Below are 57,671 nucleotides of genomic sequence, written 5' to 3' on the forward strand. Positions count from 1 at the left end.
ATTTTATCATATTAAAGTTTTAAATCTAAGAAAATACTCTTTAGAAATATCGAATATTTGGGTATTAAAGAAATAAGATAATATAATCTTTTTTATTTAATATATTTTGAAATATTTATAAAAAGGAAAAAACAATGAACGATATAAATCCAACAATAGGCTTATCGATGTCAGGTGGAGGGGTAGAGGTAGGAGGTACATCCTATAGAGTAGTATATTAGATGATTTTGACGATGAAACTAGCGAATCAGGCTATTATGGTTTCAATAATATTGCTAATTACTGGAGTTGGAAAGTTGATGTAGTGTTAATACTGATTGTAATTGGTGTAAATGTTTATTTTTGGATAGATTAAACATATTGACATTTTTAAATATTTTCAGTAAAATTAATTAAATTTATTGAAAATAGAAGGAGCAAAATATGACCAAGCCAATCACTCAAAGAGTAAAATCAAAAATATCTTCATTGCCTGATGGTGTTGCTTTTGCTTCAAATAGTTTTCATTTTCTCAATGCCAATAAAAACAGTATAGAAAAAGAGCTTTCAAATTTAACTGCTCAAGGGGTTATTAGAAGATTTAGAAGAGGCATTTACTATAAACCTCAAAAAAGCACTCTCTTTGGTGAAGTGTTACCAAGTCCTAGTTCTATTGCAAAAGCTATTGCAAAATTAAGTGATGCTCACATGGTGCCAGATGGTTCTATGGCTTTGCATATGTTAGGATTATCAGATCAAGTTCCTATGAGATATATCTATCTTAACGATAAACTTCATAAAAGTGAATTTGTAGGAAAAACAGAGATTGTATTTAAAAGAATAAATCCAAAAAAATTAATAGCTAGTGATAAAAAAGCGGGTCTTATCTTAAGTGCTATTGAATATCTTGGCAATGATGCTTTTAATGACCAAAAACTTATTTTGGATTTTGCAAAAAGATTAGATAGCAATGATATAAAAGATTTACAAAATGCTTCAAAAGGGTATCCACTATGGGTGCAACAAAAAGTACAAGAGGTGATACATGAAATACATTAAAGAGTTGCTAGATTTACCACTTGAGGAACAAAGAGCAGCACTATCATATGTAGCTACAGAGAAAGGATTACCTCAAGTTGTGGTAGAAAAAGATTTGTGGGTAACTGTACTGCTTCATATTTTATTTGGAGAAAATGGCTCAACTGGCATTTTGTTTAAAGGTGGCACATCATTATCTAAAGGATTTAATCTTATCGATAGATTTTCTGAAGATATTGATGTGACATACTCTATTGATACACTTAAAAAGCATTATGGAGAGTTTGAAAATCCTTGGGATTACTTCAATGAAGATGCTAATTGGTCAAATAAAAAACTTGAAAAAGAGCTAGCAAATTTAAAAAATATTGGTCAAAAATATACTGATGAAGTTTTACTGCCAATGGTACAAAATGAACTTCAAAAAATTACTGATTTAAAATTTGAAGTGATTTCAAAAGATGAGATGACTTTGTATATTCACTATCCACAGTTACTAGAACAGAGTGAATATGGGGGAGGTTATGTCAAACCTGTAGTAAAAATAGAAGCGGGCGTAAGATCTGCTAGAGTTCCAACTATCAAAAAACAAATCGATAGCTTTTTTGAACAAGTTTTAGAAAAAAGTGAGCCTATAGAAGTTGAAATACTAAGACCTGATAGAACATTTTGGGAAAAAGCTACGATACTTCATGCTGAAAACTCAAGAAATGAGCCTACAAGAATAGAAAAACGAAATCATATGAGTAGACACATTTATGACTTAGTAAAGCTATATCATAGTGAATATGGACAAATGGCTATAAATGATTTAGAACTTTTAGCTGATGTGGTAAGACTCAAATCAATATTTTATAAAGACAATAAAGCTAACTATGAAAATGCAACACCATCAAGTATCAGAATAGTTCCAACTTTAGAATTAAATGATAGTTTTAAAACTGATTATGAAGATATGGCAAAAAGTATGATAGTGGGCGATGCTCCTAGTTATGAGGAGTTGATTGGGGTTTTAAAGAGTATTCAAGAAAAGTTGAAAGTTTAGATTTTTACCCCACCGACATTTTAGCTATATTTTTCCATAAAAATGGTGGAATTTCATATTCAAGTTCCCAAGTTATGCTCATCGGTTGACTGCCATAATGAGATTTATAAAACACTTTACCTAAACAAATATAAGTCATAACATTTTTATTTTCGTCATGATTAGTCTCCTTAACAAAAAGAACGATATTTTTTTCATTTTCTTTGTGTTTGATGTAACTTTGACCTTTACTAGATTCAAATTTTGTTGAGTTTTGAGATTGCCAGTGAAACAATTTTTCATTAATTGCATAATCATCATACATAGTTGTTGGAGAATATTTTTCTTCAGTTTTTTCCAAAGTTACAAAAAGAAGCTCAGTGTTTTTTTCTTTTATATCTAAAACACCTTCCCTGCTACTTGATTTTTTATCAAAACTATGTACCCCAAAACCAGCTAAAATTTGTTCTCTTGTATATCTTGAATGAACTTTTATAGGAGTTTTAAAAGGGAGGTTTAAATCATATTCAATATAGTTGATTTTTTCACTCAAAATCTCAATCACTTCTTTTAGTTCGTTAGCTAGTAATTTATATTAAATAAAAATAGTAAAAATTAACAAAAAGTATCAAAAAGTATCTCAGCCCTCAAGAACTTTGTATTTGCTAGCGTCTTAGGGCTTAATATTCAAAATGAATTCTATCATCGTTTAAGGTTATCATTAATAATATTTGTTACGAAAAGCTGTATCTGAGAATTATATTTAGGGAAAATATAAAACAAAGCGTTGTAAAAGAGAGACCATTGTATAATTCAAAGTATACTTTTGCTTCAGAGATGATAAACCGATTGGCAAATATTGTTTGGGTGTCTAATATGCTCAGGATTAAAATGTTTGAGTTACACTCTCAATATACACAAAACTAGCGAATATCGGTTGCGAAGCAAAGTTTTCTTGAAAATTTATCAAAGAAGATGACTAAGCAAGAATAAGAAATATTGAAAAAATGGGCACGATTATGGGCACTTTCTCTTATTAAGAAATGCTAAAGCCCTAAATTTGGAGCCAAAAAAGTGCAAATACGAGTTTATTATGAAGATACAGATTGTGGAAATATGGTTTATCATGCAAACTATTTAAACTATTGTGAAAGAGCTAGAAGTGAGCTATTTTTTAAAAAAGGATTACTTCCTCACTCTCAAGATGAGTTTTTTGTAGTAAAATCGTGTGAAGCAAACTGGATAAAATCAGCAGTTTTTGCAGATATTTTAGAAGTTAAAACAGAACTAATTGAGAAAAAATCAGCTTCAATTATTATGAAACAAGAGATTTATAGAGGCAGTGAGCTTATTTTTGAAGCAAAATTTAGATTAGCTTTTTTAAAATATGGAAAACCTTCAAAAATTCCAAATCATATATTTGATATTTTGGAGAGTTAAATGAAAAAAATTATATTTTTACTTTTATTTGTAGGCTCTTTAGTAGCAAATGATATTTTTGTGCTTCCAAAAGATTCAAAAAAGTTAGAAGATAGATTGTCTTATGAGATTTTAAATGCAAAAAAAGATATTTTTATTGCAATGTATAACTTCTCTTATAAAAAAATAGCAAATGATTTAATATATGTTTCAAAAAATGGTGTAAAAATCACTGTTTTACTCGACAAGAGTAAAGTAGAAGATGATAGTGAAGTTTATAATCTATTAAAATCAAATGATATTAATATTGTTTTTAAAGATAGTGTAAAAAAGATGCATCTAAAAACGATTCTTATTGATAACAGATTGGCTATGATAGGTAGTATGAATTTTACGAAAAAGTCATTTAAAGAGAGTCTTGATATTGTATATTTTTCAAATGATGATGTTTTAATCTCAAAATTAAAAGAGATTAGAGAAAATTTTAAATAGAATATAGTTTATAAAATTTATTAAAGGATTAATTAGTGTTAGAAATTTTTATTGGTTTGTATTGTTTATATTTTGCTTTTACAATTTATACATCATTTATGCAAATTGGATTTGTAAAAGATAGTATGAAAAACAAAGCTTTGATTTTAGAGCAAAACTCTTATATTGAAGCTGGAAACTATGTAGTTGATAAAGAGAAATTAGCAATTTCTAGTTCATTTGCTGATTTTGTTATATTTATTTTTTGGATTGGTTTTGGTCTTAAATATTTAGACTCATTAATTCAAACAGACTCTTATATATTAAAAGCTGTTTTATTTATAAATGCTTTTATTATTGTAAATTGGATTTTAACTCTGCCTTTTGATATTTATAAAACTTTTAAGTTAGATAAAAAGTATGGATTTTCAACTATAACTCCTGCTTTATATATAAAAGATACCATAAAGTCAGCTATTTTAACTTTTGTTTTTGGTTCAATTGTTGTTGCTGGAATTTCATATATTATTTTAAATTTTCCATCTTGGTGGATATTTGGATTTATATTTGTTTTCGCTGTTATTATTTTAATAAATATGCTTTATCCTTTAATTAGAGATAAGATGTTTGATAAATTTGAGAAATTAAAAGATAGCGTTCTTGAAGCAAAAATTGAGAATCTTCTAAAAGAGGTTGGTTTTAAAAGTAGTGGAGTTTTTAGTGTTGATGCTAGCAAAAGAGATAATAGATTAAATGCTTATTTTGGTGGACTTGGAAGTACAAAAAGAGTTGTTTTATTTGATACTTTAGTGCAAAAACTATCTCATAATGAACTACTTGCAGTTTTAGGACATGAGTTGGGGCATTTTAAAAACAAAGACATCTTAAAAAATATTGGAATTATGGGATTTATTATGTTTGTTTTTTTTGCTATATTTGGAAATTTAAATGATGAGTTATTTTTAAAACTTGGATTAAATAATGAGCCATATTCAATTATTGCAATATTTTTAATATTTTCAACAGCTTTAAGCTTTTTTTTAATGCCTTTAATCTCACTAATTTCAAGACACAATGAGTACGCTGCAGATGAATTTGGATCAAACTTATCTAGCAAAGAGGATTTGGTAAATGCTTTATTAAAATTAGCAAATGAGAATAAAAGTTTTCCTCACTCTCACAAGCTTTATATATTTTTCTACTACTCTCATCCACCTTTAATTGAAAGATTCAAAGAGCTTGGATATGATGTAAAAAAGAATGAGTTTATAAATTAATTAAACTCTTTTTTCTAAACAGTCTAAAAAAGTTTAGATTGTTTAGAATATATATTGCAATCATTGCAAAAACTACTCCAATAATTGTTGTAAATTCAATCTTCTCATTTAAAAATATATTTCCAATTATAATAGCACTTGCAGGAACTAAAAATACAAAACTAGATACCTCTTTCGCTCCATATTTTGCTGCTCCAAAAAAGTAAATTGAAGTTGCAAATGTTGTACTTAAAATTGTAATTACAAACATATTAAACCAAAAGATATAATCAAACTCTAAAACTTTTGTAAATATTGAGCTATCTATGTATAAAAAGTATAGACTAGCGCTTGAAATTAAGTATGTGTAAGTTGTAAATACAAAAGCATTTATTTTTAGTGATTTTGAAGTAATTATTGTAATAATTGCCCATAGTGTTGAAGCAATTATAAAATATATATTATCTTTACTAAAAATCTCTTCAAGATTAAATTGATAGATATTTATCATATTTAAAACACCATAAACACCTAAAATTAGAGCAAAAGAGTGTTTTAGACTAATTGTTTTTCTACTTAATATTGCTACAAAAATATATGTTATGATTGGAATCATTGAAGGAACCATAGCTCCTCCTAAACTTCCAGTTCCATGCTCAACTCCCCAAAACATAAAAATAGAGTATAAAACTAAAAAAAGTGAGGCAAATATGATTAAAATAGAAGTTTTTAAATCTAATTTGTAATTCATTTTTGAGAAAAAAATTATTGGAGCCATTGATAAAAAGCATATTCCCATTCTTAAAAATACCATTTCATAAGCATTAATATAGTTTGTTAAAACTTTTGTACTAATCCAAGAAGCTCCCCATAGAATCATAGAGACAACTATGAGAAAGAAAAAGATATTTTTTGACACTATTTAAAGCTATTTAGTAAAATAATATCTACCAAATCCCCACTTTTTAATGAACTATTCTCTTCTTGAATCAAAAGTGCAGGACTTCCTAACATATTTGTTAAAATAGCACTTGTTCCAGATTTTTTACCAACAAAATCAATAATATACTCACCATTTTTATACTCAACATTACAAGCTGTAAATATCTTTTTATTTGTTGGATTATTTAAATCTTGATTTATTTTTGCTTTTACAATTGGAAGTTTTTCATTACTATTTTTTAATCTATAAATCAAAGGAAGTACATATAAAATTGCACAAACAGTTGAAGAGTATGCAAAACCTGGAAGGGCAATAATTATTTTTTCATCTTTAATCGCAACTAAAATATGCATTCCTGGTTTTACAAAAACACCATGAAAAAGAACTTTTGCTTTTAATTTATCTTTTATAACATCTTGAACAAAATCATAATCTCCAACACTAACTCCCCCAGTAGTAACTACAATATCAGCTTTTTTTAAAGAAGTTTCAAAAAAGTTTGTAATATTCTCTACATCATCATCAACAGGACCATTTTGAATAACTTCAGCACCACATTGAGTAAAAAGTGCTTCAAGAGTTAGGTGATTTGAGCTTCTTATTTGAGAATCATTTGTTTTTTCAACTCCAAGATCTAAAATCTCACTTCCTGTACTAGCAACTGCAATTATAGGTTTTGAATAAACTTTTATTTGAGGAATATTTAATGATGCTAAAACTCCAACTTCGCTAAATCCAATAATCGTTCCTTTTTTAATTAAAACTTCATCTTTTTTGTAGTTCTCACCAACATCTCTTACGGCAAAACCTTTAGGAACACTTTTGACTATTTTAATTCTATCTTCTAAAACTTCAACATTTTCAATAGGAACTAAAGTATCACTACCTTTTGGCATTAATGCACCTGTAAAAGTCTTAATACATGTTTTACTTACCACTTCTTTTTCAACTACATAACCAGCTGGATTTTTTTCTATTATTTTAAGTTCACTATTTATATCTTCAAACTTAAAAGCATAACCATCCATTCCAGATGTAGGAAACTCTGGACTATTTTCCAAAGCTATAATATCTTCAGCCAAAACTCTTCCAAGAGCATTTGTTAAAAATAGTTTTTGAGTCGATTTTTCAACTATATTAATACTATTTAAAACCTCTATTGATTCATCAAAAGTTATAAAATCTCTCATTCTTTATCCTAATCTGTTATATTTCATAATTATTATTTGTTCATAAAGCATATTTGCAAAACCTTTTGGAAGATTTTCATTTGTATCTTCTACATTTTTAATAATTTTTTTTATAGAATCATCATCTAAGTATATTGCTATTGGTAAAATTGTCTCTTTTATTTTATCTATAAATATTTGTTGTTCTTCAATTGTCATTTTTCTATCTTCTGTTTTAAATTTTAAAAGTAAGATTATATTATCTTTTCCTAAAATAATATATTAAAACTTTTTTGATATAATCCCAAAAAATATTTAGGATAAGATAAATTGATAGAAATAAGTAAAAAAATAACTTCAAATGTAGCAAAAGTAAATGCAGAGTATGAGTTAATAAAAGAGGGCGATAGAGTAATGGTTGGATTTAGTGGTGGAAAAGATTCACTAACTTTACTTCACACTCTAAATAGAATGAAAAAAAAAGCCCCTTTTAAATTTGATTTTAAAGCAGTAACAATTACTTATGGAATGGGTGAACAAATAGAATTTTTAAGTAATCACTGCAAAGAGCATGGAATAGAACATGAAATAATAGATACTCAAATTTTTGATTTAGCAGGTGAAAAAATAAGAAAAAACTCATCATTTTGTTCATTTTTTTCAAGAATGAGAAGAGGGTATTTATATACAACAGCTTTAGAGCAAGGTTATAATAAAGTGGCTCTTGGTCATCATTTAGATGATGCTATGGAATCATACTTTATGAATCTATTTTACAATGGAACAATGAGAACAATGCCTCCAAAATATACTGCAAATAACGGTTTAGAAGTAATAAGACCACTAATATTTTGTAGAGAGAGACAATTAAGAGCATTTGCAGCTTCAAATGAGATTAGAGTAATTGGAGATGAGGCTTGTCCAGGGCTTAGATTTGATGTAAAAATGCCTCATGCAAGAGCAGCTACAAAAGAGCTATTAGCAAAACTAGAAGAGCAAAATCCAAAGATTTTTGTATCTATGAAAAGTGCATTTAGTAATATACAATTACCTACATTTTTTTATAAAGATTTAAAAGATATAAAATTAAATATTGAAGATGAAACTATATGAAAATATTAGTCTCATCTTGCCTTTTAGGTGAAGATACTAGATATGATGGTCTTAATTCAAGTATTGCTATGAGTCCTAAATTTAGATTTAGCCAAAAAGAGATTTTTATGGATATTTTGTGTGAAAATGAGATATTTTCAATTTGTCCAGAAGTTGCTGGTGGTTTATCAATTCCTAGAAATAAATCTGAAATTATAAGTCATAATAAACCTTTTAAAGTTTTAGATATTGAACAAAATGATGTAACAATAAATTTTTTAATTGGTGCAAAAAACGCTTTGGATATTTGTATAGAAAATGGTATTAAAGTCGCTTTATTTAAATCAAAATCACCATCATGTGGTAATATTGAAGTTTATGATGGAACTTTTTCTCAAAAATTGATTAAAGCAAAAGGTTTAACAGCAAGACTTCTTGAAGACAATGGAGTTAAAGTTTTTAATGAATTTGAGTTGGATGATTTAAGAAAATATATAAAAAAAGAGAGTAGAAAATAGTCTAAGTTAATAATAAATTAGACTATTTTCTTACTGCTAAGCTTTTAAATCAAGTAGTCTTTCCATTGCAACTGCTTGTATCTCAATACTCTTTGCATTTGCACTATATGCAATAATCTCAGGAATTTGTTCAAGCATAGCAGAAGTAAAATCTCTTGTTGATTCTTGAAATTCAGGAACAGATGCAACATTTGCAACTTCAGCAATTTTATTTGCACTATCTTGTATTTGAATAGCAGAGCTCATCATAGCTCCTAAATTATTATCAATTCTCATAATATTGCTCCTTCTTGCATAGATTGTATTAACATTTTATTTAAATTTGCAGCTTGAGCTATTGAACTATCGGCTCTACTTAAACCATCTGGTGCACTTGAAGCATCTTTAAGCTCATCTAGTTTTTGAATTGCTGCTTCTTTATCTTGAGGAATAGAGGTGTCAAACCTAACACTTCCTCCTGTAGCATAAAGTTTTCCATCTGGTCCCACTTGATAGTTGTAGCTTATTGGAGTAGTTGTAGTTCCTAAGCTAGCGTGTAGTTGTTCATGACTCCTTACTTCACTATCACTATTTTTAAATCTATTTAAAACTCTTTCATAATCTTTTTCATCATATTTTGATATCTCATTTGCACTATCGTATTTTTCAAATGTTGATTTTTCAAACTCATTTTTATCGATATTTGCTAATTGACTCTTTTTTAGCGCAAGCTGGGAATATATAATAGATGCACTTGCATAACTATCTGAAATTTCCATAAATACTCCTTTTAAAAGGTTCTTAAATAATATCAGAAAAAAGTATAAAAATAGATAAATTATAAATTGAGAAAATTTATAGTAATATTTCGAAGTTTCAAAATAAAAAAAGGATAGAGATGAATTTCTTGTTTAATAAATATAGTCACTTTAATTTGGCAAATATAGTAACATTTTTTAATATATCTTGTGGAATTATAGCTATATATTTTCTAACTCATAATGAGTTTATTGGTGCTGCACTTTTTGCTTGGTTGGCAGGTGCTTTTGATATATTTGATGGAAAAATTGCCAGAAAATATAATCTTTCGACTGAATTTGGAATACAACTAGACTCTTATGCTGATTTTTTATCTTTTGTTATTGTTCCTGCAATGTTTATATATTTTGCTATCTTTGATGGCAAAGAGGAACAGTTTAATATGGCTTTATTAGCAGGTGTATTTATATATTATATTATTTGTGGATTAAGAAGATTGATTCAATTCAATATAAACTCTGAAGAGGGTGAAGTTGAGAGATATTTTATAGGTGTTCCAACACCTCTTGGTGCAATTTTACTTTGGATTGTATATTTAATTTTTTTGACAGGTTTTATAAATGAGTATATAGTTCTTTTTTTAATGGTAGTTATTGGATATCTTTTAAACTCTAAAATTAAGATAAAACATTTATGAAAAAAGAGATTATTACTATTGATTTAGGATCAAACTCTTTTAGAGTTTTAAAGTTTGATTGTGAAAATTTTAAAATATTAGATGAGTATCATCAAGTTGTTGGTTTAGCAGATGGATTAATAAATACACAAGTTATTAGTCAAGAGGCTCAAGAAAGAGTTATAGAAGCACTAAAAATTGCTAAAGAGAAATTAAAGTTTGAACCAAAAGATGCTATTTGTGTTACAACAGCAGCAATGAGAAAAGCAAAAAACTCTCAAGAAGTTTTAGAGTTTTTTAGAAGAAATGGTGGTGTTAACTTTACAATAATAGATGAATATGAAGAGGCTAGACTCACTTTTTTAGCTATAAAGTACGCTTTAAAAAGAGAGAATATTCCAAATGAAAAGTTTATACTTTTGGATATTGGTGGTGGCTCAACAGAGCTTGTAATATCAAATAAAGATGATTTTCTTACAAAAAGTTTTGATTTTGGAATAGTTACAATGACTCAAAAAACAAAAAAGAATAAACAACTATTGGATTTGGAGTTAAAAAACAAAAAAGAAGAGATAAAAGAGTTTATAGCTAATTTAGGAATAGATTTAGAATCTTATTTCTTTGTTGCAACAGCAGGAACTCCTACAACAATAGCAGCTATAAAACTTGGATTTAGTTATTTTAATTATGATAAAAATATTGTAAATGGAACAGTTTTGCAAATAGAAGATTTGGAAGATAGCTTAACTTTACTAAAAGAGACATCTTTTGAAGATTTGATAAAAATAGCTGGAAAAGGTAGAGTTGAATATCTTGAAGTTGGAACTTATATCTATAAAATATTTTTTGAAGCTTTAGAAAAAAAGAGCTCTATAGTTTTGGATGATGGGCTAAGAGAGGGTGTTGCAATAAATTTTGCACTTAATCAAAGTAAGGCTTAAGATAGTAGCCTTACACTTTGCTCTTGAACTATATTTGCTTGAGAAGCAGCTAAATAACCAGCATTTATATTTATATTAGCTTTTGTAAAATCACTTGACTCTCTTCCAAAATCAATAACATTGTTATTGTATCTTTGCTCATCAATTCTATTTCTTACATCTTCTATTAGTTGTTTTGAAAAATTTTCAAACTCATTTGCAATATTTCCAATTTGAGCTGCTGTTTCTTCAACTGATTTAATAGCTTTTTGTAAGTTTTCTGGATTATTTAAATCACTATTATTTATTGCATCAAAAATATTATTTGTAAAGTTTGCTATGTTTGGTTTAGTAATTGAGTATAAGCTTCCATTTGCACTAAGAGTTATAGAGTCTTGATCATCGCTATATCTACTTGCAATTAGATTTTCATCTTTATATTTTGTACTAAAAGCCAATTGATTAAAATCTCTTAACTCTTGATTTATCTCTTGCTTTAAATCATTTTTATTTTGAAGATTTTCGCTATTTTGTAATTTTTGGTCTATGTTTTTTAAAAAATCTTGAAGATTGTTCATAGATGATTCTGCTATCTTTGTTTTTGCTATAGTCTCATTTGTAGATTGTATATCTTGAGAAAATTCACTTCTTATTATTGAGCTTTTACTTACAGCTAAACTAGTTGATTCACTACTTTGAAAATCTTCTACGCTATACTTTAGTTGAGACTTCTCTAAAGCTATATTTTGATTACTATTTAAGTTGTTTAAGTTTTGAATACTGTTTGTATTATTTATAGCATTTATATCCATATTTGTGTCTCCTAGAAACATTTTGTGCATCTATTATATCATATTTTAATTAATATATATTTTTTGACTTAAAAAACATAATTAGTTCTTTAAAATTAGATACTTTAATGCTACTTTGGGTAAAATATTCACTTAATTTTTAAGATTATGGAGTATGAGATGAAAATAAATGGCGCAAGAATGGTTATAGAATCATTACATCAAGAAGGGGTAGAAGTTGTTTTTGGATACCCAGGTGGTGCCATTATGAACGTCTACGATGAAATTTATAAACAAAATTATTTTGAACATATTTTAAATAGACATGAACAAGCTTGTGTGATTGCTGCTGAGGGTTATGCAAGAAGTACAGGAAAAGTTGGAGTTGCAATAGTTACTTCAGGACCTGGATTTACAAATGCAATAACTGGAATTGCAGATGCTTATATGGATTCAATTCCATTGGTTATAATCTCAGGTCAGGTTCCAACAACAATTATTGGAACTGATGGTTTTCAAGAAATAGATGCTGTTGGTATCTCAAGACCTTGCACAAAGCATAACTATTTGGTAAATAAAATAGAGGATTTACCAAGAATACTTAAAGAGGCGTTTCATTTAGCAAAAACAGGAAGACCAGGTCCTGTTCATGTTGATATACCAAAAGATATAACTGCACAAATTGGTGAGTTTGAATATCCTACTGAAGTTAATATGCCAACTTATAAGCCAACAATTAACTACAATAAAAGACAGTTAAAAAAAGCTATGGAGGCTATTTCAAATGCAAAAAAACCTCTTTTATACATAGGTGGTGGAGCAGTTTTATCAAATTGTGGATATGAGATTAGAGATTTAGCAAAAAAACTAAATATTCCTGCTGTTGAAACTTTAATGGCAAGAGGAGTTATGGGTGATGAAAATCCACTTTTCTTTGGAATGCTTGGAATGCATGGAGAGTATGCTGCAAATATGGCAGCTTATGAGACAGATTTATTAATATCTTTGGGAGCTAGATTTGATGATAGAGTAACTGGAAGATTAGATGAGTTTGCAAGTAAAGCAAAAGTAATTCATATAGATATTGATCCAACAAGTATTGCAAAACTTGTGGTTGCTGATTATCCAATAGTTGGTGATTTGAGATTAACTGTAAAGGCAATGCTTGAAGAGTGTGAAAATTATGAATTTAATGATTTTTCAAATTGGGTTGAATTATTAAAAGATTATAGAGAAAAAGAGCCCTTAAGATATTTTGATACAGATGAGTTAATTAAACCTCAATGGGTTATTGAAAAAGTTGGAAAAGTTTTAGGAGATAATGCAATTATTTCAACAGATGTTGGACAACATCAAATGTGGACTGCGCAATTCTTTCCATTTTCACATCCAAGACAGTGGATAACAAGTGGTGGATTAGGAACAATGGGGTTTGGTCTTCCAGCTGCACTTGGAGTTGCAAGAGCATTTAAAGATACAAATAGAGTAGTTGTAAACTTTACAGGAGATGGCTCTATTTTAATGAACATTCAAGAGTTAATGACTTGTAGTGAGTATAAACTTCCTGTTATTAATATTATTTTAAATAATAACTACCTTGGAATGGTAAGACAGTGGCAAACAATGTTTTATGATAATAGATTAGCGCAAACTGATTTAACAAATCAACCAATATTTAAAACTCTTGCTGAATCATTTCACTGTTTAGGATATACAGTTTCAACAAAAGATGAGTTTGAAAAAGCATTAAAAGATGCAGTTGAGCAAAGAAAACCAGCAGTTATAGAGGTAATTGTTGCTAGAAATGAAGAGGTTTTACCAATGGTTCCAAATGGACACTCTTTAAATGAGATGACTTTATTAAAAGGAGATAGATAATGAGTAATTTTAACAACTATTATAATAGTGAAACAATAAGACAAGTTATCTCTGTTGTTGTATTAAATGAACATAACGTTCTATCAAGAATTGTAGGACTCTTCTCAGCTCGTGGTTATAATATTGATTCTTTAACGGTTGCTCCAATGGCTGAGAGCCAATACTCAAGAATGACAATAGTTACAACTGGAGATAAAAGGGTAATTGATCAAATTGTTAAGCAATTAAACAAATTGATTCCAGTATTAAAGGTAAATGAGCATAGAAATGTTATTGAAAAAGATACAGTTTTAATGAAGTTCTCAATTGATAATAACTTATCAGATATAGATGTAATAGCAAGAGCTTATCATGGATCTATTCAAAATGTTACAGATGAAGCAATTATAGTTTCTGCAACAGATTCAAGTGATAGAATTATTAATTTTATTAAAGTAATGGAAAAGTTTAATCCACTTGAAGTTGTAAGAAGTGGAATAGTTGCTATGGAGAGATAATATGACTTTAAAACAAATAGCAAATTATTTACAATTAGATTGTGATACTGATATTGAAATTACAGCTTTAAATAGTTTAGAAGATGCAAATATTAATGATTTATCATTTTTAGAAAATCCCAAATATGTTGAGAAATTAAAATCTACTAAAGCAGGAGCTGTTTTTGTAAATAAAGAGCTATTAAATGAAGTTCCAAAAGGTGTAGTTGCATTAGTTTGTGATGAACCATATTTGAATTTGGCAAAAGCTAGTAAGCTTTTTGCACCAAAACTTTTTGAAACTGAAGGTAAAGAGCCAATTATTGGTAAAGATACAATTATTATGCCAAATGTTTTTATTGGTAGAAATAGTATTATTGGAAGTAACTGTACAATTATGGCAGGAAGTTTTATTGGTGATAATGTTCAAATTGGTAATAACACAATAATTTATCCAAATGTAACAGTTTATAGAGATTGTAAAATTGGAAGTGATTGTATAATTCACTCTGGAACTGTTATTGGAAGTGATGGATTTGGATTTGCAAATACAAAAGATGGAAAATATATAAAAATCTATCAAAATGGTAATGTAATAATTGGATCTGATGTTGAAATAGGTGCAAATTGTACTATTGATAGAGCTGTATTTAAATCTACTATTATTGAAGATGGTGTAAGAATTGATAATTTAGTTCATATCGCACATAATTGTAAAATAGGAAAAGGTTCTGTTTTGGTAACTCAAGTTGGAATTGCTGGTTCTACAACTTTGCAACCTTATGTTGTGATGGGTGCTCAAAGTGGAGCTGCTGGACATCTTGAAATTGCAGCTTTCTCAACAATTGCAGCTCGTGGTGGAGTTACAAAAACTATTAAAGAACCTAAAAAAACTTGGGCAGGTTTTCCTTTGATTGAGCATAGAAATTGGCTTAAACTTCAAGGAAAAATATCTAATTTACTTAAATAAAAGGATCTGTTATAGCTAAAAAAGTCATCTCTCTCATTTTTTTAACTATTATTTTATATTTTGAGTTTACTACTATTGTAAGCTCAAAGGATAGCGTTGGAAATATTGGAAGTATGTTTGCAAACTTCTCTTTTAAATATTTCTCATATTTATCATATGTTTATTTACTATTTTTACTTTATCCTTTATATTTAATAAACTTTAAAAAAGAGTTGGATAAAAAAGATTTATATTTAAATCTATTATCACTTTTTATATTTTTATTTATAGCATTGATTTTTCAAGCACTTATTGTGGAAAATCCTTACAATAGGGGAGAACTTGGAAATATTTTTGTAGATACATTAACTCCATTTATTGGAAAAGCTGGTCTATATCTATTTGTTATTGTTGGATTTGTAATATCTTTGTTAATTATTTTTGAAACAATGGATTTAAATTTTGATGATATTAAAAAATTTAGAGCTAGAATAAAATTAAAAAATCAAAATGAGAAAAAATTTACAATAACAAAAAATAGAACTAAAACTATTGATAATCAAAAGAATCTACCAATTGTTCAAGAAGTAAATAAAGATTTAAAAAACGATAATAAATCAATAAAAGATGAAGATGTTTTAGATGCAGATCTTATCGAACTTGATAATGAAATTGAGGTTAAAAACAAAGGTGCTAATTTTAGCAGTTTGATTATTGATGAGCTTGAAGAGAATGCAAAACTTCTTTCAGAGCTTGAGTTTGGAAAAACTGAAAAACCAAAAGATTTTATACTTCCACCAACAAACTTTTTTCAAGATGCTCCAAAAGAGAATAAAACAAAAGTAAATGAGGCATTTATTGATAAAAAAATTGCTGATTTACTTGATAAACTTGCTATGTTTAAAATAGATGGGGATGTTGTAAGAACTTATACAGGACCTGTTGTTACAACTTTTGAGTTTAAGCCAGCTCCAAATGTAAAAGTATCAAAAATACTAAGTCTTCAAGATGATTTAGCAATGGCTTTAAAAGCTCAAACAATAAGAATTCAAGCTCCAATTCCAGGAAAAGATGTTGTTGGAATTGAGGTTCCAAATGAAGATACTCAAACAATTTATTTAAAAGAGATGCTTGATAGTGAGATTTTTCAAAACTCTAAATCTCCTTTAACTATGATTTTAGGAAAAGATATTGTAGGAAAACCTTTTGTAACAGATCTTAAAAAACTTCCTCACTTACTAATTGCTGGAACAACTGGAAGTGGAAAATCTGTTGGAATAAACTCTATGATATTGTCACTTTTATATAAAAACTCACCAGATAATCTAAGGCTTGTAATGATTGATCCAAAAATGCTTGAGTTTTCAATGTACAATGATATTCCTCATCTTTTAACTCCAGTTATTACAAAAGCTGTTGATGCAATAAATGCATTAGCAAATATGGTAGCAGAGATGGAAAGAAGATATTCATTGATGGCTAAAACAAAAACAAAAAATATTGAAAACTTCAATGAAAAAGCACAAAAAGAAGGTCTTCCTACAATGCCATATATTGTTGTTGTTATTGATGAGTTAGCTGATTTAATGATGACAAGTGGAAAAGATGTTGAATACTCAATAGCAAGACTTGCTCAAATGGCAAGAGCTAGTGGAATTCACTTAATTGTAGCAACTCAAAGACCTAGTGTTGATGTTGTAACTGGACTTATAAAAGCAAATTTACCAAGTAGATTATCATATAAAGTAGGACAAAAAGTAGATTCTAAAATTATTCTTGATTCAATGGGAGCTGAATCACTTTTAGGAAGAGGAGATATGTTGTTTACACCACCTGGAATGCCAGGGCTTGTAAGAATTCACGCTCCTTGGAGTACTGAAACTGAAATTGAAAAAGTTGTAGAGTTCTTAAAAAATCAAAGAGAAGTTGAATATGATATGAACTTTATAAAAGATAAAAATATTAGCTCTCTTACTGGTTCAAATAAATCAGGAATAAATAGTGATGATATAGAGTTAGATGAGCTTTATGAAGATGCAAAAGAGGTTATATTTACTGATAAAAAAACATCTATCTCATATCTTCAAAGAAGATTAAAAATTGGATACAACAGAGCTGCAACAATTATTGAACAACTTGAAAAAACAGGTGTTTTAAGTGAAGTTGATGCAAGGGGAAATAGAGAGATTTTATTGTAAAATTACATTTTAAAATAATTAATAAGGATTATAAAATGTTTTTTGAAAATAAAGTAGTATTTATAACAGGTGCAAATGGTGGTTTGGCTAAATCATTTATTGAATCGCTTTTAAAAAATCGTGTTAAAAAGATTTATTGTACAGCAAGAGATTTAATTAAGCTAGAAGAGTTGAAAAAATTATCACCAAAAATAGAGATTTTTGCTTTAGATATTACAAAAAAAGATGAGCTTGAAAAAGTTGCTTCAAAGATTGAAAATATTGATTTTTTAATTAACAATGCTGGAGTAAATAGCCAAAAAAGAGTTATTGATGATAGTAAAATAGATTTTGAAGTAAATCTGTTTGGAACACTAAATAGTTGTCAAATATTATCTAAAAAATTAAATAAAAATGGCTCTATTGTTAATATTACATCAATTTTAGCTTTAATAAATCTTCCTATAATGGGTCTTTATTGTGCTTCAAAAAGTGCTTTACACTCAATAACTCAAGCTTTTAGAGCAGAGTTACAAAAAGAAAATATAAAAGTTTTTGAAGTTTTACCAGGACCAATTGATACAAATATGACAAAAGGGCAAGATATGCCAAAAAGTTCAACTTCTGCAATAGTTGAGGCTGTTTTGGAAGGAATAAAAAATAGCGAACTTGAGATTTATCCTGATGAGTTTTCTAAAATGGTTAAACAAAGATTGCAAAATGATAAAGATAGTTTAGAAAAAGAGTTTTTGAACTTGCTATAAGTTTTAAATAAGATTATATCTATAATCTTATTTAATCAAACATTTTAAAGTTATCATCTTCGCTTCCATCTTTTTTTCTATTTTTAAATTTCCACATTGTAATAAAATACTTAATACTTGCGAAACTCAAAATAATAGCTATTAAAAACATTAAAAAATAAGATATAAACATTAATATTTCCATAAATAAGCCTTTTATTTCTATTAAGTAAAAATTCTATCAAAATTTCTCAAAGAATAAAAGAAAATTATGCTAGAATAAAGAGATTTTATTTTAAGGAGTAATTATGAATACAAGTATAGTAGGAAGACATATAAAACTTACGGACGCAATAAAAGATTATATCAATAGTTCAATTGATACATTTAAAAAATATAACTTGGATATTATTTCGGTTACTTCTACAATTGTTGGAGATGAAAAAGCAAAAGGTTTTACTTTTGAATTCTCTTTAAATATTGCAAATATAGATACAGTTGTTATTAAACAAAAAGATAAAGATTTATACACTGCAATTGATATAGCAACAGATAGAGTATCAAAGGTTTTAAGAAGACACAATGATAAAATAACTGCTCATAAAGCTACAAAATTTAGTGAAGCTGTTGAAGTTGAAGATGATGTTGCAAAAGAGCTTGAGAGGTTTGAAGATGAGATTATTCCTCAAAGATTAACTTCTTATAAACCAATTGATATAGAAGAGGCTTTAGAAGATTTGAAAAACTCTACTGCTTTATTTAAAGTTTTTTATGACAAAGACGATAATATGAGAGTTTTATACAAAGCAAATGCTGCTGGAAAATTTGGTTTATACTAAGATTTAGTAGTAAAAAAACTAAAAGGGTATTAGAAAAAGCTAATACCCTTTTTTAATTTAATTGAATTTAGGATTTAAAAAAATATGCAAAATGACTTAAAAAAAGTTGCACTAATTGGGCAACCAAATGTTGGAAAATCATCACTTTTCAATAGACTTTCAAATAGAAGAATAGCAATTGTTTCAGATGTTGCAGGTACTACAAGAGATATTAGAAAAAATGAGATAGAGATAATTGATAGAAGTGCAATTCTTCTTGATACAGGTGGAATTGATGATACAAATGATGAGATTTTTTTAAATGTAAAAAAACAAGCAATAAAAACTGCCAAAGAGGCTGATATTATACTTTTTATGGTTGATGGTAAAAATATTCCAGATGATAAAGATAAAGAGCTTTTTTATGAGTTATTAAGATTAGGAAAAGAGTTAGCATTAGTTGTAAATAAAATAGATAATGATAAAGAGTTAGAGAGACTTTGGGAGTTTTTTGAATTTGGAATAGGAGATGAAAATCTATTTGGAATATCAGTTTCACATAATCGTGGAACAAAGAAATTATATGAATGGATTTATGATAAACTTCCTGAAAATCCAGAAACAGTTGCTAGACAAGAGCAAGAAAGAAGACTAGAAGCTCTAAAAGAAGAGCATGGTGAGTTTTATGAAGATGATGATGAAGATTTTTCTATAGGAGAAATTGAGGATATAGAAGATGAAAAAATAGAAGATGACACTTCTATAAATGTTGCAATTATTGGAAAAGTTAATGTTGGAAAATCATCTATTTTAAATGCACTTGTTGGAGAACAAAGATCTGTTGTATCACCAATTGCAGGAACTACAATAGATCCAGTTGATGAGACATATTTTTATAAGGACAAAAAAATTACTTTTGTAGATACAGCTGGACTTAGAAGAAGAGGAAGTATTGAAGGAATTGAGAAATTTGCTTTAATGAGAACAAAAGAGATGTTAGAGAAAGCAAATGTTGCTTTAGTTGTTATTGATGCCTCAAATGAACTTGCTGATTTAGATGAAAAAATTGCTGGTTTAGTTGATGAGTACGGATTGGGTACAATTATTGTTTTAAATAAATGGGATGAAAATATGGATACATTCCAAAAAATGGAAGAGGAGATTAGAAGAAGATTTAGATTCTTAGCTTATGCTCCAATTTTAGCTGTTTCTGCAAAAACTGGAAGAAGTATAGATAGATTAAAGGATAAAATTGTTGAAATTTTTGATAACTATACACAAAGAATTCCTACTTCAAAACTAAATAAAGTTATAGAAGAGGCTATTAGAAGACATGCGCTTCCAAGTCCAAATGGAGCAAGATTAAGAATTTATTATGCTACACAATTTAACTCAAGACCACCAAGAATTGCACTTGTTATGAATAAGCCAAATCTTTTACACTACTCTTATAAAAGATATTTAATAAACTTTTTACGAGAGCAGTTCAATTTTGAAGGAACACCAATTCATGTTGTAGCTCGTGGAAAAAATGATAAAGTTGGTGATGAAGAGTATTTGGAAGATAAATAGTTATGTCAAAAATCTATCTTTTAAATAATCAAAATTTTGAAGGTGTAGTTAATTTAGAAGTTTTTAAAGTAAAAAGTCTAAATTATAATCTTGACACTACAAAATATGATGCTTTGGTTTTTACTTCAAAAAATGCGATATTTTCATTGGAAAAAAATTGTATTGATTGGAAAAAAATCCCATCATATTTAATAGCATCAAAAACAGCAAAAGAGGCTTTAAAACTTGGTGCAAACATAGCATTTGTTGGAGAAAGTGGTCATGGAAATGATTTTGCAAATGAGTTAATTCCTCATTTAAAAAACAAAAAAGTATTATATTTAAAAGCTTTGAAAACAGTATCAAATCTTCCAGAAATTTTAAGAGAAAATAGTATAGATTTAGATGAAGTTGTAGTTTATGAAACAACTTGTAATGATGATTTAAAAATAATTGATTTAGAAAAAAATTCAACTATAATTTTTACATCTCCTTCAAGTGTTGAGTGTTTTTTTAAGAAATTTTCATGGCATAGTAGTTTTAAAGCAATTGTTATTGGTAAAACAACAGCTTTGTATCTACCAGAATATATAAAAGATTATCAAATTAGTTCAACGACTGATGTTAAAGAGTGTGTAAAACTTGCTTTGAGTAATATTGCTTAAATTTAATTACTATTTTAATCTTTTTTAGATAAAATCTCCAATTCTAAGTAGTTCGGGATTTCCATTACTTGCGGGTCCGATAATATTTTATTTTATACAAATTTGTAGTTATACAGTGTGTAGCGTTTCTTTTGTTTACGCTCCTAAAGTATTCTCTTGTATATATACTTGGCTTTTAGGGCCACCTTATGGTTATCGGCTACTTGGGTTTTAAAAATAATAAAGGGAAAAATATGAATATATTAATACTTGGAAGTGGTGGTAGAGAGTACTCTATAGCACTAGCACTTAAAAAAGAGAATTCACACAAACTATATTTTATGCCAGGAAATGGTGCAACTTCTGATTTAGGAACTAATATTAATATAAAAAATTATAATGATTTAGCAAAATTTGCAAAAGAAAATTGTATTGATTTAACGATTGTTGGACCAGAAGCTCCACTTGTAGATGGTGTTGTTGATATATTTAAAAAAGAGGGTTTAACTATTTTTGGTCCTTCTAAAAAAGCTGCTCAACTTGAGGGTTCAAAAGCTTATATGAAAAATATATTAAAAAAGTATAATATACCAACAGCAGCATTTATTGAAACATCTAATAAAAAAGATGCTTATGATTTTATAGATAAAATGAAAAATCTTCCAATTGTTGTAAAAGCAGATGGTCTTTGTGGAGGTAAGGGTGTAATTATTGCACAAAGCAAAGAAGAGGCTAAAAATACAGTTGATGATATGTTAAATGGTAGTAGTTTTGGCGAAGCAGGAGAGACTGTTATTGTTGAAGAGTTTTTAGATGGTTATGAACTTTCAGTTTTTGCAATTTGTGATGGTGAAAATTATAAAGTTTTACCAGCTGCTCAAGATCATAAAAGAGTAGGTGATGGAGATACTGGACCAAATACAGGCGGAATGGGTGCATATGCTCCAACTCCTTTGATAAATGATGATATATATAAAAAAATAGAAGAGAGAGTTATAAAACCAACATTAAAAGGAATGCAAGAAGAGAATGCACCATTTGAAGGTGTTTTATTTATTGGTATCATGGTTGTAAAAGGTGAACCAATAGTTTTAGAATACAATGTTAGATTTGGTGATCCTGAGTGTGAGATTTTAATGCCTCTAATTGAGTCAAAAGTTTCTGAACTATTCTATTATGGAGCAACAAAACAGCTTGATAAACTCGATATTAAGTTTAAAAATAAGTTTGCAGTTGGTGTTGTTATGGCAAGTGCCAACTATCCATATAGCTCTTCTGCCCCTTCAATTATATCTTTATCAAATATCGTTGATAAAGAGCTTTTAGAAAATAGTCATATCTCTTTTGCTGGTGTTGAAAAAAAAGATGGAAATCTTATAGCAACAGGAGGAAGAGTTGCTGTTTGTGTTGCAATTGGAGATAGCATTAAAGAGGCTAGAGATAGAGCTTATTTACTTAGTTCAGAAATATCTTTTGATGGTAAAAAGTTTAGATCAGATATTGCATATCAAGCTTTAAAATAGAGATTTAAAATGCAAAATAGTGAGAATTTACAGTTAGCTTCTATGCGTTCTAGAGCTTTTGCTTTTGTAATTGATGATTTAATAGTTACGCTACTTATAAGTTTAGTTTATTGGGATAGTATTGTTGCTGCTGGTAATAATACAGAAGCATTAATATCACTTTTATCAACTCTTGTATTACCTTTATTGGTATTAAAGATTATATATCATACTTTTTTTATTTGGTATTATGGTCAAACTTTAGGTAAAAGATTAGCAAAAGTTAGAGTGATTGATGCTAATCATTGGGGAAGAGTTACATTTTTTCAATCTTTTTTAAGATCAGTTGGAAGAGTAATATCTGAACTATTCTACTATATAGGTTTTGCAATAGCTTTTTTTAATGATGGAAGAAAAACTTTTCACGATTTTACAGGTAAAACGCTGGTTGTAGATGCTTAAAAATTTATTTTTGATTATATTTTTACTCTTTAATTTTTCCTATGGAAATGAAAAAAAAGAGAAACTTCAATTGGTTGCAAAAAATATAGAGGCAAAAGATAATACTATAATAGCATCTAATAGTGTTATAGCATATTCACCATCTTATTATATTAGTACTGATAAATTAATATACGATAGAGATAAAGAGAGTTTAGAACTATTTGGAAATGTTTTAATAATAAAAGATAACAAAATTCAAACACAAAGTAATTATGCTTATTTGGATATGAAAAATGATACAGCTTTACAAGAACCTATATTTTTATTAGATGAGAGTACAAATATTTGGGTAAATGCGAAAGAGTTAACAAAAGAGAAAGAGAAATTAGAGCTTATTGATTCAATAATTTCATCTTGCGACTGTTTTGATCCAGCTTGGAGTATTAAAGCAACTAGTAGTAATTATGACACAAAAGAGATGTGGATAAATACCTTTAATACAAGATTATACATAAAAGATGTTCCTGTGTTTTATCTACCATATTTTGGTTTTCCAACAGATACAACAAGAAGAACAGGACTTTTGTTTCCAACTATTGGTTATGCTAAGAAAGAAGGACTTTTATACTCTCAACCAATATTTATAGCTCCAGCTGATAATTATGATTTTGAATTATCTCCTCAAATTAGAAATCAAAGAGGATATGGAATTTATGGTACTTATAGATATGCAAATACTTTAAATAGCATGCTTAAAATTAAAATGGGTTACTTTAAAGAAAAAGACTCTTATGTTAAAGATAGAGAACTTCAAAGCAATCAACACTATGGTGCGAATTTAGATTATGAACAAAAATATATTCTAACAGATGAAAATAGTGTTTATCAAGATGGAACATATGTATCTTTGAACTATTTAAATGATATTGAACATATTGAACTTGAAAAAATTAGTGGAAGTGTTTCAACAGATCGAAATGTAGAATCTAAATTAAATTACTATTTTAATACTCCAAACTATTATACTGGTACTTATTTGAAATATTATATAGATACTCAAGCAGATAGCAATGATGCGACTATGCAAGAACTTCCACAAGTTCAGCTACACTCATATAATAAAGCTTTATTTACAAATAATTTAATATATTCAGCAGATTTAAAATATCAAAACTTTACTAGACAAAAAGGTCTTGAATCACAAGTTTATAATTTAAATATACCTATTGGATATACTAGAAATATTTTAAATGATTATATGTATATAGGAGTTGATAATAATACACTATTTACTAGTTACAGATACAACAATTCAAATATTAACTATGAAGATGGTACTTTAATACAAAATTTAACTACTTTTAAAGTTGGTACAGATTTGATAAAGCCTTATAAAAACTATATTCATAGTATGAATTTAAGCTTTAATTATGAAATACCAGATAATCTTCATAAAGATGGAGATTTATACAATGTAACAGTAAAAAAGGAGAATGATTTAGCAAAGTTTAAAGAGCTAAAAACTTTTCCAACTATTCAAAATAAAAAAAGAGCTATTTTAAGATTAAATCAATCTATTTATGCCAAAAATAGTCATAAGCAGATTATTAATCACCAGTTGAGTCAAACTATTTATTATGATAAAAATGATAATGCAAAACTACAAGATTTAGAGAACTATTTAAGATTAAACTCTAAATATACAACTATTTCTGGTAAAGTTGTATATAATGCTGAAGATAAAAAGATAGTTGAAACTAGTCTTGATGGTACTTTTGATTTTGAAAACTTTAGTGTAACAAGTGGTTATTATAGCTCTGTAAAAACTAATAATGAGTTTTTTAGTAGAGATGACTTAGAATCTTTTAGGCTTGATGCAAAATATAATTTTAATAAATATTATTCAATGAGATATTATGAAAATTATGATTTGCAAGAGAAGATTAGAAATAGACAAGGAGTTGGTTTTTCTATAAATGAGAGCTGTTGGAGCTTAGATTTGAGGTATGAAAGAGAGATAACTCCAACTTCAAGTAGTAGTTATAGAAGTAGAGAACAGGATATAGTTTATGCTACTTTAGTTTTAAAACCAATTGGTGGAATTAGTCCAAATTATAAGGTATATGATAGTGAGCAAAGATAAAATATTTTTCAAAGATAGAAAAGAGGCTGCAAAGCAACTTCTTGAAGTTCTTCCACTTGATTCAATGAGACTTGAAGAGTGGATTGTAATATCTAGTTCTTATGGCGGTTATGAAATTGCTAAAATTGTTGCAGAAGCATTAAATGCAAAATATGAAATAATGTTTAATGAAAAAATTTATGCTCCAAATAATGATGAGTGTGAAATAGCTGTTGTAACAGAGTTAGAAGAGGTTTTAATACATGAAGAGCTTGTAAAATCATTTGATATAAATCTAGATTTAATATATTTGTACTCAAAAGAGATTTTTGAAAATAAAATAAGACCAAATATCTTTAAATTTAGAGCAGGTGAGAGATTACAAAAATTACACGGTAAGAATGTTTTAATAGTTGATGAAGATGTAAATGTTGGTTTGGTTATGATGGCTTGCATAAAAACTATTATAAATCAAAAAGTTAAGTCTATTAGTGTAGCAACTCCTATTCTATCAACCACTAGTATAAAAGCAATTGATGCAATTACAGATGATCTATATTATGTAAAAAATTTAGATCACTATATAGAGGGTAACTTTTATTATGAAAATTTAAATAGTTTAACTATAGAAGATATTGAAAAAATTAAAAATGAAGGATAAATAAATATGGCAATAGTATGCGAATTGGAATTAAATAGACAAAAAGAGATTTTTGAGTTTGAAAAAGTAGCAAAGCAGGCAAATGGTTCTGCTCTTGTTAAAGTAGGAAATTGTGTGGTTTTAGCAACTGTTGCATCTGAATTTGATAATCCTGTTAGTGAAGATTTTACTCCATTAACTGTTCAATATATTGAAAAAACTTATGCTGCAGCAAAACTGCCTGGAGGATTTATCAAAAGAGAAGGAAAACCAAGTGATTTTGAAACATTAACTTCAAGAGTTATAGATAGAAGTTTAAGACCACTTTTTCCTAAAGGTTTTGTTTATCCAACAACAATTACAGTTATGGTTTTAAGTTCTGATAAAGATGTTGATTTACAAGCAATCTCTTTAAATGCAGCTAATGCAGCACTTTATACTTCAAATTTACCTATTAAAAAGTCTGTTTGTGGAGTTAGGGTTGGAAAAATAGATGAGAATTTAATTATTAATCCAACTAAAGAAGATTTAGAAAAATCGACTTTAGATCTATTTATAGCTGGTTCAAAAGAAGAGTTGTTGATGATTGAGATGAAAACAATATCTTCTTTAAATGATTCAAAACATCTTACAAATGAGATGGAAGAGTCTGTTTTAGTTGATGCTATAGCTTTTGCACAAGAAGCACTAAAAAAAGCAAATATTTCATATGAGACAAATTTCGAAAAAGCTTGTAAACAAAAAGCAAATGTTGAACTTATTGAATTTTCAATAGCTAAAGAGATAATTGATTATGTAAGAGATAATTTTTCAGCAGATATAAAAATGGCTATAAAAAAACTAGCAAAAAGTGAAAGAGCTGTTGAATTAAAAGAGCTTGCAAAAGAGATATCAAAAAATGATTATTGCCTTAAAAATGAATTAGAGTTTTCAACAATTTATGAAGCTGTTAATATTGTAAAAAGAGAAATAGTTAGACAGATGATTGTAAATGAAAAAGTAAGAGCAGATGGAAGAGGACTTAAAGATGTAAGACCAATATCTATTGAGACTAATATTCTTCCTTCAGCTCACTCATCTTGCCTATTTACAAGAGGAGAGACACAAGCACTTGTTATTGGAACTCTTGCTGGAGCAAAAGATGGTCAAATGTATGAAGTTTTAGCAGATAGATCTACATCTATGGAAAATTTTATGGTACATTATAACTTTCCAGGTTTTAGTGTTGGTGAAGCAAAACCTATTTTTGGTGTTGGAAGAAGAGAGCTAGGGCATGGTAATTTAGCTAAAAAAGCTTTAGAGGCAACTATTAATCCAAACTTTAAAGATACAGTAAGATTGGTTTCTGAAATTTTAGAATCAAATGGTTCATCTTCAATGGCAACTGTTTGTGGTGGTTCAATAGCTTTAAAAGCAGCAAGAGTTCCAATTTCAAACTTAGTTGCTGGTGTTGCAATGGGAATGGTTGTTGAAGGTGATAAATACTCTATTCTAACAGATATTATGGGACTTGAAGATCATGATGGTGATATGGATTTTAAAGTTGCTGGAACAGTTAATGGTATTACAGCTTTACAAATGGATATAAAACTTGGTGGAATTGAGTTAAATGTTTTAAAAGAGGCACTTTTACAAGCAAAAGATGGAAGAGTTCATATTTTAAATATAATGGAAGAAGCATCAAAAAATATAACAGATAGCTTAGCTTTACCAAAAAGTGAAGAGTTCAATATCGATAGCTCAAAAATGATGATAGTTATTGGTAAAGGTGGCTCTACAATAAAAGAGATTATAGAAAAATATAGTGTAAATGTAGATTTAGATAGAGATAATGGTATTGTTAAATTAAGCGGTGAAGACTCTTCAAAAATAGCCGAAGCTACTGAATTTATCAAAGATTTAGTAAATAACTCAAACTCTTTTAAGCAGACCAATAAAATAGATTTTGAAAAAATATATAATGTAGATGAAATTGTACATGGAAAAGTAGAGAGATTGGTTGATTTTGGAGCATTTATTCTTCTTGAAAAAGGTGGTGAAGGATTGTTGCATATCTCAAAAATATCAAAACAAAGAGTTGAGAAAGCTAGTGATGTATTAACTCTTGGACAAGAGATAGATGTTAAAGTGCTTAAAATACAAAAAGATAGAATAGAATTGAGCTTAAACTAGAGGATAAATAATATTAAATTAATATTTTTTTTGGTACGATAGTAAAATTTTAAATGAAGATAATTAAGGGGTTTATATGGCCAAGCTTTTAATAGTAGATGACTCTACAATGTTAAGAGATATGTTAAACTATGCTTTAAATGAGGGTGGATATACTGATGTTGTTGAAGCTATTGATGGTGTAGATGGTTTAGCAAAAGCAAAAAGTGCTACTTTCGATTTGATTATAACAGATATAAATATGCCAAATATGGATGGAATTGATTTAGTTAGTGAATTAAGAAAAATTCCTCAATACTCAAAAACTCCTATCTTAGTTTTAACTACTGAAAGAAGTGATGAGATGAAGGCAAAAGGTAAAGTAGCTGGTGCTACAGGATGGATTGTTAAACCTTTTGTACCTGATCAGCTATTAAAAGCTGTAAATATTGTACTAAGCAAATAAAGAAGGGGGATAGTATGTCGTTTGATATTTCAAAATATAGAGAGATGTTTTTAGAAGAGGCTGTTGAGCTTTTTGAGTCAGCAGATAATGTTTTACTAGAAGCTGAAAATAATGGTAGTTTAACAGACGATGAAATGGGACAGCTATTCCGAGATGTTCATACACTAAAAGGTAGTGGTGCTTCTGTAGAGTTGGCTTATTTTGCAGAATTCACTCATGATGTTGAAAATCTTATGGATAAATTAAGAAGCCATAAAATAGAGTATAAACCAGAAATGGCTGAAACTTTAATTGATGGTTTAGATGTTATGAAAGAGATTTTAGAATTAGAAGTTGCAAATCAAATGACTAGAGAAAAATTTGAAGAGATGACTAAAGAACTTTTAGAAGAGATTAGAGCTTATTCAAATAGCGATAGCTCTTCTAAATCAACTACAAAAGAGAACCCTAATCCTCCTGAAGCATCTCAAAAAGTAGAAAGTGTAAAACCTCAAGAAAATAGTAATAATTCTAAAAAAGATTTTAGAAATAGAGCTTTTGGTATTTTTGCAGATGAAGAGGAAAATTCAGAGAGTTTTGGTTTCTTTGATGATAGTTATAATAGCTCTTCTAATGGTTCTGGATTTTTTGATGATATGCCTAAAATAACTCCAGATTCAGTAATGGAAATTGGTGAAAATAATAGCATAGATGAAAATGAATCAAATGAGAATAATAAAGTTAAAGATGATAACTCAAATCAAGAAGTTTCATCTGAAAATAAAAGATCAAGAGATAAAAATAAAGTAGGTAAAGAAGAGTCTAAAAAATCTATATCAAACAATAATAATAGTATTAGAGTAAACTTAGATAAAATTGATCTTCTAATGAACAATGTTGGAGATTTGGTTATAACAAATGCTATGCTTACTCAATTTTCTTCAACAATTGAAGAGTCGAAAATAAGAGGTTCTGTATTAGAAAGATTAGAACTTCTTGAAAGACATATTAGAGATATGCAAGATAGTATAATGAGTATTAGAATGGTTCCTATGGACTCTATTTATTCTAAATTCCCAAAAGTAGTAAGAGATATATCTAAAAAACTTGGTAAAAAAGTTGAGTTTAAACATTATGGAGATAATGTTGAAATAGATAAAGCTATGATTGAGGGATTAACAGATCCATTAATGCATATTATTAGAAACTCTTTAGATCATGGTATTGAAATGCCTGAAGATAGAGTAAAAGCTGGTAAGAGTGATACAGGAACAATATCTATATCTGCTGAGCAAGCAAATGGTCAAATGATTATTACAATTGAAGATGATGGTAAAGGTGTTGATAGTGAAAGAATTGCTCAAAAAGCTCTTGAAAAAGGACAAATAGATGAGCATCAATATAGTTCAATGTCAAATAATGAAAAAGCTCTTTTAATTTTTGGAGCGGGTCTTTCAACAGCTGATCAAATTACAGATATTTCAGGTCGAGGCGTGGGAATGGATGTTGTAAAAACAAATATTCATAAGCTTGGTGGGGTTATAAAACTTGATACTGAGATTGGAAGAGGAACTACAATTACAATTATGCTTCCTCTTACTCTTGCAATTCTTGATGGGCTTGATATTAGAGTAGGTGATCAAAAATATATTCTACCTCTTAGCTCAATTGTTGAATCTTTACAGCCAACAGCAGATATGATTAAAAAAATTGGAGATGGAACTCAAGATCTTTTGATGTTAAGAGAAGAGTTTATTCCTGTTGTTAAACTTCATAAGCTATTTGGACTTAAAAAAAGTTTTGAAAATTTAGAAGATGGTATGCTAATCGTTGTAAGATCTGGAAGTACTAAAGTTGCTTTATCTATTGATGAGTTCTTAAATCAACATCAGGTTGTTGTTAAACCTTTAGATAAAAACTTTAGAAGTGTTCAAGGAATTGGAGCAGCAACAGTTAGGGGAGATGGAAGTATCGGATTAATTTTAGATGTTCTAGGAATAATTGATGCACAAATTAAAATTGAAAGAAAAATGAATTCATCAAAAAAGGCATCATAAATTGATATGCGATACACAACACAAGATGTTCACAATAGAATAAAAAAGATTCTTTATTCTCTAACTGGTATTACACTTACAGATAATAAAGATATTATGATTTCTAATAGAATTGATAAATTAAAAAGAAATTGTAATAATTATGGTGATATTATGGAGCTTTTAAACTCTGTTGAAAATGGGCAAAATGTAACTGAGTTTATTAATACATTTACTACAAATAAGACACACTTTTTTCGTGAAGATTTTCATTTTGAAGATTTAAGAGATAGAGTTCTGCCTAATTTTGTAAACTCAAATAATCAAATATCAATTTGGTCTTCAGCAGCATCAACTGGTGAAGAGCCTTATTCAATTGCAATGACTATATTTGAAGCAAATAGTATTTTAAATTCAAATATAAAAGCAAATATCATAGCAACCGATATTGATACAAATGTTCTTCAATATGCAGCCGATGGAATATACAGATATAGTAAAGCCGAAAAAGAGTTTCCAGACTGGATAAAACCTCAAAAATATTTTAAAAGAAGAGTTCAAAAAACACTTACAAGTGAAGAGATCTTGATAAAAGTGAATGATGAATTAAAAAGATTAATTAGTTTTGGAATGTTAAATCTAAATGATACAAACTACCCATTTTCTAAAAATCAGTTCGATGTTATCTTTTGTAGAAATGTACTTATATATTTTTCAGCAGAAGATCAAAATATTATTCTAAAAAAAATATTTAAATATTTAAAAATTGGCGGAACATTATATCTTGGTCATTCTGAGAATCCACAGGATTTAATAAATTATGTAAAAAGAGTAGGTCAAAATATTTTTATTAAAGAGAAAGAGATAATATGATTATTGTGGGTAAAAAAGATGGTTCTATAGAAAAAGTTCCATCTTCATCCATATCACAAAAAATAAAAGGTTATGATACTTATACTGTTTTAGGTGGAGAGTTTGCAGTAGTAGCAGATGATAAAAACATAGCATTAAAGACCCTTTTAGGCTCTTGTGTTGCTTTAATGTTTTACGATAGAAAAAAAAAGATAAAGAGTATGAATCACTTTTTACTTCCTAACACTAGTGACAAAATTTATGATATGAAATATGGACTTTACTCTGTTGAAGCAATGCTAAATGAGATGTATAAACTAGGGTGCTTAAAATCAGATATTGTAGCAAAAATATCAGGTGGAGCTGATATTATGAATTTGAATTTAAAAAACTCAATAGGATCTAGAAATGTTGAGTTTGCTCAAGAGTTTTGCCAAAAAGAGGGCTTTAGAATTATCTCTGAGCATACAAGAGGAACTCATGGAAGATTGATACTTCTTGCAAATAATTTTGAAACATTTATTAAAGTTACTCAAAAAACTGAAACAGATAGTAAAATTGCTTCTAGTGAAAAATCATTACAAGTTGAAATTACTAAAGCACCTGTTATTAAAGAGTACCCAAGTGCGATTGAACTTTTTAACAAAAATAATAAAAAGCTTGAACCAAAAATGGAAATTGAGCTTTTTTAAAATATTTAGGATTATAATATATGTATACAGTATTAATAATAGATGATTCAGCTTCAATGAGAAGAATTTTAAAAGATATGATAAATTCAATAGATGAGTTTGAAGTAGTTGATGTAGCAAATGATGCTTATGAAGCTAGAGAAAAAATAAAAGAGTATGAGCCTGATTTGGTAACTATAGATATAAATATGCCAAAGATGGATGGCGTAACTTTTTTAAGAAATCTAATGAGACTTCACCCTATGCCAGCTGTTGTAATATCAGGAGAGGGTGTTAGAGGAAGTGATATTTTTGATGATGGAGCTGTTGGATTTATTCCAAAACCATCAACTGGTGAAAGTATGAAATCATTTGAATTAAGAATAAAAGATACTTTACTAAGTCTTACATTCTTACTAAAAAGATATACACTTAAAAAACCTCAAACTAAAAAGAAAAACTATACTCAAACTAAAAATGTAGATTATAAGGTACACCCAGATGAAGTTATTCCTTTAAGAGTAGCTCCTTTTGGTGGGCAAAAATTAATAGCAATTGGTTCATCAACAGGTGGAGTTGAGTCGCTATTAAGAGTATTTAGTAAATTACCAAATGATTTACCACCAATTTTAATAACTCAACATATACCATATGGATTTTCCAGCTCTTTTGCACAAAGATTAAATGATCATTCAGATGTTGATGTATGTGAAGCAAAAGATGGAATGATATTAAAAAGAGGGCATGCTTATTTGGCTCCTGGAAATATGCATCTAACAATTGAAAAGTATGGAAATGAGTTAAGAACAAAACTTCTTGATACAAAAAAGGTAAGTCAACATAAACCTAGTGTTGATGTACTTTTTAGGTCTGTAAATAATAGTGTAGGTGGATCTGCTATGGCTGTTATGATGACTGGAATGGGAGATGATGGAACTATTGCTATGAAAGAGTTATTTGATAATGGTGCTTATACAGTAGCTCAAAATGAGGCTAGTTGTGTTGTTTTTGGAATGCCTATGAAAGCTATACAAGCAGGTGCTGTTAAAGATATAATACATCTAGATGATATTGCACAATATATAATTGAGTTTTCAAGAGGAAAGCGTAAATAGTGAACTTATAAAACATATAGAAATCTATTTAATTTGACTATATGTTTTAGTTTTAGTATTGAAAACTATAATTTTCAAACTAAAACTAATATCTATTTTGATATACTCTTTTATAAAATTCATTAGCATTTAAATATAAAGGTAAATTATGAGATATGATTTAGATTTCAAAAATAGTTTTCAAGATACTCTACTTTTTTGGATGGAGAGATTTATAAGAAATAAATTAACAAATCTCTCAAATAGACAAGTTATACAAAAAGATAGATTAGCAACAATATTGCAGACTTTAGCCAAAGGGATAAAATCTATAGATGAATTAGAGTTATTGGTAAAAGATGCTAGAAATATAGGCTTAAGTGGAATAAATACATATTTTAACCCTCTTTTAAAGCTATACAAATATACAACAAATTTAGCTTTAGCATCAATGAAAGAGATTGATGAAGAGTTATTAAGTGATTTTTTAGCTACAGAAACAAGCTCTTTGTCGGATGCTACTAAAAAAAATCATAGAATTGCCCTACTATCTTTTTTCTCCTACATTGATAAACAGAATGAAAATGAAGATGGAAGTTCATATCTGTTTAAAATAGAGCTTAAAAATTGGGGTGGATTAAGTGGTAAAAGTGGTACAAAACTGCCCTCTTTTATGAATAAAGATGAGATTGATAGATTTTTAGATGCTATTGAAAAATTTGAGTTTTCAGAAAATACTGGATATAGAAATCGCCTTATTATAAAAATTATTATATACACAGGTGTTAGGGTTAGTGAAGTTTTAAATTTAAAAATAAAGGATATTTTTAATGAAAATGATGTTTATATGTTACAAATTAGAGGTAAAGGTAACAAACCAAGAGTTGTAATGATAAAAAAGCATATTATTGAGTATGATTTAAAAAACTGGTTAGATACAAGAATAAGCGATACTGATCTTTTGGTTTGTAATCAAAAAGGAGATAGATTAACTCAAGCATATGTTAGTAGAATTGTAGAAAATATTTTAATAAGTGCTGGGATTAGAAAAGAAAAAAATGGAGCACATATGTTAAGACATAGTTTTGCAACACTTTTGTACCAAAAGCATCATGATTTAATATTAGTTCAAGAAGCTCTAGGTCACTCAGATATAAATACAAGCCGTATTTATACACATTTTGACAAAGAGAGACTTAGAAAAACTACAGATATATTTTAAAAAAGTGTAGCTTCATCACTTAAGTTATTTTCAAATGATTCTAAATATATATTTTCATCATAATCTAAATATAGGCTAAAAGAGCCTATATTTAAGCTATTTTGTATATTTCTTTTATTTAAAAAGCTCTCAATCTCACTATTTGAAAAAAAAGTTTCAAGATGATATTCAGCTAAAGATGGAGAGAAATTATCTATTATGGTTTCTAAATGGAGAAAATTTTCTATATTAAATATAGAAAATAGATCATTCTTCTCTATTTGTTTTATCATTATTGCATAATTCCAAGAAGTGAAGATAGTCTCTCATCATTTAAATCCAACTTATTGCTATCTTTTTTTGGTTCCTCTTTTTGCTCAGGAGTAAAACTTAATAGATTATTATTCTCAGATGAGTTAGAATTATGATTACTCTCATCTAATTTATCTTCCAAAAACTCTTCAACTTGCGAGACTATCTCTTTATCATCCTCAATAGTATCTTTATTATCTATTTTTGTATCAGAAGATGTTTTACTACCTCTACTTAAAATATTTTCAATTTGTCCTAGCATTGTAGAGATTGTCTCTTTATCATCTTCTGTATTACTTTTTAACTCATTAACTTTTAATAGTAAAGAGCTATTTTCATCTTTTACAGATACTAATTCACTATTTGCTGCTTCAAGATTAACTTTTAGCTCCTCATTCTCTTTTTGAAGCTCTTGGTAAGCATCCATTAATCTATTTAATGCACTATTTAATTTTGAAATTGTTTCTGTATTTGTCATAGCTTTAAATCCTTTATTACTTATATAAAAATTCTAAAAGCATATTATTACAAAACTTAGCTAATAATTCCATCAATTTTTAGTAGAGAATCAACTTTTGGTTCTCTTTGTGCAAAATCATAAAAAAGTTTATCCATATTATAAGATCCTCCTTTGCTTAAAATTGTATTTTTATATTTTAAACCTAACTCTTTATTAAATATATTTCCAGACTCTATAAACATATAAAAAGCATCTGCACTAAGTACTTCTGCCCATTTGTATGAGTAATACCCTGCACTATATCCACCTGAAAATATATGAGAGAATCCATTTTGAAACTTATTATAAGATGGTGGAATAACTACTGCAAACTCTTCTCTAATTTGATTTAATAAATCTTGAACCTCTTTTTCTGTTTTGTATAGCTTTTGATGTAGTTTAAAATCAAACAATGCAAACTCAATTTGTCTTACTGTTGCCATAGATGATTGAAAATTTCTAGCTTTTATTAATCTATTTATAGCTTCATCATCCAAAGTTTCACCAGATTTGTAATGTTTTGCGAATAATTTTAAAACATCTCTATCATAAGAGAAGTACTCTAAAAATTGTGATGGAAACTCTACTGTATCCCAAGTAACTCCAGCAATTCCACTTACATTTACCTCTGCTACTTTACTTAATAGATGGTGCAAAGCATGTCCCATCTCATGAAACAAAGTTACAACATCGCTATGTCTTAATAAAGATGGAATATCTTTTGTAGATTGTGGAAAATTTCCAACTATATAAGCTGTTGGAAGCTTTGTATCACCATTTGAATCTATATAATAAGAGTGCCAATTATTCATCCAAGCACCACCTCTTTTATCTTTTCTTGACTCTAAATCTATATAAATTCTTCCAATAATTTTTCCATTTTCATTTAAATTGTAAACTTGAACTTTCTCATCCCAAGTTAAAGCATCTGTTTTTGTGAATTTAACTTCAAACATCTGCTCTAAAAAGTCAAAAAAACCTTTTAAAACTGAGTTTTGCTCAAAATAAGGTCTATAGTACTCTTCGTCAATATCATATTGAGCTTTTTTTAGCTTCTCAGAGTAATAAGCTAAATCACTTGGTCTAAAATCTTTTATACCATCTTTTAAAGCTAAAGATTTAACCTCTTCTAACTCTTTTTTTGCTTTCTCTTTTGCTTTTTTACCTAAATTTTCTAAAAAAGATATAACTTCATCTTCGTTTTTAGCCATTTTTGTAGCTAAAGACAAAGAAGCATAATTTTTAAAACCTAATATTTGTGCCTCTTCATATCTTAAAGCTAATATCTCTTCTATTAATTTACCATTTTCACTAGCTCTTGTTGTATATGCTTTGTAAAGTTGTTCTCTTTTATCTCTTGATGTTCCATATGTCATATATGCAATGTAAGATGGCATATGTAAAGTAAACTTATATTTAGTAGTTCCATTATCATCAAATTTTGCCAATTCTAAATCAGATTCTGGCAACTCTTTTACATCCTCAAAATTTTCAATTATAAGTTCATAACTATTTGTAGCATTTAAAAGATTTTGTGAAAATTTATGTGACAGCTCACTAAGCGTTAAATTTATCTCTTCAAGTCTTTTCTTTTTATTATTTTCTAATTGACAACCTGATAATTCAAACTCTCTAATCTCATTTTCAAGCACTTTATTTTGTATATCATTTAAAGTACTTTTTTCTTTAAACTGTATATCTTTTAAAGCACTATAAATATTTTCATTTTGACTTATCTCACTTTCATATTTAGAGATAATAGGAAGGCACTCTTCATGCACTTTTGAAGTTATTTTTGAATTCTTTACAGAATCGATATGAAATATAGGAGTTATAAATTCGTTAATATTCTCCCCTATTTCTTGAAATAAAGTAACAAAGTTTTTGTATGTTTTATTCTCTATTTTTAAAAGCTCTTCTATTTTATTTCTGCTAATATCCAATAACTTTTCTAACTCTTTGCTAGAGTTCTCAAAGTTTTCTAATTTAAATTCTTGAAACATTTTTATCCTTTTTAATATTTAAATTTTAGAGTAAAACCTCTATCAAATTTTTCATAATCTTTGTAAAATTCATAGAATTCTACACTAAACTCTTTAAAATACTCCTCTAAAGGACTCTTTTGATCATAACCCATCTCACAAAGTAAATATGGAATTTTTCTTATAAATGTGTTTTTTATAATATCTTTTAATAGCTCATCTCCAATTTCACCACCAAAAAGAGCATTTTTTGGCTCAAATGAAACATTTTTTGGTAAAACATAACTATTTTTTATATATGGTGGATTTGAAATAACCATAAAAATATCATTTTCTTTAACATTTTCAAATAAATTACTATGTATAAAATTAATTTTATCTTCAACATTGAATTTCTTAGCATTTCTACTAGCTAAAGATAGAGCCTTTTCATTTATATCAACAGCTGTTATCTCAATATTATCAATCAGTATTGCTAGTATTACAGATATTATCCCGCTTCCTGTACCTATTTCTAAAACTTTTATGGGTTTATCTTTGTATTTTTCTACATTTTTTAATTCAAACTCTATGATATCTTTTGCATTATCAACTAAAAGTTCTGTCTCTGGTCTTGGTATTAAAACACCCTCTTGCACAATAAAACTCTCTCCATAAAAAGATGCTCTATTTGTAATATACTCCAAAGGAAAATTTGTAGCTCTTTTTTTTACTAATTTCTCTAACTCTTCTAGTTTTGTAAAACTATTATCATAGTTAAGATGTAACCAAATTACATTTTTTTCCAACAAATGCATTATTAATATCTCAACCTCTTTTGCTGGAATATGTGTAATATCTTTTAAATATATTGCGTATTTTTTTACGCACTCTTTTATTGTCATTTTTATTAACCTTTTAATCTAAAATATATAAAGCTAACTCATCTGCTAATAGAAAATTATTATTGTAAACCCTATTTTCAGATATACAAACTCTATTTATCTCTAATAAATCTTCTATTTTTCTAAGTTCACTATTTGTAAATATTTCTAAATCTACACCAAACTTACATCTAAAACCTAACAAAACCTTTTCGCTTTTTATATCTTCATTTGTTAATTTTTCAATATCAACTAATAAAGGATTTGCAATATAGTCCTCTATACTTTTTTGTGAATACTCTCTTTGTTTATCAATAAAAGCAACAGCTCCAGCACCAACTCCTAAATACTCATTGTGACTCCAGTATCCGTAGTTATGCTTTGATTCATATTTGCTCTCTTTTGCAAAATTTGCAATCTCATATTGATTAAATCCTATATTTTTTAGATATTCAAAAATCTCATAAGATAAATCTTCATCATCAATCTTTAAGCTTCTGCTTCTTTCTTGAAGCTCTTTTTCCTCTAAAAAGAATTTTGTATCTTTTTCAATTATCAAAGAGTATGCACTTATATGCTCAACTTCTAACTCTAAAATTGTATCAAAATCCTTTTTTAAACTTTCGAAACTATCATTTTGAACACCATAAATTATATCGCAATTAATACTATTAAAACCTATACATTTTGCATTTTGTATAGCTTTAATAGCATTATCTCTATTGTGATTTCTTCCTAATGTTTTTAACTTTTTATCATCAAAACTTTGAACTCCAAAACTAATTCTATTTACACCTAAATCATACATTCCTTGAAGCCAATCTTGTGTTGCAGAGTTTGGATTAGCTTCGCTTGTAATTTCACAACTATCTTCTATGTATGGTTTTAATAAATCAAAAATATCTTTAAATAAAGATGGTTTTATAGTTGATGGAGTTCCTCCACCAATAAAAACCGTTTTTAGTTTTCTATTTTTATCTCTTAAATGTCTGTTAATATTATTTTCAAGCTGAATTTTTAGAGCTTTCATATAGTTTTCTTTCAGATTTGACTTTGAAGTATATGAGTTAAATGCACAGTAAAAACATTTGCTATCACAAAAAGGTATATGTATATATAAAAGCAATTTTTAATCCTATATTCTATAAAATATCGCTCTTATTATAAGGAAAAATAGATTTATGGCTAATAAAAAAGAGAATGAAAAAGAGAAAAAAAATTTAAGACCAAATGTAGCAGCAATTATACTATCTTCTAAATATCCACAAAAGTGTGAAATTTTTATCGCTTCAAGAGTTGATATAAATAATGCTTGGCAATTTCCTCAAGGAGGAATTGACGAGGGTGAGAGTTCAAAAGATGCTCTATTTCGTGAACTTGAAGAGGAAATTGGAACAAAAGAGGTTGAAATAATTGCTGAATATCCAGATTGGGTATCATATCTTTTTCCACCTGTAATAGCCCAAAAAATGTATCCTTTTGATGGGCAAAAGCAAAAATACTATTTGGTTAAATTAAAAAAAGGAGCTAAAATAGATATAAATACTCACACTCCTGAGTTTAGTGAGTATAAATTTGTATCTACAGAAGATATTTATAATCATATAACTTTTTTCAAAAGAACTGTATATAAACAGGTTTTGAAATATTTTAAGCAAGAGGGATATATTTAAATGAAGGATGAAAATAGATGTTAAAAGTTTTAAAATTTGGTGGTACAAGTGTTGGTACGCTTGAAAGAATTGCTAATGTTGCACAGATTATCAAAAAGATAAAAGATGAAGGTCATGATGTTATTGCAATTGTTTCAGCAATGAGTGGAGAGACAAATAAGCTAATAGAGTATGCTGAATACTATAGCAAAACTCCAGATTCAAGAGAGCTTGATATGCTTTTAAGTTCAGGTGAAAGAGTTACTTCAGCCCTACTTTCAATTGCATTAAATAGTATTGGATATAAAGCTGTTTCAATGACAGGAAGAGAAGCTGGTATTATGACAACAGCAACTCACACAAAAGCAAAAATTGAAAAAATTGATACAACAAAGATGAAACAAGCTTTAAGAGATGGAAATACAATCATAGTTGCTGGATTTCAAGGAGTTACACTTGATGGTTCAAGAGTAACAACACTTGGTCGAGGTGGAAGTGACTTATCTGCTGTTGCAATTGCAGGTGCTATTAATGCTGATGTTTGTGAGATTTATACAGATGTTGATGGTATTTATACAACAGATCCACGAATTGAACCAAAGGCTAAAAAATTAAAAAAAATATCTTATGATGAGATGCTAGAACTTGCAAGTTTAGGTGCAAAAGTTCTACAAAATAGATCTGTTGAGATGGCAAAAAAGTTAAATGTAAATTTAGTATCAAGAAGTAGCTTCACTCCTGAAGTTGAAGGAACATTAATAACAAATGAAGAGGAAATTATGGAAAAACCAATAGTAAGCGGAATAGCTTTAGATAAAAATCAAGTTAGAGTTGGAATGTATGGTGTTGTTGACAAACCAGGTGTTGCTAGCGCAATTTTTACAGCTCTTGCAGATGCAAATATAAATGTTGATATGATAGTTCAAACAAGAGGTCTTGATGGAACAACAGATTTAGACTTTACAGTTCCAACAACAGATTTAGAACTTTGTAAAAAAGTTATGGAACAGTTTAAACCTCAAGCTAAAAATATTGATTATAATGAGGCTATTTGTAAAGTTTCAATAGTTGGAGTTGGTATGAAATCTCATACAGGAGTTGCTTCAAAAGCATTTACAGCTATGGCAAATGAAAATATAAATATTAGAATTATCTCTACAAGTGAGATTAAAATATCTATGATTATTGATGAAAAATATGCAGAACTTGCTGTTCGTGCACTTCATGATGCATATGAGCTGGATAAATAAAAGTGCAAGAGTTTTTAAACTGGACAGTTGATACAATAAGGCAAGATAAAATAATCTCGCCTTGGCTAGAGGAGAAAAAATTTGAATGGACTCCTTTGGTGTCAAAAAATATTATAAACGTACTGGATAAAAACTTCTCTGTATTAATTATCACAGATAGCGATAGAGAGTGGTTTTTAAACTACATTTTATCAAATATAAATCTAACAAAATATAATAGACCTTTTTTGCCATACTATGATTTTAGAGCATTTTTTAAAAATATAAATAGTATTCGTTCAGAAGAGGATATTTCAAATATAAAAGATATGTTAAAAATATCTTTTCCAAATGGCTACTGTTTTTGGTATATTGGCAAAAGTCAAGATCCAAGGGCAACTTTAGCAAAAGTTACAAAGAGTTCTTTTTTGTGGATATTTGATGAAGAGAGACAAGGTGCAATAAATCTAAAATCAAATGATGAGGAGCTTGATATAAAACTTCTTCAGATGTTTAGATTATATAATAAAACAATTAGTGCAGCACTTTTTGCACAAATAAATGTAGAGAATTAAATTTTGCATCCGCTACAAAGATCCTCTATTTTAGTTGTAAATAGTATAGATACATCTCTTGAGGAGATATTGGCTTTTTATCCAAGCCACTTTACAAGAGTTATAAAAAATAGTGAAAAAAATGAGTTTCAAATAGTTGATGCTCAAAATGCAATAAAAGAGGCATATATTGCTACAAATGAGACAAAATATATATTTTTATGTGGAGCAACATTTAGAAGTGAAGCTCAAAATGCTTTATTGAAAGTTTTAGAAGAACCACCTTTAAATATTGTTTTTATTATTCTTGTAGAATCAAAAAGTTCAATATTACCTACAATTCACTCAAGACTTTTATATAAAAATCTAAAACAATCTGTTTTGGAAGAGGATATAGATTTAGATTTAAAATATTTGGATTTAAAAACTCTTTATAATTTTGTTAAAGAGAATCAAAGAATTTCAAAAGATGAAGCTATAAAACTTGTTGGAAAGCTAGTGTTGAAAATAAACAAAGATAAAATTAGTTTAAACGAAGATGAGCTAGAGAGTTTTTCAAAAGCAATAACTCTTTTAAATTTAAACTCAAGACCAGCTCCAATTTTAGCATATCTACTACTTACAATTTTAGAAAAAGAGAGACAATGAAAGCTTATAAACTATCTTTAAATGATATTAATAAATTTTTAGAAAATCTACAATGTGATAGTGGTGGCATTAAGATTATGTCAAAAAAAGCTAAAGTGCACACACTATTTATAAAAAATTTACATGTTGGAGCTGCAAATATTTTAAAACAAGATGCCTTATCTATTGGTGCTGATTTAGCAGTTCCAAGAGGAGTTGTAATTGCAAAAGAAAAATATGTTGATGCTCTTTTAATAGGAACTACAAAACATTTTGAAACACTTGCAAGAAAAGAGTTAGCACAACCTTTTGGATTGAAAGAGTTAGCAAAAGTTTTAAAAGATTTTGTAAAAGAGCAAAAATACTCTACAAAAATCATGGGTGTTTTAAATGCAAATGAAGACTCATTTTTTAAAAATAGTAGATTTGATAACTCTCAAGCATCTTTTAAAATTGAAAAAATGATTGAAGATGGTGCAAATATAATTGATATTGGGGCAGTTTCAAGCCGTCCTGGAAGTTTACCTGTAAGTTCTGACGAAGAGTTAAATAGAATCAAAGATATTGTTCAAACAATATATAAAAATAGATATTTTGAAAAAGTTGATTTCTCTATTGACTCTTATGAACCAAAAGTAATAGAGTATGTTTTAGATCATGGATTTAAAATAGTAAATGATATTACAGGTTTAGAAAATGATGAAGTTTGTAAACTTACTGCAAAATACAGTGCACAAGCAGTTATTATGCATATGCAAAATAATCAAACAAATATGCAAGAAGATCCTTTTTATGAAGATGTAATAGTTGAAATTGATGACTTTTTTAAACAAAGAGTTGAAAAAGCAAAAAGTTTTGGAGTTGAGGATATAGTTTTAGATGTTGGAATTGGTTTTGGAAAAACTTTAAAGCACAACCTACTTTTACTAAAAAATTTAGAACATTTTAAACATTTTGGATATGAACTTTTAATTGGAGCTAGTAGAAAATCTATGATAAATATGATAACTCCAACAGAAGTTTCAGACAGACTCCCAGGAACTTTATCAATTCATTTAGAATCTCTTAGAAATGGTGCATCTATTATTAGATGTCACGATGTTAAAGAGCATTTTCAAGCAATTAAAGTTTTTGAAGCAATACAGAATATTAATTAAATTCTATATCGCTTCTAGTTTTTACTCTTTAATTATTGTAATTACCAACTCTCCAACCACAAATCCAAATTTTTTCATTTTTGAGTGATTAATAATTACACCATCATCTTGTAGATGAAGCCAATCTTGAACACTTAAATCAATAGTTGAGCTTTTATATGGAGTTCTCATAACATAATCAATCATAACTGTATTTCCATTTGCAATCATAGAGCTTTCTCCTACTATATCATTAGCAGTTGCTATAAATTTTTTATTTTCAATTGGTTTTAGAGTCCAAACTCTTTTCATCTCTTCACCATCATCATAAACAAAGAATTCATCTAAAGTTCCAATACCATTTTTATCCCAAGAACCAATCATCTCTCCTTTGAAACTTCTAATAATCTTTCCACTTCTATCTTTTACGATTCCATAAGCTCTTAATTTTCCATTAAAATACTCTTGAGGAATAAACTCTGGTTTTGTATTGTTAAAAGCTTCAAATCTGTTTTGTTTTCACTTTTTAAGTTCAAAAAATCTTTTGAATTTTCAATATCTCTTGAGCTTGCAACTACTTTAAAACCATTTTTTTAATATCTTTTTCAATATCACTTGTTTTTGTACTAGGAGCATATCTTTTTACCACTTTACCATTTTTATCAACTAAAAATTTTGTAAAATTCCATTTTATAGCCTCTGTTCCTAAAACTCCTTTTGAACTCTCTTTTAAAAATTTATATAAATCATGAGTATTCTCTCCATTTACATCAATTTTACTAAACATTTCAAACTCTACACCATAAGTTAATGAGCAAAACTCTTTAATCTGCTCTTCTGTTCCTGGTTCTTGTGATAAAAACTGATTACAAGGAAAACCTAAAACTGATAATCCTCTATCAAAATATTTTTTATGTAACTCCTCTAAACCCTCATATTGGTTTGTAAAACCACATTTACTAGCAACATTTACAATTAACATTACTCTATTTTCATACTTTTTCATAGTAAAAACTTTACCATCTATATCTTTTACTTCAATATCATATATACTCATATTTTCATCTCCTAATAAAGTTGTTATAAACAAAAAAAGTCCCAAAATAAATCTCATATCTTAATCCAATAGCTCCACTTTTGTATGTTTTGGAGTTATTAGTTTAATATTATTTGTATCAAGATGAAAATCAAATAGCTCTTTTGCACTACAATCTATTAAAGTAGTTTTTTCAAATGTTTGCATATTTATAGTATCTCATGTAAAGTGTTTGCTTTTTTCATCCACTCTTCAAGCTCTTCATAATCTTCATTTTCAATCATTTTTTTAGCACAAGATAGTTGATTTTCAAAAGATTTTATAGATTCAAGAAGGTTTTGTCTATTTTGTTTAAATATATCCTTCCACATTATTGGACTTGATTTTGCAATTCTACTCATATCTTTAAATCCACCAGCTGCAAGAGCAATTATCTCTTTTGGATTTTGATGACTCATTACTGTATTTGCAAGAGAAAAAGAGATAATATGAGGTAGATGTGATATGTAACAAGCATTTATATCGTGTTCATGGCTATCCATAACCACAATTCTCATACCAATTTCTTGAAAAATCTTAAATGCTCTATTTACATGTTTATTTGCATTTGCCTCTAAATCACAAAAAACTACAGTTTTTCCTTCATATAGGTTATCAATTGCAGCTTTTGGTCCAGATTTTTCAGTTCCAGTCATTGGATGTGCTGCTATAAAATTCTCTCTTATTTGTGGTGGTATATTTTTTATAATATACTCTTTTGTTGAACCCATATCAATAATTGTTGTATCTTTTTTTATATCAATAAAGCTTGGAAACATAGATATAATTGCATCTACTGGAATTGATAAAATTATTACATCACAAATATCTTTTAAAGTATTTAAATCAACCAATTCATCAACAAGCCCTAGCTCTTCTATCTCTTTTCTGTTTTTTTGGCTATTTGTAAAACCATATACTTTTGATGCAATACCATATCTTTTTACAGCTTTTGCAAAAGATCCACCCATAAGTCCTAATCCAATAATTCCAATCTTCAAAATCTATATCCTTATATTTCTTTAAATAGAGCAAATTATACCCTACTTTAGATTTATGTAAACAATATTTGGATATATTATTGCTTTATTTTTTAAAGGATTTTTTTGAAAAGATATCTATTTTTATTTGGATTAAGTCTTGGGTTTATTGAAGCTGAAGTAGTAAAATCTATTGAGTATGAAGGTGTTAGCAGATTATCACAACAAAGTTTAAATGAAACAGTTGATATTAAAGCTGGTGATAAGCTTGACGAAAAAAAGTTAAATATTGCTTTAAAAAAACTTTTTAGTTTTGACTATTTTGATGATATTTATATAGAGGATAAAGATGGTGATATTAAATTTGTTTTCAAAGAGAAACCATCTATTGCTAAAGTTGATATAAAAGGTTATAAAACAAGAAGTGAAGAGAAAGATGCAATAATTAAATTAATTAAACTAAACAAAGGTTCAATGTATAGCGAAAAAAAGATAGACGAGGCAAAAAAAACACTTTTATCTATTCTTGAATCTGAAGGTTTTATAAACTCTGTTGTTGAAGTTGATATAGAGAAATTAAATGAAGAGTCACTAAGCATTATAATCAATGTAAATAAAGGTGATGAGATAATTATTAAAGATGCAAACTACTATGGTGCAAAACAACTAACTCAAGAGGAGTTTAACACTGTAACTGCAAATAAAGAGAAACAGTGGGCTTCTTGGTGGTTTGGAAGAAGTAGTGGTGAACTTAAAATTGATCAACTAAAGTATGACTCAAGAAGAATGAATGATTTATATTTTGAAAGAGGTTTTTTAGATGCAATAGTTCAAGAGCCATATATGAGTATAGATTTTGCATCAAATCAAGCAAATATGAACTTTTTTATAACTGAAGGTGAGCCATATACTACAAGTGATATTAAAATATTTATAGACTCAACTATTGTTGATCCAGAAGATTTATATAAAAATTTAAGATTAAAAAAAGAGAAGATATTTAATATCGCTCAACTAAGAAGAGATCAAGAGTATATTAGAACCAAAGTTGCAGATAAGGGTTATGCCTATGCTGAAGTTTTATTTGATCTAAAAAAAGATGAAATTACTCATAGAGTTGATGTAATTTTTAATGTAATTCCAGGTAAAAAAGTTTATATAAATGATGTTAAAATTTCAGGAAACACAAGAACTCTTGATAGAGTTATTAGAAGAAATGTACTATTAGCACCCACTGAATTATATAGTTTAACAGATATAAATGACTCTAAAAATAGATTAAGAAGAACAGGCTTTTTTGAAGATGTAATTTTAGAAGAGAAAAGAGTTAGTGAAGATAAAATGGACTTAATTGTAAAAGTTGTAGAAGCACCAACGGGAAGCTTAATGCTTGGTGGTGGATATGGCTCTTATGATAAATTTATGATAAATGGTTCAATTAGTGATTCAAATATATTTGGAAGTGGATTAAGACTTGCTTTAAGTGCTGATTTATCAAGTAGATCTAGTGTTTATGATTTAAGTTTAAGTAATCCATCTATTAATGATAGTGACTACAATGGACAAATCTCTATTTATAGAAAAGATTATGAGATTAGAAAATCAAGATATGATGAAGATTTAAAATCAACTGGTTTGTCTTTGGGTCTTGGTAAAGAGGTTGTTAGAAATACTTATGTGGGAGCTACTTATAGTTTAGATTTTATAAAAGAGAGCTATACAAATTATGATAGTAGCGTTCCAAAAGATAGAAGATTTCAAGATGCTGATTATATAAATAGTTCAATTACTCCTTATATAAACTTTGATAATACAAACGACTACTACTTTCCAACACAAGGATTTAGAGCCAATGCTTCTGTTGAGTATGCTGGAATTGGTGGAGATTCAAAATATGTAAAACCAAGTACAATTATAAGATACTACTACTCTTTGGAAGATTTAACTGAATTTGATTGGGTAATAAGATTAAAAACTCAAGCTAGAGTTTTAATAGATAACGGTCAAATAAATCAAGGAGACTCTTTATATCTTGGAGGTCCTAGAACTTTAAGAGGATATAAATCTTATGCATTTCCTAAAAATAATGATGGATATAGAGAAGATCCATATACAAAAATGTGGGCAAATAGTGCTGAAATTAGTTTTCCTTTAATAAAGAGTGCAAAAATGAGATGGGGAGCATTTTATGATTATGGAATGATTGGGAAAGATAGTTTTAGTGAAATAAAAAGAGCTGGAACTGGAATTTTACTTGAGTGGATCTCTCCTATGGGACCATTACAGTTAATATTCTCTAAACCACTTATGAAAGAAGAAGGTGATGATACATCATCTTTTGAATTCTCTTTTGGAGCGACTTTTTAATATGAAAATAGATTTTAGTAAAAGATTAACAAACCAAGAGGCACTTTATTTAATTAAAAATGCTCCTCTTTTAGAATTAGCAAAGCTAGCAAGTGCAAAAAAACTTGAACTTCATCCTGAAAAATTAACTACTTTTATAGTTGATAGAAATATAAATTATACAAATGTTTGTTGGGTTGATTGCAAATTTTGTGCATTTTATAGACACAAAAAAGATGATGATAGCTATGTTTTAAAATTTGATGAGATTGATAAAAAAATTGATGAACTATTAGAGATTGGTGGAACTCAAATACTATTTCAAGGTGGAGTTCATCCAAATTTAAAAATTGATTATTATGAAGATTTAGTTGAACATATTAGTAAAAAATATCCTCAAATTACAATTCATGGCTTTTCATCTATTGAGATTGATTTTATAGCAAGAGTTTCAAAAATATCAAAACTTGAGGTCTTAAAAAGACTTCAAGCAAAAGGCTTAAGCTCTGTTCCAGGAGCTGGAGCTGAGATTTTAAGCGATAGAGTAAGAGATATTATTGCACCTAAGAAACTTGATACTGCTGAATGGCTAAAAGTTCATGAAGATGCGCACTCTATTGGAATGAAAACAACTGCAACTATGATGTTTGGAACAGTTGAAACAGATGAAGAGATAGTTGAACATTTTGAACATATTAGAAAACTTCAAGATAAAACAGGTGGATTTAGAGCATTTATTATGTGGAGTTTTCAAGGAGAAAATACAAAACTTTTAGAAGAGTATCCAGATATAAAACCTCAATCTCCAAATAGATACTTAAGACTTCTAGCAGTTGCTAGATTATATTTGGATAACTTTAAAAATCTTCAAAGCTCTTGGGTTACACAAGGCTCATATATTGGTCAAATGGCACTAAAGTTTGGTGCAAATGATTTAGGAAGCACTATGATGGAAGAGAATGTTGTAAAAGCAGCAGGTGCAGTTAATAGAATGAATCAAGATGAGATGATTAGACTAATCAAAGATATTAAAGAAATACCAGCAAAAAGAGACACGGCATACAATATTTTAGAGAGATTTTAGTACAATGCGAAAATTATTTTTAAGATTTTTTATAATATTTTTAATTTTTCAAGGAACATTAATGGCAGTGATAAAAAAAGATATAAATATAAATGGTGTAACTATACCAGTTATTTTTGAAGAGCAAAAATCTCTTCCTATTTTAAATCTACAACTAATTTTTAAAAATAGTGGTTTTTCAAAAGATAATTCAAATATTGGAGTTGCATATTTATCTTCAAGAGTTTTAAACGAAGGAAGTATGGATTTAAAATCAACAAAATTTGCAGAAGTATTAGATGAAAATGCAATTACTCTTCACAGCTCAATTGGATTTGAAACTTTAGTTTTAGAACTATCTAGTTTAAAAGAGAAAAACGATTTAGCAATAAACTTATTAAGTAAACTTTTAAAAGCTCCAAATTTAACAGCTGAAGCTTTAGAAAAAGTTAAAACTTTAGCTATTGGAAGTTTAAAAAGAAAAGAGAATGATTTTGATGATATGGCAAGTAAAGGCTTAAATGCCCTACTTTACAAAGGAACAGCACTTGCAAATCCAGCTAGTGGAACGCCTGAGTCAATCTCAAAAATAGATTTAAAAGATGTAGAGATTTTTTTAGAAAATAGCTTAACTTTAAACAACTTAACTATAGTTGCAGGTGGAGATATTAGCTTTGAAGAGTTAGAAAAAAAATTAACTCCTATATTAAAAGATTTAAAAGTTGGAAAAAGAGAGCCTAGTTTAAAAATTGATTTTGTTTCAAAAAATCAAAAAGAAGAGATTATAAAAGAGACAGAACAAGCTTATATCTACTTTGGTTCAAACTTTAATGCATCTTCTAAAGATGAAGATAACTATAAAGCAAAAGTAGCTTCATTTATATTGGGTGGAAGTGGTTTTGGAAGCAGACTTATGGAAGAGATAAGAGTAAAAAGAGGTTTAGCATATAGTGCTTACTCATCAATTTCAATAAATAGAGCGTATTCAAGCTTTAATGGTTATTTACAAACAAAAAACGAAAGCTCAAATGAAGCAGTTGAGATAGTTAAATCTTTGGTAAAAGATTTTGTAAAAAATGGTGTTACACAAGATGAGTTGCAAGCTGCTAAAAACTTTTTAAGTGGAAGTGAACCTCTTAGAAGTGAAACTTTAGCTCAAAGATTAAATAGAGCATTTATGCTTGATTTTAGAGGTTTAAGTCTTGATTATCCAAAAATAGAGCTAGAGAAGATACAAAATCTAAAACTAGAGGATTTAAATAATTATATAAAATCTCATAGTGAATTAAATAATTTAACATTTTTTATTGTAAGGAAATAATTTTATGCTAAGATTTGCACCAAGCCCAACAGGAGATATGCATATAGGAAATTTGCGAGTTGCAATATTTAACTATATAGTATCAAAACAAAGAGATGAAGGTTTAATAATTAGAATTGAAGATACTGATAAAGAGAGAAATATTGAGGGAAAAGATAAAGAGATTTTAGAGATTCTAAATCTTTTTTCAATAGAGTATAAATCTGTTTTTTATCAAAGTGACAATCTTAAATATCATCAAAAGATGGCTTTGCAGCTTATGACTCAAAAAAAAGCTTTTGCTTGTTTTTGTAGTGATGAGAAGCTTGAAGAGTTAAAAGAAGAGAGTATTAAAAAAGGTATTCCTTTTAGATATGATGGATTTTGTGAGAATTTAAGCGATGAGACTGTTTTAAATTTTAATGCACCTTTTACAGTAAGATTAAAAAAACCAGATCATAATATTAAATTTACTGACCTTTTAAAAGGTGATTTTGATTATGCACCATTTGATGTTGATAGTTTTATTATTTTAAGACAAGATAAAACTCCAACTTATAATTATGCTTGTAGTGTTGATGATATGTTAATGGATATAAGTATTGTAATAAGAGGAGAAGACCATGTTTCAAATACTCCAAAACAGATACACATAAGAGACTCTTTGGGATATACAAAAAAAATAGATTATGTACATTTGCCAATCATATTAAATGCAAGCACAGGCAAAAAAATGAGTAAAAGAGATGATGCAAGTAGTGTAAAGTGGCTAATTGAACAAGGTTTCTTACCAAGTGCTATTGCAAACTATCTTGTACTTATAGGAAATAAAACTCCAACAGAGATTTTTACTCTTGAAGAGGCTATTTCTTGGTTTAAAATAGAAAACATCTCAAAAAGTAGTGCTAAATTTGATATTGATAAACTAAGATTTATAAATAGAAAACATTTAGAGATGCTTGATGAGATGAGATTATCAAAAATTTTAGGATTTGCAGATAATGATATAGGAAAATTAGCAAAACTATATTTAGAAGAGACAAGTACAATAAAAGAGATAAAATCAAAACTTGACGATATTTTTAGTCATAAAACTTCACTAGAAGGTTTTGAAAGTGAGTGTCAAAAAATCAAAGATGCATTAAAAGATGCACCATATTTTGAGAATTATGATGATTTAAAAGATTATGTTGTTCAAAAAACAGAACTAAAGGGTAAAAATCTATTTAAACCATTAAGATATATCTTAACAGGTGTTGAAAATGGTCCAAATTTATCAGATATTTACCCATTTATTAAAAACTATTTAGGAGAGATTATAAAATGATAGATGCAATTATTGGCTCATTTTTAACTATATTTTTTACAATTATATTTTTATATAAGTGGATTGTAATTATTTCAGCACTTTTAACATGGGTTAGACCAGACCCTTATAATCCAATAGTTCAAATGCTTTATAGATTAACAGAACCTGTTTATGCAAAAATTAGACAATATATTCCAACAACTTTTGGGGGACTAGACTTAGCACCTTTAATTTTAATTTTTGCATTAATCTTTTTAGAGACTTTTTTACAAAAATTACTACTAGGTTGATATGTCTATAGTATTTAAAATATTTTTAGTTTTTGCTCTATTCTCATCTTTGTTTTCAGCCGATTTTATGGAAAAAGATTTCAAGGTAACTCTTGAGTGGCTTGAAAATAAACCAAAATCAAATGAGAGAGATTTTTTTATAGTTCAATTTTTAAACTATGATACAACTACAAAAGAGGAAGCACAAAAAGCCTATGATTTAAGAAGAGGTTATAATGCCTCTTTAGAAAAATTATATAATCAAAAATTTGCACAAGAGCTAAATGAAGAGGAAAAATTTTGTAAAAATGCAGATTTTAAAACTTTAATAAAACAAGATAGCTCTTGCATACAGACAGCTTTAGATTCAGTAAATAAACTATTTAAATTATCAAAAAAAGAGTTACACTATTTAATTCCAAAAATTAAAGATGAGAATTTAAAAGAGAATCTTCAAATATTGGCTTCAAAAAATATTTTTAAAGAGCTTTCGGTTAATAAACATAATAAATTTATAGAGTTTTTCTTTGCAACAAATGGTCAAGATAGACTTAAATATTTTAATAGAAAATTAACCAAAGAACTTTTAGAAAATATTGTTTTAGATAGAGATTTTGATAAATTTTTAAGAGTTGTAATTTTCAATAACGAATATAAAAATATCCAAAAATCACTTTATATTTTAAATCAAAACCAAAATCTTACAGCATATAACTCATTTTTACTTGGAATTAATGAGGTAAATCATAATAATAGTAAACTTGCAAACAATTTTTTTAAAATATCATATAAAAAATCATTTTTAAGAAGTCAAAAAGATAATGCCCTATTTTGGCTCTATTTAACAAGTGATGATAAAAATTATTTAGAAGAGTTGGCAAATAGTTATGATACAAATCTATACTCTTTGTATGCAAAAGAGATTTTAAATAAATATCCAACAAATATTATATATTCATTAGATACAAATAAAAATAGTTCTAGTTTTAATATTTATGATAGTTTTGCTTGGTTTGATATTAATAATGATGTAAGATCTGAGTTAAATGAAGAGAAACTTGCAAAATATTATGATATTTTAGATACAAAAGAGACAAAAACTCACCTTGCATATATTTTAGAAAGATATGATAACTTTAAAACTCAATATTTTTTAACTCCATATAGAGATATTATAAAAGAGCAAGGAATTTTTAAAGAGCTTTTAATTTATGCAATAGCAAGACAAGAGAGTCGTTTTATTCCATCTGCTATTTCAGTTGCTGGAGCTCAAGGAATTATGCAAATAATGCCATTTTTATCTGAAGATATTGCAAGAAGATTAAAAGAACCATACAATATTTACGAACAATTTATTCCAGAAAAAAATTTAAAATATGCTAGTTTTCATCTAGATAATTTAATAAAACAGTTTGACAGCAACCCTTTATTTGTGGCATATGCATACAATGGAGGAGCTGGATATACAAAAAATCAACTAAAAAAAGGTCTTTTTACAAAAACAAATAAGTATGAGCCATTTTTAAGTATGGAGATGATTTCATATCAAGAGACAAAAGAGTATGGAAAAAGAGTTTTAGCAAACTTTTATATATACAATAACTACTTAAATAGTGAAAATAAAATTTCACTATCAACTATTTTTCAAAATTTAAAACAGCCTCAGTAGTTTTTGGTTTTAAAACTAATTTTAGTTTTGAAACTTCCTCTTTGTTATTAAAAGAGATTAAAAAATATTGCCCCCAAGAGTTTTTTAACATAAACTCATCATATTTTTTACCATCCTTATCTAAAAGCTCAACACTTTTTGGAGTTTGTCCATTTAATAAAACTTCATAACCATTTTTTCTATAATCTTGCTCTTCAAGAGCTGTAAAATATGTATAAACCAAAAAAATATCTTCACTGTCATCTATCTTTTCATCAACTTTATTTAGATGAGTTGCCATAAATATAATTTCAACTTCATTTCTTAAAACAATATCAGATTTTTTTGTATTTTTAATTGCATTTATCTCATTTTCACTCTTGTCAAAAAACCTCAATGCACTATTTTTTTCACCACAAGCTACAAAAACAAATGGGATTATAAATATAAGTAGACTTTTTTTCATAATTTTTCCTATTTTTTAAAGCAAAGATTATACATTATAATCACTTTAAAATATATTTTTAACAATCATTTAGATAAAATTGCTTTCATGAATAAAAAAAGATTAGTAGTAGCATTTTCAGGTCCATCAAATAGTGGTAAAACAACAGCTATTGTTAAAGTTGCAAGTATTTTGCAGGATAGTAATTTTAAGGTGTGTATTATAAAACACGACCCAAAAGATAAAGCGATGTTTGATAGAGAGGGTAAAGACTCATTTAAATTCTCTCAAACAGGTGCAAATGTTGCAGTTGTTAGTCCAAATAAAACAACTATTTTTAAAAAAGAGAGTTCAACTATAGATGAACTAATAGATATTTTTGAAGATTTTGACTATCTTTTGGTTGAGGGTTTAAAAACTTTGGAACTTCCTAGAATCTCTGTTTTTAGAAATAGTCTTGATGAGAGTTATTTTAATGTTTCAAATGCAATTGCTATTGATGAAACTATAAATAAAAATAATATTCCAAAAAGTCTTGATATTTTAGATTTAAACAAACCTCAAGAGATAATAAACTGGATAGATAAAAATGCAAAAAGGGTTTAGATGCAAGAGATAATTAAAGCTATACAAGAGGCTTCTATAAAAATAAAATATTTAATAGAGACAGGAGATACAGGAAAATCTCAAAGCGAAAATAGCACAGGAGATGTTCAATTAAAACTTGATATTCAAAGTGATCAGATAATTGAAGAGATTTTCTCAAAAGTTCCAAATATTAAAGCAATTGTCAGTGAAGAGCAAGATGAGATTTTAAACTTAAATAAAGATGGAGAGTATCTAATAGCCTATGATCCACTTGATGGTTCATCATTGGTTGATGTAAATTTAAGTGTTGGTTCTATTTATGGTATTTATAAAAATGAGTTCAATGCAAAAAATATAGTTGCTTCTGTTTATGTAGTTTTTGGTCCAAGAGTTGAGATGGTTGTAACTACAAATGATGTTAAAATGTACAGACTTTTAAATGGTGAGTTTAAATTTATTCAAAATATTAAACTCAATGAAAAAGGAAAACTTAATGCTCCTGGTTCTACTCAAAACTGCTGGGCACCATTTCATAAACAGTTAATTGATGATATTTTTAATGATGGATATAGATTAAGATATAGTGGTGGTATGGTTCCTGATCTTCACCAAATTTTATTAAAAGGTGGAGGACTATTTTCATATCCAGGAACTAGTGATAAACCAAAAGGAAAATTAAGACAACTATTTGAAGTTTTCCCATTTGCTCTTGTGTATGAAAAAGCTGGAGGAGCTGCTGTTGATGGATATAAAAGAGTTTTAGAAGTTGAAACTTCTCATATTCACGATACAACTCCTTGCTTTTTTGGTTCAAAAAATGAGATAAATAGAGTTTTAGAAGTTTATGGAAAAAATGTCTGAAGAAAAAATATTGGATATTTGGGAGCAAAGATTAGAGGAAACGCTTCAAGAGCTTAACTCTTGTCAAAATAAAAATGGTTTAAACTCTTGCAAACCTTGTAATGAGTTTTTTGATTGTGAACTTAGAAAAAAGTATGTACTTGCTGTTTATGAGTCTATGAATAAAGGCTCAAGCGGTGGATTTGAATTTTAAAAGAAGGTAAAAAATGCAAAAAGAGTGTAAAAATGTTTATATTACAACTCCAATTTATTATGTAAATGATGTAGCCCATATAGGTCATGCATATACAACAATAATTGCTGATATGTTAGCTAGATATTCAAGATTAGTTGGTCATAACACATATTTACTAACAGGAACTGATGAGCATGGACAAAAGATTGCTCAAAGCGCAGAAGCTAGAGGAAAAACGGCAAAAGAGTATGCTGATGAAGTATCTGGAAAATTTAGAGCGCTTTGGGATGATTTTGATATAACTTACGATAAATTTATTAGAACAACAGATGAAGATCATAAAGCTGGTGTTCAACATGCATTTTTAAAGATGTATGAAAAAGGCGATATTTATAAAGATGAGTATGAAGGTTTTTATTGTGTACCTTGCGAAACTTTTCATACTGAATCAAACCTTGTAGATGAGCAATTCTGTCCAGAGTGTGGAAGAGCTACAATAGTTGTAAAAGAGGAGAGTTACTTTTTTAAGTTATCTAAATATGAAGATAGACTTTTAAAATGGTATGAAGATAATCCTGATTGCATTTTACCAAGAGCAAAGAAAAATGAGATTGTAAACTTTGTAAAAAATGGTTTAAAAGATTTATCAATCTCTAGAACCTCTTTTGATTGGGGAGTTAAGCTACCAATTTCTATGAATGAACCAAAACATGTTATGTATGTTTGGCTTGATGCTTTATTAAACTACACAACAGCTTTAGGTTATGGAACAACTGAAAAAAATATGAATTTTTGGCCTGCAAATATTCACTTAGTTGGAAAAGATATTTTAAGATTCCACGCTATTTATTGGCCAGCATTTTTAATGAGTTTAGAACTTCCTCTACCAAAACATATTGCAGCTCACGGTTGGTGGACTAGAGATGGTGAAAAAATGAGTAAATCAAAAGGAAATGTAGTAAATCCTAAAGAGGTAGCAGATGCTTATGGACTTGATGCATTTAGATATTTCCTTTTAAGAGAGGTTCCATTTGGTCAAGATGGAGATTTTTCACAAAAAGCATTAATTGATAGAATAAACTCTGATTTAGGAAATGATTTAGGAAATTTACTAAATAGAATTATAGGAATGAGTGGAAAATATTTTGACTTTAATGTTAGCTCAAAAGATGTTCTTAAATTTCATAAAAAAGAGATTGATGAGATAAATATTATTATAGATTCACTAGAACAATATATTTATAATATGCAAATAAATAGATATCTTGAAGAGATTTGGAAGATTTTAACTATTGGAAACAAAGCTATAAATGATTATGAACCATGGAATTTAATAAAAGATGGTAAAAATGATGAAGCTATGGCTTTAGTTGCATTAATATCAAATATCATGGCAAAAGCAGCTTTATTATTAGATTGTGTTATGCCTCATAAAATCAAAGATATAGCAACTTGTTTGGGTCTTGAAATATCAACATCAAACTTTAATAAACTAATTGTAAATAAAGATCTTTTAGATGATATTAAAATTACAAAAATAGATGCCCTATTCCCAAGAATAGAGGATGTTAAATTGGCTCAACCAGATGTTTCAGATGTTACTGTTTTACAAAAAGATGAGAGTAAATATGAAGCAAAAGAGGAGTTAGAACCACTAAATTTAGATGGAATAAATCTAATAACAATTGATAAATTTTTTGAAACAACAATAAAAGTTGGAACAATAATTGAAGCGCAAGAGGTTCCAAAATCATCAAAACTTCTACAACTTAAAGTTGATTTAGGTGAAAATCGCCCTAGACAAGTTGTTGCTGGAATTAAAGAGTATTATAGTGCTCAAGAGTTAATAGGAACTCAAGCTTGTGTTGTTGCAAATTTAAAACCTGCAAAATTAATGGGACTTTTAAGTGAAGGTATGTTACTTGCAGCTAAAGATGAGAGTGGTTTAAGTCTTATAAGACCTGAAAAACCTAAAAAAATTGGAACAAAAATAAGCTAGTGAAAATCTCTTCAATAATAGATATAGTAAACGGTGAACTTTTAAATCAAGTTGCTATATCTTCTATTAATAGTATAAAAACAGATGCTTCAAAGGTAAAAACTGCTGATTTATTTATAGCAAAAGATTTTGACTCTATTGAAATTGCAATTGAAAATGGAGCTTATGCTATTATTTTTGAAGATGATTTTAAAGCTATTGATTCTGAAGTTGCATTTATAAAAGTAGATAGTTTAGAACTTGCTATTTTAAAAATATTTAGATTTAAACTTGCAAATAAAAAAGTTGATGCTTTTTTGTGCAATACAATTAGTTATGAACTTTTAAAATC

Annotated in this window: 60 protein-coding genes and 2 pseudogenes (1 of these 62 running past the window's edge); 44 read left to right on the forward strand and 18 right to left on the reverse strand. The window is 27.9% G+C overall.

Translation table 11 applies throughout. From position 1 onward, the window contains the following. The first annotated feature begins 423 nt into the window (after positions 1-423). Both WC168_RS00400 and WC168_RS00405 read left to right on the forward strand, forming a co-directional pair. Positions 424-1,038 (forward strand): DUF6088 family protein, encoded by a 615-nt coding sequence (locus WC168_RS00400; RefSeq protein WP_372616927.1) that lies wholly within the window; start codon positions 424-426, stop codon positions 1,036-1,038. Beyond that, positions 1,025-2,062, forward strand: a complete 1,038-nt coding sequence (locus WC168_RS00405; protein ID WP_372616929.1) for a nucleotidyl transferase AbiEii/AbiGii toxin family protein — start codon at positions 1,025-1,027, stop codon at positions 2,060-2,062. The genes WC168_RS00400 and WC168_RS00405 overlap by 14 nt, the downstream gene beginning before the upstream one ends. 4 nt (positions 2,063-2,066) lie before the next feature. Here WC168_RS00405 and WC168_RS00410 read toward each other — a convergent pair. Beyond that, a pseudogene (locus tag WC168_RS00410) lies at positions 2,067-2,609 on the reverse strand (DUF3427 domain-containing protein); the annotation flags it as partial. A gap of 506 nt (positions 2,610-3,115) precedes the next feature. Here WC168_RS00410 and WC168_RS00415 point away from each other — a divergent pair. Genes WC168_RS00415 through WC168_RS00425 form a run of 3 tightly spaced genes read left to right on the forward strand, consistent with a single transcriptional unit; the run spans position 3,116 to position 5,208 of the window. Beyond that, positions 3,116-3,481, forward strand: coding sequence for a YbgC/FadM family acyl-CoA thioesterase (locus WC168_RS00415; RefSeq protein ID WP_372616931.1), 366 nt, complete (start codon positions 3,116-3,118; stop codon positions 3,479-3,481). Beyond that, positions 3,482-3,952: a phospholipase D-like domain-containing protein gene (locus WC168_RS00420; RefSeq protein ID WP_372616933.1), complete on the forward strand. Its 471-nt coding sequence runs from the start codon at positions 3,482-3,484 to the stop codon at positions 3,950-3,952. A 35-nt stretch (positions 3,953-3,987) separates the two neighbouring features. Further along, the gene (locus WC168_RS00425; protein WP_372616935.1) at positions 3,988-5,208 is read left to right on the forward strand and encodes a M48 family metallopeptidase; all 1,221 of its coding nucleotides are present in this window, start codon (positions 3,988-3,990) and stop codon (positions 5,206-5,208) included. Here the strand turns inward: WC168_RS00425 and WC168_RS00430 are convergent. From WC168_RS00430 to WC168_RS00440, 3 genes are read right to left on the reverse strand one after another with little or no spacing between them, the layout of a single operon-like run. Further along, on the reverse strand, positions 5,198-6,106 hold the full coding sequence (locus WC168_RS00430) for a DMT family transporter (protein WP_066161239.1): 909 nt from the start codon (positions 6,104-6,106) through the stop codon (positions 5,198-5,200). The genes WC168_RS00425 and WC168_RS00430 overlap by 11 nt on opposite strands. After that, positions 6,106-7,320, reverse strand: coding sequence for a molybdopterin molybdotransferase MoeA (locus tag WC168_RS00435; RefSeq protein ID WP_279134893.1), 1,215 nt, complete (start codon positions 7,318-7,320; stop codon positions 6,106-6,108). Before WC168_RS00435 ends, WC168_RS00430 begins: the two co-directional genes overlap by 1 nt. Before the next feature lie 3 nt (positions 7,321-7,323). Beyond that, on the reverse strand, positions 7,324-7,518 hold the full coding sequence (locus WC168_RS00440; protein ID WP_066161241.1) for a hypothetical protein: 195 nt from the start codon (positions 7,516-7,518) through the stop codon (positions 7,324-7,326). 111 nt (positions 7,519-7,629) lie between these two features. Between WC168_RS00440 and WC168_RS00445 the strand changes: the two genes are divergently transcribed. Beyond that, complete coding sequence (locus WC168_RS00445; protein WP_066161242.1) at positions 7,630-8,412, forward strand: ATP-binding protein; 783 nt, start codon at positions 7,630-7,632, stop codon at positions 8,410-8,412. Continuing rightward, complete coding sequence (locus WC168_RS00450; RefSeq protein ID WP_066351235.1) at positions 8,409-8,909, forward strand: DUF523 domain-containing protein; 501 nt, start codon at positions 8,409-8,411, stop codon at positions 8,907-8,909. The genes WC168_RS00445 and WC168_RS00450 overlap by 4 nt, the downstream gene beginning before the upstream one ends. Before the next feature lie 36 nt (positions 8,910-8,945). Here WC168_RS00450 and WC168_RS00455 read toward each other — a convergent pair whose 3' ends face one another. Both WC168_RS00455 and WC168_RS00460 read right to left on the reverse strand, forming a co-directional pair. Then, on the reverse strand, positions 8,946-9,185 hold the full coding sequence (locus WC168_RS00455) for a hypothetical protein (protein ID WP_066408474.1): 240 nt from the start codon (positions 9,183-9,185) through the stop codon (positions 8,946-8,948). Beyond that, positions 9,182-9,667 (reverse strand): putative metalloprotease CJM1_0395 family protein, encoded by a 486-nt coding sequence (locus tag WC168_RS00460; RefSeq protein ID WP_066354989.1) that lies wholly within the window; start codon positions 9,665-9,667, stop codon positions 9,182-9,184. The genes WC168_RS00455 and WC168_RS00460 overlap by 4 nt, the downstream gene beginning before the upstream one ends. Before the next feature lie 119 nt (positions 9,668-9,786). Here WC168_RS00460 and WC168_RS00465 point away from each other — a divergent pair, with 119 nt between their 5' ends. Together WC168_RS00465 and WC168_RS00470 are read left to right on the forward strand one after the other, a co-directional pair. Then, positions 9,787-10,344 carry a phosphatidylcholine/phosphatidylserine synthase gene (locus WC168_RS00465; RefSeq protein ID WP_279134889.1) on the forward strand — a complete coding sequence of 186 codons (558 nt, stop codon included), beginning with the start codon at positions 9,787-9,789 and terminating at the stop codon, positions 10,342-10,344. Further along, on the forward strand, positions 10,341-11,264 hold the full coding sequence (locus tag WC168_RS00470) for an exopolyphosphatase (RefSeq protein ID WP_066161247.1): 924 nt from the start codon (positions 10,341-10,343) through the stop codon (positions 11,262-11,264). Before WC168_RS00465 ends, WC168_RS00470 begins: the two co-directional genes overlap by 4 nt. On the opposite strand, the gene WC168_RS00475 is transcribed toward WC168_RS00470, so the two are convergent. Then, a complete protein-coding gene (locus WC168_RS00475) occupies positions 11,261-12,076 on the reverse strand; it encodes a flagellin (RefSeq protein ID WP_279188782.1) in 816 nt (271 codons plus the stop codon). The genes WC168_RS00470 and WC168_RS00475 overlap by 4 nt on opposite strands. Before the next feature lie 138 nt (positions 12,077-12,214). On the opposite strand from WC168_RS00475, the gene WC168_RS00480 reads away from it, so the two are divergent. From WC168_RS00480 to WC168_RS00500, 5 genes are all read left to right on the forward strand, one after another. Further along, entirely contained in the window at positions 12,215-13,912 is a 1,698-nt protein-coding gene (locus tag WC168_RS00480) for an acetolactate synthase large subunit (RefSeq protein WP_066161249.1), read from the forward strand. Continuing rightward, positions 13,912-14,409 (forward strand): acetolactate synthase small subunit, encoded by a 498-nt coding sequence (ilvN, locus tag WC168_RS00485; protein WP_066161250.1) that lies wholly within the window; start codon positions 13,912-13,914, stop codon positions 14,407-14,409. The genes WC168_RS00480 and ilvN overlap by 1 nt, the downstream gene beginning before the upstream one ends. Before the next feature lies 1 nt (position 14,410). Then, positions 14,411-15,358 (forward strand): UDP-3-O-(3-hydroxymyristoyl)glucosamine N-acyltransferase, encoded by a 948-nt coding sequence (lpxD, locus tag WC168_RS00490; RefSeq protein WP_066161251.1) that lies wholly within the window; start codon positions 14,411-14,413, stop codon positions 15,356-15,358. Positions 15,359-15,471: 113 nt separating this feature from the next. Next, positions 15,472-17,535 (forward strand): DNA translocase FtsK, encoded by a 2,064-nt coding sequence (locus WC168_RS00495; protein WP_372616943.1) that lies wholly within the window; start codon positions 15,472-15,474, stop codon positions 17,533-17,535. A 35-nt stretch (positions 17,536-17,570) separates the two neighbouring features. Beyond that, positions 17,571-18,278, forward strand: coding sequence for an SDR family NAD(P)-dependent oxidoreductase (locus WC168_RS00500; RefSeq protein WP_372616945.1), 708 nt, complete (start codon positions 17,571-17,573; stop codon positions 18,276-18,278). A 31-nt stretch (positions 18,279-18,309) separates the two neighbouring features. On the opposite strand, the gene WC168_RS00505 is transcribed toward WC168_RS00500, so the two are convergent. Then, positions 18,310-18,462 carry a hypothetical protein gene (locus WC168_RS00505; RefSeq protein ID WP_164698885.1) on the reverse strand — a complete coding sequence of 51 codons (153 nt, stop codon included), beginning with the start codon at positions 18,460-18,462 and terminating at the stop codon, positions 18,310-18,312. Positions 18,463-18,565: 103 nt separating this feature from the next. On the opposite strand from WC168_RS00505, the gene hpf reads away from it, so the two are divergent. From hpf to WC168_RS00575, 14 genes are all read left to right on the forward strand, one after another. Next, positions 18,566-19,096, forward strand: a complete 531-nt coding sequence (gene hpf / locus WC168_RS00510; RefSeq protein ID WP_372616947.1) for a ribosome hibernation-promoting factor, HPF/YfiA family — start codon at positions 18,566-18,568, stop codon at positions 19,094-19,096. An 84-nt stretch (positions 19,097-19,180) separates the two neighbouring features. After that, complete coding sequence (gene der, locus WC168_RS00515) at positions 19,181-20,647, forward strand: ribosome biogenesis GTPase Der (RefSeq protein ID WP_372616949.1); 1,467 nt, start codon at positions 19,181-19,183, stop codon at positions 20,645-20,647. Positions 20,648-20,649: 2 nt separating this feature from the next. After that, complete coding sequence (locus WC168_RS00520; RefSeq protein WP_066351255.1) at positions 20,650-21,291, forward strand: uroporphyrinogen-III synthase; 642 nt, start codon at positions 20,650-20,652, stop codon at positions 21,289-21,291. A gap of 233 nt (positions 21,292-21,524) precedes the next feature. After that, positions 21,525-22,793, forward strand: coding sequence for a phosphoribosylamine--glycine ligase (gene purD, locus WC168_RS00525; RefSeq protein ID WP_319084236.1), 1,269 nt, complete (start codon positions 21,525-21,527; stop codon positions 22,791-22,793). Positions 22,794-22,802: 9 nt separating this feature from the next. Continuing rightward, a complete protein-coding gene (locus tag WC168_RS00530; protein WP_066161258.1) occupies positions 22,803-23,234 on the forward strand; it encodes an RDD family protein in 432 nt (143 codons plus the stop codon). A gap of 10 nt (positions 23,235-23,244) precedes the next feature. Next, positions 23,245-25,359, forward strand: coding sequence for an LPS-assembly protein LptD (locus WC168_RS00535; protein WP_372616952.1), 2,115 nt, complete (start codon positions 23,245-23,247; stop codon positions 25,357-25,359). Beyond that, positions 25,340-25,999 carry a phosphoribosyltransferase family protein gene (locus tag WC168_RS00540; RefSeq protein ID WP_228137761.1) on the forward strand — a complete coding sequence of 220 codons (660 nt, stop codon included), beginning with the start codon at positions 25,340-25,342 and terminating at the stop codon, positions 25,997-25,999. The genes WC168_RS00535 and WC168_RS00540 overlap by 20 nt, the downstream gene beginning before the upstream one ends. Before the next feature lie 6 nt (positions 26,000-26,005). Further along, positions 26,006-28,150, forward strand: a complete 2,145-nt coding sequence (locus WC168_RS00545) for a polyribonucleotide nucleotidyltransferase (RefSeq protein WP_372616954.1) — start codon at positions 26,006-26,008, stop codon at positions 28,148-28,150. Between the two features lie 76 nt (positions 28,151-28,226). Beyond that, the gene (locus tag WC168_RS00550; RefSeq protein WP_066161262.1) at positions 28,227-28,595 is read left to right on the forward strand and encodes a response regulator; all 369 of its coding nucleotides are present in this window, start codon (positions 28,227-28,229) and stop codon (positions 28,593-28,595) included. Positions 28,596-28,609: 14 nt separating this feature from the next. After that, complete coding sequence (locus tag WC168_RS00555) at positions 28,610-30,631, forward strand: chemotaxis protein CheA (RefSeq protein ID WP_372616957.1); 2,022 nt, start codon at positions 28,610-28,612, stop codon at positions 30,629-30,631. 6 nt (positions 30,632-30,637) lie between these two features. Then, entirely contained in the window at positions 30,638-31,483 is an 846-nt protein-coding gene (locus tag WC168_RS00560) for a protein-glutamate O-methyltransferase CheR (protein WP_066161264.1), read from the forward strand. Continuing rightward, the gene (locus tag WC168_RS00565) at positions 31,480-32,154 is read left to right on the forward strand and encodes a chemotaxis protein CheD (RefSeq protein WP_066351266.1); all 675 of its coding nucleotides are present in this window, start codon (positions 31,480-31,482) and stop codon (positions 32,152-32,154) included. Before WC168_RS00560 ends, WC168_RS00565 begins: the two co-directional genes overlap by 4 nt. Before the next feature lie 20 nt (positions 32,155-32,174). Next, a complete protein-coding gene (locus WC168_RS00570) occupies positions 32,175-33,248 on the forward strand; it encodes a chemotaxis response regulator protein-glutamate methylesterase (protein WP_372616960.1) in 1,074 nt (357 codons plus the stop codon). 148 nt (positions 33,249-33,396) lie between these two features. Further along, a complete protein-coding gene (locus WC168_RS00575) occupies positions 33,397-34,449 on the forward strand; it encodes a tyrosine-type recombinase/integrase (protein WP_279134871.1) in 1,053 nt (350 codons plus the stop codon). Here WC168_RS00575 and WC168_RS00580 read toward each other — a convergent pair. The 5 genes from WC168_RS00580 to hemW are packed head-to-tail and all read right to left on the reverse strand — an operon-like array spanning position 34,446 to position 39,210. After that, entirely contained in the window at positions 34,446-34,721 is a 276-nt protein-coding gene (locus WC168_RS00580; protein WP_066161268.1) for a hypothetical protein, read from the reverse strand. The two genes, WC168_RS00575 and WC168_RS00580, sit on opposite strands and share 4 nt — an antisense overlap. Beyond that, positions 34,721-35,218, reverse strand: a complete 498-nt coding sequence (locus WC168_RS00585; RefSeq protein ID WP_066161269.1) for a hypothetical protein — start codon at positions 35,216-35,218, stop codon at positions 34,721-34,723. The genes WC168_RS00580 and WC168_RS00585 overlap by 1 nt, the downstream gene beginning before the upstream one ends. A gap of 56 nt (positions 35,219-35,274) precedes the next feature. Next, positions 35,275-37,242 (reverse strand): M3 family metallopeptidase, encoded by a 1,968-nt coding sequence (locus WC168_RS00590; RefSeq protein ID WP_279134869.1) that lies wholly within the window; start codon positions 37,240-37,242, stop codon positions 35,275-35,277. An 11-nt stretch (positions 37,243-37,253) separates the two neighbouring features. Continuing rightward, positions 37,254-38,105 (reverse strand): peptide chain release factor N(5)-glutamine methyltransferase, encoded by an 852-nt coding sequence (gene prmC, locus WC168_RS00595; RefSeq protein WP_279134867.1) that lies wholly within the window; start codon positions 38,103-38,105, stop codon positions 37,254-37,256. Positions 38,106-38,118: 13 nt separating this feature from the next. Further along, a complete protein-coding gene (hemW, locus tag WC168_RS00600; RefSeq protein ID WP_279134865.1) occupies positions 38,119-39,210 on the reverse strand; it encodes a radical SAM family heme chaperone HemW in 1,092 nt (363 codons plus the stop codon). A gap of 55 nt (positions 39,211-39,265) precedes the next feature. Between hemW and WC168_RS00605 the strand changes: the two genes are divergently transcribed. Genes WC168_RS00605 through folP form a run of 5 tightly spaced genes read left to right on the forward strand, consistent with a single transcriptional unit; the run spans position 39,266 to position 43,303 of the window. After that, positions 39,266-39,757, forward strand: a complete 492-nt coding sequence (locus WC168_RS00605; protein WP_066161273.1) for an RNA pyrophosphohydrolase — start codon at positions 39,266-39,268, stop codon at positions 39,755-39,757. A gap of 17 nt (positions 39,758-39,774) precedes the next feature. Continuing rightward, complete coding sequence (locus WC168_RS00610; RefSeq protein WP_279134862.1) at positions 39,775-40,986, forward strand: aspartate kinase; 1,212 nt, start codon at positions 39,775-39,777, stop codon at positions 40,984-40,986. Between the two features lie 2 nt (positions 40,987-40,988). Then, positions 40,989-41,540 carry a HobA family DNA replication regulator gene (locus WC168_RS00615; RefSeq protein WP_066351279.1) on the forward strand — a complete coding sequence of 184 codons (552 nt, stop codon included), beginning with the start codon at positions 40,989-40,991 and terminating at the stop codon, positions 41,538-41,540. A gap of 3 nt (positions 41,541-41,543) precedes the next feature. After that, a complete protein-coding gene (locus tag WC168_RS00620) occupies positions 41,544-42,167 on the forward strand; it encodes a DNA polymerase III subunit delta' (RefSeq protein ID WP_228137898.1) in 624 nt (207 codons plus the stop codon). After that, positions 42,164-43,303, forward strand: coding sequence for a dihydropteroate synthase (gene folP, locus WC168_RS00625; RefSeq protein ID WP_279134857.1), 1,140 nt, complete (start codon positions 42,164-42,166; stop codon positions 43,301-43,303). The genes WC168_RS00620 and folP overlap by 4 nt, the downstream gene beginning before the upstream one ends. Positions 43,304-43,324: 21 nt before the next feature. Here the strand turns inward: folP and WC168_RS00630 are convergent. The 4 genes and pseudogenes from WC168_RS00630 to WC168_RS00645 form a co-directional block, all read right to left on the reverse strand. After that, positions 43,325-43,783, reverse strand: a pseudogene (locus WC168_RS00630) (DUF3833 domain-containing protein); the annotation flags it as partial. A 73-nt stretch (positions 43,784-43,856) separates the two neighbouring features. After that, positions 43,857-44,339, reverse strand: coding sequence for a glutathione peroxidase (locus WC168_RS00635; RefSeq protein WP_279134899.1), 483 nt, complete (start codon positions 44,337-44,339; stop codon positions 43,857-43,859). Positions 44,340-44,399: 60 nt separating this feature from the next. Then, positions 44,400-44,525: a hypothetical protein gene (locus WC168_RS00640; RefSeq protein WP_257122393.1), complete on the reverse strand. Its 126-nt coding sequence runs from the start codon at positions 44,523-44,525 to the stop codon at positions 44,400-44,402. 2 nt (positions 44,526-44,527) lie between these two features. Further along, positions 44,528-45,358, reverse strand: coding sequence for a prephenate dehydrogenase (locus WC168_RS00645; protein WP_066351293.1), 831 nt, complete (start codon positions 45,356-45,358; stop codon positions 44,528-44,530). A gap of 105 nt (positions 45,359-45,463) precedes the next feature. Here WC168_RS00645 and bamA point away from each other — a divergent pair, with 105 nt between their 5' ends. From bamA to WC168_RS00675, 6 genes are all read left to right on the forward strand, one after another. Next, positions 45,464-47,704 carry an outer membrane protein assembly factor BamA gene (bamA, locus tag WC168_RS00650; RefSeq protein ID WP_372616966.1) on the forward strand — a complete coding sequence of 747 codons (2,241 nt, stop codon included), beginning with the start codon at positions 45,464-45,466 and terminating at the stop codon, positions 47,702-47,704. A 1-nt stretch (position 47,705) separates the two neighbouring features. After that, the gene (locus tag WC168_RS00655) at positions 47,706-48,767 is read left to right on the forward strand and encodes a dehypoxanthine futalosine cyclase (RefSeq protein WP_066351297.1); all 1,062 of its coding nucleotides are present in this window, start codon (positions 47,706-47,708) and stop codon (positions 48,765-48,767) included. Positions 48,768-48,828: 61 nt separating this feature from the next. Then, entirely contained in the window at positions 48,829-50,067 is a 1,239-nt protein-coding gene (locus WC168_RS00660) for a M16 family metallopeptidase (protein WP_372616968.1), read from the forward strand. Positions 50,068-50,071: 4 nt separating this feature from the next. Further along, positions 50,072-51,373, forward strand: coding sequence for a glutamate--tRNA ligase (gltX, locus tag WC168_RS00665; protein ID WP_115588356.1), 1,302 nt, complete (start codon positions 50,072-50,074; stop codon positions 51,371-51,373). Beyond that, positions 51,370-51,645 carry a YggT family protein gene (locus WC168_RS00670; protein ID WP_372616970.1) on the forward strand — a complete coding sequence of 92 codons (276 nt, stop codon included), beginning with the start codon at positions 51,370-51,372 and terminating at the stop codon, positions 51,643-51,645. Before gltX ends, WC168_RS00670 begins: the two co-directional genes overlap by 4 nt. Before the next feature lies 1 nt (position 51,646). Continuing rightward, positions 51,647-53,293 carry a lytic transglycosylase domain-containing protein gene (locus WC168_RS00675; protein ID WP_066351306.1) on the forward strand — a complete coding sequence of 549 codons (1,647 nt, stop codon included), beginning with the start codon at positions 51,647-51,649 and terminating at the stop codon, positions 53,291-53,293. Here the strand turns inward: WC168_RS00675 and WC168_RS00680 are convergent. After that, on the reverse strand, positions 53,262-53,738 hold the full coding sequence (locus WC168_RS00680) for a hypothetical protein (protein ID WP_066161286.1): 477 nt from the start codon (positions 53,736-53,738) through the stop codon (positions 53,262-53,264). The two genes, WC168_RS00675 and WC168_RS00680, sit on opposite strands and share 32 nt — an antisense overlap. 87 nt (positions 53,739-53,825) lie before the next feature. Here WC168_RS00680 and mobB point away from each other — a divergent pair, with 87 nt between their 5' ends. The 5 genes in view from mobB to WC168_RS00705 are tightly spaced (at most 13 nt apart) and all read left to right on the forward strand, a layout consistent with a single transcriptional unit that may run on beyond the window. Then, positions 53,826-54,323 carry a molybdopterin-guanine dinucleotide biosynthesis protein B gene (gene mobB, locus WC168_RS00685; RefSeq protein WP_372616973.1) on the forward strand — a complete coding sequence of 166 codons (498 nt, stop codon included), beginning with the start codon at positions 53,826-53,828 and terminating at the stop codon, positions 54,321-54,323. Further along, the gene (locus WC168_RS00690; RefSeq protein ID WP_066408538.1) at positions 54,324-55,166 is read left to right on the forward strand and encodes a class 1 fructose-bisphosphatase; all 843 of its coding nucleotides are present in this window, start codon (positions 54,324-54,326) and stop codon (positions 55,164-55,166) included. Beyond that, a complete protein-coding gene (locus WC168_RS00695; RefSeq protein WP_066161298.1) occupies positions 55,159-55,359 on the forward strand; it encodes a hypothetical protein in 201 nt (66 codons plus the stop codon). Before WC168_RS00690 ends, WC168_RS00695 begins: the two co-directional genes overlap by 8 nt. A 13-nt stretch (positions 55,360-55,372) precedes the next feature. Next, complete coding sequence (gene metG / locus WC168_RS00700) at positions 55,373-57,340, forward strand: methionine--tRNA ligase (RefSeq protein ID WP_372616975.1); 1,968 nt, start codon at positions 55,373-55,375, stop codon at positions 57,338-57,340. Continuing rightward, a protein-coding gene (locus WC168_RS00705) for a peptidoglycan synthetase (RefSeq protein WP_372616977.1) crosses the window boundary here: on the forward strand, positions 57,340-57,671 show its start. It continues 673 nt past the right edge of the window; the window shows 332 of its 1,005 coding nt (coding positions 1-332); its start codon is at positions 57,340-57,342; its stop codon lies off the right edge, out of view. The genes metG and WC168_RS00705 overlap by 1 nt, the downstream gene beginning before the upstream one ends.

This window comes from Aliarcobacter sp., assembly GCF_041672065.1.
In the GTDB taxonomy this organism is placed as follows: domain Bacteria; phylum Campylobacterota; class Campylobacteria; order Campylobacterales; family Arcobacteraceae; genus Aliarcobacter; species Aliarcobacter skirrowii.

Coding starts and splice junctions, on each gene's coding strand:
- prmC (WP_279134867.1), bottom strand. CDS start 38,105: ATGACAATAAAAGAGTGCGTAAAAAAATACGCAATATATTTAAAAGAT.
- WC168_RS00675 (WP_066351306.1), top strand. CDS start 51,647: ATGTCTATAGTATTTAAAATATTTTTAGTTTTTGCTCTATTCTCATCT.
- WC168_RS00470 (WP_066161247.1), top strand. CDS start 10,341: ATGAAAAAAGAGATTATTACTATTGATTTAGGATCAAACTCTTTTAGA.
- WC168_RS00585 (WP_066161269.1), bottom strand. CDS start 35,218: ATGACAAATACAGAAACAATTTCAAAATTAAATAGTGCATTAAATAGA.
- hpf (WP_372616947.1), top strand. CDS start 18,566: ATGAATACAAGTATAGTAGGAAGACATATAAAACTTACGGACGCAATA.
- WC168_RS00605 (WP_066161273.1), top strand. CDS start 39,266: ATGGCTAATAAAAAAGAGAATGAAAAAGAGAAAAAAAATTTAAGACCA.
- WC168_RS00635 (WP_279134899.1), bottom strand. CDS start 44,339: ATGAGTATATATGATATTGAAGTAAAAGATATAGATGGTAAAGTTTTT.
- WC168_RS00420 (WP_372616933.1), top strand. CDS start 3,482: ATGAAAAAAATTATATTTTTACTTTTATTTGTAGGCTCTTTAGTAGCA.
- WC168_RS00670 (WP_372616970.1), top strand. CDS start 51,370: ATGATAGATGCAATTATTGGCTCATTTTTAACTATATTTTTTACAATT.
- WC168_RS00680 (WP_066161286.1), bottom strand. CDS start 53,738: ATGAAAAAAAGTCTACTTATATTTATAATCCCATTTGTTTTTGTAGCT.
- WC168_RS00695 (WP_066161298.1), top strand. CDS start 55,159: ATGTCTGAAGAAAAAATATTGGATATTTGGGAGCAAAGATTAGAGGAA.
- WC168_RS00560 (WP_066161264.1), top strand. CDS start 30,638: ATGCGATACACAACACAAGATGTTCACAATAGAATAAAAAAGATTCTT.
- WC168_RS00545 (WP_372616954.1), top strand. CDS start 26,006: ATGGCAATAGTATGCGAATTGGAATTAAATAGACAAAAAGAGATTTTT.
- purD (WP_319084236.1), top strand. CDS start 21,525: ATGAATATATTAATACTTGGAAGTGGTGGTAGAGAGTACTCTATAGCA.
- WC168_RS00550 (WP_066161262.1), top strand. CDS start 28,227: ATGGCCAAGCTTTTAATAGTAGATGACTCTACAATGTTAAGAGATATG.
- gltX (WP_115588356.1), top strand. CDS start 50,072: ATGCTAAGATTTGCACCAAGCCCAACAGGAGATATGCATATAGGAAAT.
- WC168_RS00400 (WP_372616927.1), top strand. CDS start 424: ATGACCAAGCCAATCACTCAAAGAGTAAAATCAAAAATATCTTCATTG.
- WC168_RS00580 (WP_066161268.1), bottom strand. CDS start 34,721: ATGATAAAACAAATAGAGAAGAATGATCTATTTTCTATATTTAATATA.
- der (WP_372616949.1), top strand. CDS start 19,181: ATGCAAAATGACTTAAAAAAAGTTGCACTAATTGGGCAACCAAATGTT.
- mobB (WP_372616973.1), top strand. CDS start 53,826: ATGAATAAAAAAAGATTAGTAGTAGCATTTTCAGGTCCATCAAATAGT.
- WC168_RS00505 (WP_164698885.1), bottom strand. CDS start 18,462: ATGGAAATATTAATGTTTATATCTTATTTTTTAATGTTTTTAATAGCT.
- WC168_RS00530 (WP_066161258.1), top strand. CDS start 22,803: ATGCAAAATAGTGAGAATTTACAGTTAGCTTCTATGCGTTCTAGAGCT.
- lpxD (WP_066161251.1), top strand. CDS start 14,411: ATGACTTTAAAACAAATAGCAAATTATTTACAATTAGATTGTGATACT.
- ilvN (WP_066161250.1), top strand. CDS start 13,912: ATGAGTAATTTTAACAACTATTATAATAGTGAAACAATAAGACAAGTT.
- WC168_RS00570 (WP_372616960.1), top strand. CDS start 32,175: ATGTATACAGTATTAATAATAGATGATTCAGCTTCAATGAGAAGAATT.
- WC168_RS00460 (WP_066354989.1), bottom strand. CDS start 9,667: ATGGAAATTTCAGATAGTTATGCAAGTGCATCTATTATATATTCCCAG.
- WC168_RS00495 (WP_372616943.1), top strand. CDS start 15,472: ATGTTTGCAAACTTCTCTTTTAAATATTTCTCATATTTATCATATGTT.
- WC168_RS00405 (WP_372616929.1), top strand. CDS start 1,025: ATGAAATACATTAAAGAGTTGCTAGATTTACCACTTGAGGAACAAAGA.
- WC168_RS00690 (WP_066408538.1), top strand. CDS start 54,324: ATGCAAGAGATAATTAAAGCTATACAAGAGGCTTCTATAAAAATAAAA.
- WC168_RS00640 (WP_257122393.1), bottom strand. CDS start 44,525: ATGCAAACATTTGAAAAAACTACTTTAATAGATTGTAGTGCAAAAGAG.
- WC168_RS00455 (WP_066408474.1), bottom strand. CDS start 9,185: ATGAGAATTGATAATAATTTAGGAGCTATGATGAGCTCTGCTATTCAA.
- WC168_RS00465 (WP_279134889.1), top strand. CDS start 9,787: ATGAATTTCTTGTTTAATAAATATAGTCACTTTAATTTGGCAAATATA.
- WC168_RS00540 (WP_228137761.1), top strand. CDS start 25,340: ATGATAGTGAGCAAAGATAAAATATTTTTCAAAGATAGAAAAGAGGCT.
- metG (WP_372616975.1), top strand. CDS start 55,373: ATGCAAAAAGAGTGTAAAAATGTTTATATTACAACTCCAATTTATTAT.
- WC168_RS00500 (WP_372616945.1), top strand. CDS start 17,571: ATGTTTTTTGAAAATAAAGTAGTATTTATAACAGGTGCAAATGGTGGT.
- WC168_RS00575 (WP_279134871.1), top strand. CDS start 33,397: ATGAGATATGATTTAGATTTCAAAAATAGTTTTCAAGATACTCTACTT.
- WC168_RS00655 (WP_066351297.1), top strand. CDS start 47,706: ATGAAAATAGATTTTAGTAAAAGATTAACAAACCAAGAGGCACTTTAT.
- WC168_RS00520 (WP_066351255.1), top strand. CDS start 20,650: ATGTCAAAAATCTATCTTTTAAATAATCAAAATTTTGAAGGTGTAGTT.
- WC168_RS00480 (WP_066161249.1), top strand. CDS start 12,215: ATGAAAATAAATGGCGCAAGAATGGTTATAGAATCATTACATCAAGAA.
- WC168_RS00590 (WP_279134869.1), bottom strand. CDS start 37,242: ATGTTTCAAGAATTTAAATTAGAAAACTTTGAGAACTCTAGCAAAGAG.
- WC168_RS00440 (WP_066161241.1), bottom strand. CDS start 7,518: ATGACAATTGAAGAACAACAAATATTTATAGATAAAATAAAAGAGACA.
- folP (WP_279134857.1), top strand. CDS start 42,164: ATGAAAGCTTATAAACTATCTTTAAATGATATTAATAAATTTTTAGAA.
- WC168_RS00555 (WP_372616957.1), top strand. CDS start 28,610: ATGTCGTTTGATATTTCAAAATATAGAGAGATGTTTTTAGAAGAGGCT.
- WC168_RS00610 (WP_279134862.1), top strand. CDS start 39,775: ATGTTAAAAGTTTTAAAATTTGGTGGTACAAGTGTTGGTACGCTTGAA.
- WC168_RS00475 (WP_279188782.1), bottom strand. CDS start 12,076: ATGTTTCTAGGAGACACAAATATGGATATAAATGCTATAAATAATACA.
- WC168_RS00660 (WP_372616968.1), top strand. CDS start 48,829: ATGGCAGTGATAAAAAAAGATATAAATATAAATGGTGTAACTATACCA.
- WC168_RS00435 (WP_279134893.1), bottom strand. CDS start 7,320: ATGAGAGATTTTATAACTTTTGATGAATCAATAGAGGTTTTAAATAGT.
- WC168_RS00450 (WP_066351235.1), top strand. CDS start 8,409: ATGAAAATATTAGTCTCATCTTGCCTTTTAGGTGAAGATACTAGATAT.
- WC168_RS00565 (WP_066351266.1), top strand. CDS start 31,480: ATGATTATTGTGGGTAAAAAAGATGGTTCTATAGAAAAAGTTCCATCT.